We start from the raw sequence: 56,559 nt of genomic DNA on the forward strand, positions 1-56,559 counted from the left end.
CCAACGCGGTGGTCGTGCTGGACAACGCGGCACTGGACACCTACCGGTTCTGGGTGGTCGGCACCGTGAACGGCCGCGACACCGACGTGTTCTGGCAGGTGCTGCCGTTCGTGCTGGTCGGCGCGGCGATGGCGCTGGCGGCCGCGCCCGGCCTGAATCTGCTCGGGCTCGGCGACGACGTCGCGCGCGGACTCGGCGTCGATGTCGGCCGGGCGCGCGCCTTCGGCCTGTCCGCGGTCGTGCTGCTCAGCGGCGCTGCCACCGCGGCGGTCGGCCCGATCGCCTTCCTGGGACTGGTGGTGCCCCATATCGCGCGCACGATCACCGGCCCGGACAATCGGTGGCTGATCCCCTACTCCGGATTGCTCGGCGCCCTGCTGCTGCTGGTCGCCGATATCGCGGGACGGGTGGTGGCCCGACCGGGCGAACTCCAGGTCGGGGTGATGCTGGCGGCGATCGGCGCGCCGTTCTTCATCGCACTGGTACGGCGCAAGAAGCTGGTGAGTCTGTGAGCACGATCGACACCGGAACACCGGTGGTGGAACTACGTGAGGTCAGGCCCGCGCTGCGGGTCGGCCCGGTATCGCTGGTCCTGCGTCCGGTACTGCTCGGCGCGGTGCTCGCGCTGGCGGTACTGGTGTTCGGCCTGTTCTGTCTCGACATCGCCGTCGGCGACACCAACATCCCGCTCGGGCGGGTGCTCGAGGTACTCGGTGGTGGCGGGAGCCGGTCGCAGCGGTTCATCGTGCTCGAGTCGCGGCTGCCGCGCGCCCTCACCGCGGTGGTGGTCGGTGCCGCGCTCGGGCTCTCCGGCGCGATCATGCAGTCGATCCTGCACAATCCGCTGGCCGGGCCGGACGTGCTCGGCATCACCACCGGCGCGAGCGTCGGCGCGGTCGCGGTCCTGGTCGGCGGCGGCGTCGGCGCCACCGGGCTGCTGGCGACCGTCGGCGCCCCGCTGGCCGCGCTCACGGGCGGCCTGCTGACCGCGGTGCTGATCTATCTGCTCGCGTGGGGACGCGGCCGCACCGGGGAACAGGGTGTCACCGGATTCCGGCTGGTGCTCATCGGGATCGGCGTGAACGCGGTGCTGCTCTCGGTGATCAGCTGGCTGCTGACCATGGCCAGCCTCACCGACGCGGCACGGGCGCAGGTCTGGCTGACCGGCTCGCTCAACGGCGCCGATATCACCAAGGTGGTGCCTGCGGCGATCGCGCTGACCGTAGTCACCGTGGTGGCACTCGTCTCGGCCCGCACCCTGGCGGCGCTGCGCCTCGGCGAGGAGTCCACCCGAATCCTCGGCGTGCGGATCCAGTCGCAGCAGGCCCTGCTGATCGGCGGGTCGGTGGTGGCGGCGTCGGTCGCGACCGCCGCGGTCGGGCCGGTCGGCTTCGTCGCCCTGGCCGCACCGCAGATCGCCAGGATGGCGCTGCGCACGCCGGGGGAACCGCTGATCGCCTCCGCGCTCACCGGCGCCGGACTCGTCGCGGGCGCCGATGTGCTCTCACGCACCCTGCTTCCGGTCGACCTGCCGGTCGGTATCGTCACCGCCGCACTCGGTGGACCGTTCCTGCTCTACCTGCTCATCCGCATGAACCGGAAGGCCACGCTCGCATGACCAGCCCCGCCCACCGCCTCGCCGCCGACAGCATCTGCCTCGGCTACGGCGAACGAGTGATCGTCGACGAGCTCAGCCTCGACATCGCGCCCGGCGTGGTCACCACCGTCATCGGCCCCAACGGCTGCGGCAAGTCCACGCTGCTCAAATCGCTGGGCAGGCTGCTGCGTCCGCGCGACGGGCAGGTGGTGCTCGACGGCAAGGCGATCTCGTCGATGAAGACCAAGGACGTCGCCACGGTGATCGGCATGCTGCCGCAGACCCCGGTCGCGCCGGAAGGGCTCACCGTCGCCGATCTGGTCGCCCGCGGCAGACACCCGCACCAGTCCTGGCTGCGGCAGTGGTCGGCCCACGACGAAACCGAGGTGGCCGCGGCGCTCACCCAGACCGGGATCGCCGACCTGGCCGACCGCACCCTCGACGAGCTCTCCGGCGGCCAGCGCCAGCGCGCCTGGATCTCGATGGCCCTGGCGCAGGGCACCGACATCCTGCTGCTCGACGAACCGACCACCTACCTCGACCTGGCCCACTCGCTCGAGGTGCTCGATCTGGTCGACCGGCTGCACGCCGAACTCGGCCGCACGGTGGTGATGGTGCTGCACGATCTGAATCTGGCCATCCGCTACAGCGACGAGCTCGTGGTGATGACGCAGGGCCGGATCGTGGCGCAGGGCAAGCCCGCCGACATCGTCACCGCCGAACTGCTCGACGAGGTGTTCGGGCTCGCGGCGACGGTGCTCACCGACCCGGTCTCGGGACGGCCGCTCATCGTCCCGATCGGCACCAGGCACGTGCACGGTGCGGACGGGTATGACGAATGACACACCAGCAAACACCCCGTTACGACAATCTGTAGTACGCATCTTTGTCGTTGAGTCCGTAAAATTGTGGGATGGCAGGACTCGGCGAACTCGAAAAAGCGGTCATGGACCAGTTGTGGTCGGCCGACGAACCGCAGACGGTGCGGCAGGTCCACGAAGCACTGGCCGCGCGGCGCGAGCTCGCGTACACCACGGTGATGACGGTGCTGCAGCGACTGGCGAAGAAGAATCTGGTGGTGCAGCGCCGCGACGATCGCGCGCATCGATACGCACCGGTGCACACCCGCGACGAGCTGGTGGCCAGCCTGATGGTGGACGCGTTGCAGCAGGCCGACGCCGCGGGCAGCCGTGCCGCGGCGCTGGTGCACTTCGTCGAACAGGTCGGCAAGGACGAGGCCGATGCCCTGCGCGAGGCACTCGCCAAGCTCGATTCCGACGAGCAGAGCAGCTAGACTCCTGGCGGCTCTCACAACGACGTGAGCGCCCCTGATCCCACAACGCAGTGAGCAGAGTCGATGAACGCAACCGCGGCAGTCTTCGCCGGTCTCGCCTTGCTTCTCGCAGGGCCGGTACCAGCGCTGCTCAGCCGCGCGAACTGGGTGCATCGCACGCCACGCGCGGCGCTCGTGTTGTGGCAGGCCATCGCGCTGGCCGCGGTGCTCAGCGCCTTCGGCTCCGGGCTCGCCATCGCCAGCCTGCTGCTCGTTCCCGGCCCCGACGGTAGGCCGACCACCTCCCCCACCAGGGAGATCGACGCCCTCGGACTGCCGCTGTGGACGGTATACGTGACGGTGTTCGCGCTGACACTGATGATCGGCGCCCGGCTCATCTTCTCGATCGTCCGCGTCGGCGTGCACACCCGCCGCCGCCGCTCCCGCCATCGCATGCTGGTCGATCTGCTCGATCAGAGCGGCCCGGTGCGCCGGGCAGCCGATATCCGCGTGCTCGCCGCCACCGAACCCATCGCCTACTGCCTGCCCGGTCTGCGTCAGCGCGTCGTCCTCAGCGAGGGCACACTGACCAGCCTCGACGATGCCGAGGTCACCGCGATCGTGAGCCATGAGCGCTCGCATCTGCGGGCCCGCCACGACCTGGTGCTCGAGGCGTTCACCGCCGTGCACGAGGCCTTCCCGCGCGTGGTCCGCAGCAAGGCCGCGCTCGGTTCGGTGAAACTGCTCATCGAACTGCTCGCCGACGACTCCGCGGTGAAGGTGACCGGCCCGAAACCACTGGCCCGCGCGCTGGTCGCGTGCGCCAAGTCGACCGCGCCGCAGGGTGCGCTCGCCGCGGGCGGACCGACCACGCTCATCCGCATCCAGCGCCTCGCCGGGCGCACCGGCGACGTGAGAGTCGCCACGGCCGCCTACCTCGGATCGGTCGCGATTCTGGTGGTGCCCACCCTGGCCGTCGCGGTGCCGTGGCTGCAGGAATTGAACCGCCTCTTCCACGGCTGACCTGGGGTTTCACCGACTCTGCCCGGCTGAGGTTCCGGTGGGCCGAGCCATCCCGCACCCGGCCGCACAATCCTCGCTACAAAAGGTCTGCTGACCAGCGGGTTTACCCACCAGCGCGCAAACCCGCCTATCCTGGGAGATCGGTCCTTCCTGCTGGGCCGCACCCCGGAGATCCGCCGTTCGCGACTCCGGGTCATCGGCACCGGTGATCTTCCGGTGCGATGCGCAGCCACACCGAAAGGCCACCTTGTCTTCCTCTTCGCGTCCCGACGCCACCTTCGCCGACCTCGGTCTGCCCGTCGCCCTGGTGCAGGCCCTGCGCAACGCGGGCATCGAGAAGCCCTTCCCCATCCAGGCCGCCACCATCGGCGACGCGCTCGCCGGCCGTGACGTGCTCGGCCGCGGCCCGACCGGGTCCGGCAAGACCCTCGCCTTCGGCCTGCCGATGCTCACCCGCCTCACCGGCGCCTCCGCCAAGCCAGGCCGCCCGCGCGGTCTCGTGCTGGTGCCCACCAGGGAGCTGGCCACCCAGATCGAGCGCGCGCTGGACGAGCCCGCCCTCGCGCTCGGCCTGCGAGTCGCCTCCGTGGTCGGCGGCGCGCCCATCAAACGTCAGGCCGACCGGCTCGCCCGCGGTGTCGACCTGCTCATCGCCACTCCCGGCCGTCTCGACGACCTGATCAAGCAGCGCGCCGCCGACCTCTCCGATGTGGCGATCACCGCGCTCGACGAAGCCGACCACATGGCCGACATGGGCTTCCTGCCCCAGGTCACCAAGCTGCTCGACCGGACGCCGAAAGCAGGCCAGCGCCTGCTGTTCTCGGCCACGCTCGACGGTGACGTCGACAAGCTGGTCAAGCGCTACATGAGCGATCCGGTGACCCATTCCACCGCGCCGCCCGCGGCCGCCGTCACCACGATGTCGCACCACCTGCTGTACGTGCGGGACAAGAGCGTCAAGCGCGCGGTGGCCACCGAGATCGCCGCCCGCGACGGCCTGACCATCATGTTCGTGCGCACCAAGCACGGCGCCGACCGGCTGGCCAAGCAGCTGCGCGGAGCCGGGGTCGCGGCGGGCTCGCTGCACGGCGGCAAGGCGCAGAACAACCGCACCCGCACCCTGGCGGCCTTCGCCGACGGCTCGGTGCCAGTGCTGGTCACCACCGATGTCGCCGCCCGCGGCATCCACATCGACGGCGTCTCGCTGGTGGTGCACTTCGACCCGCCCGCCGAACACAAGGCCTACCTGCACCGCGCGGGCCGCACGGCGCGGGCGGGCGAGGACGGCGTCGTGGTCACTCTCGTCACCGACGAGGAACGCAAGGACGTCGCCGCCATGACCCGCAAGGCGGGGGTCGAGACCGACGGTGTCGATGTCCGTCCCGGCGATCGACAGCTGATCGCGATCACCGGTGCGCGCACACCGAGCGGTGTCGCCGTCGCGGCGCCCGCGGCGCCTGCTCAGCCCGCCCCGAAGGCGGGTTCGGGAAACCGGTCGCGCCGCGGAAGGTCCGGTGGCGCACCGGCTTCCGAGGCAGCCAGGGGACACAGCCGGGGCAGCGCACCGCATCGTGATCGCCCGGTCGGCGAGTCACGTGGCCGCAAGCCCGCGGGCACCGGCGGACACGCCCGAAGTGGCGACACGCCGACGAATTCGCGGCGCCGCGCCGCGCGTCCGGCCGCTCCCGCGACCCGCCGCAACCGCACGGCTAACTGAATTACCCCGTGGCCGAATCGATTCCGATTCGGCCACGGGCTCGGTGGCACCATCGGGGTAACGACCCGAGCCCCAATCCGGCATTGCGCCACCGCGAACGACGCATACCAGGCCGCGGCCATACCCTGTCGACATTCTCCGGGCGCCGAGGCGTGCCGTCGGCCACCCGACCGCGCCGGTCGGCCACACTGAACAGGTGACGGATCGCCCGATCATCGCGATCGTGTGCGCGCTGCTGGCGGCACTGCTGTTCGCGGTGTCCTCGGTGGCGCAGCAGCAGGCAGCCGCGGCCGTACCGCACGGCGACACCCTGGCCGGGTCGCTGGTCCGAAACCCCCGGTGGTGGGCCGGGATCGTCGGCGACGCAGGCGGCTACGGCATGCAGGTGCTCGCCCTCGGCTTCGGCGCGGTCCTGCTCGTCGCGCCGATCCTGGTCTGCTCGCTGGTCTTCGCGCTGCCACTGGCCGCCCGGCTGAACCGGCAGTGGATCACCAGGCGGGCGGCGACCACGGCACTGGTCCTCGTCCTGGCCCTGGTGCTGTTCCTGACCGTCGGCGATCCGACCGCGGGCGCCGACACCGCACCGCTGCGCGATTGGGCCGTGCCGTCGACGATCCTGCTCGGCGTTGTCGGGGCGGCGACCGCGGCGGGTTTCCTGCGCGCCGAACCCACCGAACAAGCCCTGGCCCTCGGCGTGGCCGGTGGCTGCCTGTTCGGACTGGCCGCCGCGCTCACCGATCGCGTGGTCGCCCTGTTCGGCTCCGGTCCCGGTGCCGTCCTCACCGGCTGGCAGACCTGGGCACTGGTAGCGGCGGGGCTGCTCGGCGTCGCCCTGACCCAGCGGGCCTACCAGGTCGGGCCGCTGGTCGCCTCCCTGCCCGCGGCCACGGTGACCGAACCGCTGGCCGCCGCCTTCCTCGGGCTCACCGCCCTGCACGAGCGGTTACGCACCGACAGCGCCGGACTGATCGTCGTCGCGGGCTGCGTGGTGGTGATGTGCGTGAGCACAGTGCTGCTGTGCAGGTCACAAGCGGCGCCCACCGCGGACGCGCGCTGAGGAGTTGCGCGCGCCGATCCGCACGGGGCTATCATCGACCAAGTGCGATTTCTTCCGGGACCCCAGCCGCCGTATGACCTGACCTACGACGACATCTTCCTCGTCCCGAACCGGACGGATGTCGCGTCCAGATTCGATGTCGACCTGGCCAGCGTCGACGGCACCGGCACCACCATCCCCCTCGTGGTCGCGAACATGACCGCCGTCGCGGGCAAGCGGATGGCCGAGACCGTCGCCCGCCGCGGCGGCCTCGTCGTGCTCCCCCAGGATCTGCCGATCCCCGCGGCCGCCGACACCATCGCGTTCGTCAAGAGCAGGTCGCTCACCGCCGACACCCCCGTCACGCTCGACCCCGACCAGTCGGTCTCGGACGCGGTGGCCCTGATGCACAAGCGCGCGCACGGCGCCGTGGTGGTAGTCGAGGGCGGCAAGCCGGTCGGCGTGGTCACCGAAGCCGCCTGCGCCGATGTCGACCGGTTCGCGCGGCTACGCGAGGTCGCCGTCACCGATTTCGTGCAGGCCCCCGTCGACCTGTCGCCGCGGGAGATCTTCGATCGCCTCGCCGAGGCGCACGCCCAGCTCGCAGTCCTCACCAACACCGACGGCACCCTGGCAGGAGTCATGACCCGCACCGGCGCCATCCGCGCCGGGATCTACACCCCCGCCGTCGACGCGAACGGCAAGCTGCGCGTCGCCGCCGCCATCGGCATCAACGGTGACGTGGCCGCCAAGGCGAAGGCACTGGCCGAGGCGGGCGCCGACGTGCTCGTCATCGACACCGCGCACGGCCACCAGGCCAAGATGCTCGAATCCCTGCGCGCCGTCGCCGATCTCGGGCTCGGCCTGCCGCTGGCGGCGGGCAATGTGGTCTCCGCCGACGGCACCCGCGACCTCGCCGCCGCGGGCGCGACCATCATCAAGGTCGGCGTCGGCCCCGGCGCCATGTGCACCACCCGCATGATGACCGGCGTCGGCCGCCCCCAGTTCTCCGCGGTCGCCGAATGCGCCGAAGCGGCGAGGGAACTCGGCGTGCACGTGTGGGCCGACGGCGGCGTGCGGCATCCGCGCGATGTCGCCCTCGCGCTGGCCGCGGGCGCCGCAAACGTGATGATCGGCTCCTGGTTCGCCGGCACCTACGAATCGCCGGGTGACCTGCGCGTCGACCGCGACGGCAACGCCTACAAGGAAAGTTTCGGCATGGCGTCCAAGCGTGCCGTCGCCGCCCGCACCGCCACCGACAACGGCTTCGACCGGGCCCGCAAGGCACTGTTCGAGGAGGGCATCTCCAGCTCGCGCATGCGCCTGGACCCCGAGCGTCCCGGCGTGGAGGACCTCATCGACCACATCTGCTCGGGCGTGCGCAGCTCCTGCACCTACGCCGGTGCCCGTTCACTGCCGGAGTTCCACGAGCGCGCCGTGCTCGGTGTGCAGTCGGCGGCCGGCTTCGCCGAGGGCCGCCCACTGCCCAGCGGCTGGTGATCCGGCGCGGGCCGGTCCCGCTCCCGCCGGGACCGGCCCGCGCCGCTGACACATCATCGGTGGGCACCGATTACTATGGTGTTGCCGAATTCGGCACCGCACGTTGTCCCACCGCGAAAGGATCCAGTTGTCACCCGCGTCCAAGGGCGCCACACAGGAGGGTTCCTCTACGGAGCCGGGTGACAAACCCGGCGTCCCCCTCCCCGCGGCGTCTGTCCGACCCGTCCTCACCGACCCAGCCGGGTGGTGCTGAGGATGTCCCTGTTCCTGACCGTGCTCAGTCTGATCGGTTTCGTGGCGCTCACGCTCGGCACCGCGCTGTTCGTCGCCGCCGAGTTCTCGCTCACCGCGCTGGAACGCAGTGCCGTCGAGGCCGCCGCCCGCAACGGTGACCTCCGTTCCCGGCTGGTCAAGCAGGCGCACAACACCCTGTCCTTCCAGCTCTCCGCCGCCCAGCTCGGCATCACCATCACCACCCTGATCACCGGTTTCATCGCCGAACCGGTCCTGGCCAGGCTGCTGGCACCGCTGCTCGACGCGGCCGGGCTCGGCGCGGCCGCCGCCACCGCGGTGGCCCTGGCGCTGGCGCTGGTGCTGGCCACCTCGCTGTCGATGATCTACGGCGAGCTGGTGCCCAAGAACATCGCCATCGCCGAACCGATGGCGACGGCGCGGCTCACCGCAGGCCCGATGATCTGGTTCTCCGCGCTGTTCAAGTGGCTGATCCGGTTCCTCAACGGCGCCGCCAACTGGATCGTGCGCAGGCTCGGCATCGAACCCGCCGAGGAACTGCGCTCGGCCCGCTCACCGCAGGAACTCGGCTCGCTGGTGCGCACTTCCGCGCTGCGCGGTGCCATGGACCAGCGCACCGCCCAGGTGATGGATCGCTCGCTGGAATTCGGTGAGCGCAGCGCCGAGGACCTGATGACCCCGCGGGTGAAGGTCGAATCGCTCGACCGCGACGACACCGTCGCCGACCTGATCGCCGCCTCCGCGCGCACCGGTTACTCCCGGTTCCCGATCATCGACGGCGATCTGGACAACACGCTCGGCGTCGTCCACGTCAAGCAGGCATTCGTCCATCCCGCGCACCTGCGCAAGCGGATCCCGTTGAGCAAGCTGGCCGTCGCCGTGCCGATCGTGCCCGCCAGTCTCGACGGCGACGAGGTGCTGGAGCGGGTGCGCGCCGACGGCATGCAGGTGGCGCTGGTCGTCGACGAGTACGGCGGCACCGCGGGCCTGGTGACCATGGAGGACCTGATCGAGGAGATCCTCGGCGACGTGCGCGACGAGCACGACGAGGAGGAACGCGACGTCCGCCGGGTCTCCGACGGCTGGGACTGCTCGGGCCTGCTGCGTATCGACGAGGTGTCGCGGGCCACCGGCTACGACGCGCCGGAAGGCGAATACGAGACCCTCGGTGGTCTGGTGCTGACCCAGCTCGGCCGGATCCCCGCCACGGGTGACGAAGTGGTGCTGCCCGAATCCCGTGGCACCGACGGTGGCTGGATCGCCAGGGTGGACCGGATGGACGGGCGCCGGATCGACCGGGTGCGCCTGGTCCCGGTCGACGCCGACTATCTCGCAGCGCAGGAGCACAGCCATGGGTGATCTGTTCGGCATCGTGCTCACCGTGGTATTGCTCGCGGCCAACGCGTTCTTCGTCGGCGCCGAGTTCGCCCTGATCTCGGCCCGCCGCGACCGGCTCGAAGCCCTGGTGGCGCAGGGTAAGAAGAAGGCGCAGACGGTGATAGAGGCGGGCGAGAACCTGTCGATGATGCTGGCCGCGGCCCAGCTCGGCATCACCATCTGCTCGATCCTGCTCGGCCGGGTCGGCGAACCCGCGATCGCACACCTGCTCGAAGGCCCGTTCCACGCCCTCGGCATGCCGGATCAGCTGCTGCATCCGGTGGCGTTCACGCTGGCGCTGTCGCTGGTGGTGATCCTGCACATCCTGCTCGGCGAGATGGTGCCGAAGAACATCGCGCTGGCGGGCCCGGAGCGCTCGGCGCTGCTGCTGGTGCCGATCCATCTGGTGTGGCTGCGGATCGCGCGCCCGCTCATCGCGCTCTACAACTTCGCGGCCAACGTCACGCTGCGGATGTTGCGGGTGGAGCCCAAGGACGAGCTGGACGCGACCGTGTCGACGGTGGAGCTGGCCGAGATGATCGGCGAGTCCAGGTCCGAGGGGCTGCTCGACGAGGAGGAACACCGCAGGCTCACCCAGGCGCTCGGCACCTCGGAGCGCATCGTCGGTGATGTGATGGTGCCGCTGGCCAGGGCCAGGTCGGTGCCGTTGCGCGGCAACGGCACCACCCTCGGCGATATCGAGGCCGCGGTCGGCGAGACCGGTTTCTCCCGCTACCCGGTGCGCGCGAGCGACGGCTCGCTGGTGGGCTACCTGCACGTGAAAGACGTGCTGGACAAGGTCGCCGACGACACCGCGGGCCCCGACACCCAGATCCCGCGCACCGATATCCGGCCGCTGCCGACGGTGAGCACGGGCACCACCCTCTACGAGGCGCTGGCCCGCCTGCGCCGCACCAACTCCCACCTCGGCCGGGTGGTCGACGGCCGGGGCAACACGGTCGGTGTGGTCGCGCTCGAGGACCTGATCGAGGAGTTCGTCGGCACCGTCCGCGACGGGACCCACCGGCTCACCGACTGAGCGAGCCCGGAACCGGCCGAGAGCGTGAAGCGGGCGGGCGGCGGCTGCCGGTGCGGCCACCGCTCGCCCGCCCGCACGACCGGCGACAGCGGCACCGGTCGAGTCAGCTGTCGCTGCGGAAGAAGGTGCGGATGTCTGCTGCCAGCAGCTCCGGCTCCTCCATCGCGGGGAAGTGACCGCCCTCGGCGAACTCGCTCCAGTGCCCGATCGCCTTCGCCGGGTCCATCGCGCGCCGTACCAGCGGGTGGGTGCCGAACACGGCCCATCCGCCCGGCACACTCGAGGCCATGAGCAGGTCCATTCCGGCGTGCTCGGCCTCGTAGTAGAACTGCGCGCTCGACGCGCCGCTGCGGGTGAACCAGTACAGGCTGACGTTCGTGAGGAGCTGGTCGCGGTCCACCGTCTCGTCCGGGGTCCGGTCGTCGCCGCCTGCCCTGGTCTTGAACTTCTCGGCGATCCAGGCGAGCTGGCCGACCGGCGAGTCGGTGAGCGCCGCGGCGATCGTGTCGGGACGGTGGTTCTGGATCAGGAGATACCCGTGATCAGCTGCGTCCGCGCTGCGCACCGCGTCGAGTTGGGCCAGCTCCTCCTCGGTCAGGCCCTCTGGCAGCGGGAACTTGACGCCGACCAGCCCGAGAACCCGTGGGTCGGCGCCGATGTGTGTGCCGATCACCCGCTCCGGACAGCACGCCGCGAGGCGAGCGGTGATGCCCGAACCCAGGTCGGTGCCGTGCGCCGCGAACCGCTCGTAGCCCAGGCGCGACATGATCTCGGCGAAGGCCCCGGTGGTCCGCGCCAGCTCCCAGCCGGTCCCCGACAGCGGGGTGGAGAACCCGAAGCCGGGCGGCGACACGATGACCACATGGAACTCGTCGGTCAGCAGTGGGACGAGTCGTCGGTACTCGACGAACGAGCCCGGCCAGCCGTGATTCAGCAGCAGCGGGGTGGCGTCCGGCTTCGGTGATCGCGCGTGAACGACGTGGAACGTCTGGCCGTCGACGACCGTGGTGAACTGTTCGTACCTGTTGAGCTCGGCCTCGTGCGCGCGCCAGTCGAACCCGTCGAGCCAGTATTCGGTCAGCTCTTTCAGGTACGTCAGGGGGATGCCCCGGCTGAAGTCGGTGCGATCGTCTCGGCCCGGCACCGGGTCCGGCCAGCGCGTGTTGGCCAGCCGGGCGCGCAGGTCGTCGATGTCGGTCTGCGGGATGTCTACGCGGAAGGGGGTGAGGGCGTTGTGTTCGGCGGTCATGACATCCACGTTGTCGGATAATGCGGCAGATCAGCTTCCGCGATTGCTGGAATGATCGAGAATATGTTGGCGACATCGGCCCGGCTGCTCGAACTGTTGTCCTTGCTCCAGCTCGGGCGGGATTGGACCAGCTCCGAACTCGCCGACCGGCTCGCGGTGAGCAGCAGGACGGTGCGGGCCGATATCGGCAAACTGCGGTCGCTCGGATATCCAGTGGACGCGCGCCCCGGCGTCGCGGGCGGTTACCGGCTGGCCGCCGGGACGGCGATGCCGCCACTGCTGCTCGATGACGACGAGGCCGTCGCCGTCGCGATCGGGCTCGGCGCGGCGGCGACCCAGCAGCTCGGGGTCGAGGAGACATCGCTGACCGCGCTCGCGAAGCTGGAGCAGGTACTGCCATCGCGCCTGCGGCGTCGTGTCGAAGCGGTCAGGGAGGCGACGAGCGTCGTGCCAGCGGCAGAGTCGCTCGTCGATCTCGGTGTTCTCGGCGTGGCAGCGGCGGCGATCCGCGGCCACGAACGGCTCCGGTTCCGTTATGTCGCGCACGGCGGTGGTACGGGAGCCCGCCACACCGAACCGCACCGGTTGGTGAGCTGGGGCCAGCTCTGGTACCTGCTGGCCTGGGATCTCGACCGGGACGACTGGCGAATCTTCCGTGTCGATCGCATGGGTCCGCCGACACCGACGGGTGCGCGGTTCCGGCCCCACGCGATCCCCGAGGACAGGATCGTCGCCTATGTCGTCGGCCGCGTCAGCAAGGCGGCCTGGACCTACCGCGCCCGGGTACTGGTGCGCGCCCCCGCGTCCGAGGTCGCCGCGAAGCTTGCCGTCCCCGTCGACATCGAGGAAGTCGACGAGTCGACGTGTCGGATCGAACTCGGTTCCAACGACCCGGACCGGCTCGCACTGTCGATGGCCCACCTCGGCGTCGAGATCGAGGTGATCGAGGGGGACGAGCTCGTGGCGGCGCTCGACCGGCTCGCGACAAGACTCCGCAACGCGGCGGGTGGCACCCGCACGTCGGCGGATCCCTGCCATCCGTAGTTCGGCCCTCAGAACGTGACGAGGGTGTAGATCGTCAGCGCGGTGGCCGCCAGCGCGGCCACCGCACTGGTGATCAACGACCGCAACGCCAGCCGGTCGAGCCGGTCGTGGCGGGCGCGCAGCGCGAAGAAGCTGTGTGTCGGATTGCCGTCGCCGACGAAGTGCGAGGCCGCACGCGAGGCCGACAGCGCCTTGTCCGCCCGCGATTCGGCGATGCGCGCGGTGAGCAGCGACACCGCGCTGATGCCGGCACAGAGCACAGCAGTGAGAATTCGGACCAGCATGTCGATCCCCCCGGTGACAGCGACCGGGGCGAGGCCCGGCCGGATCTTGCTACCTCTCCATTGTCGCAGTCGGGTATGACAATTCGGGCACGCTTCCCGTCGGCCCGAACCGCGGGCCCGACCCGGTACGTTGGATCGCGTGGACCTCAGGATCTTCACCGAACCCCAGCAAGGTGCGACCTACGACGAGCTGCTCCGGGTCGCGCGAACCACCGAGGACGCGGGTTTCGACGCGTTCTTCCGCTCGGACCACTACCTGCACATGGGTGCGGTGTCGGGGCTGCCCGGCCCCACCGACGCCTGGATCACCCTCGCCGGGCTGGCACGGGAGACCTCCCGGATCCGGCTCGGCACCCTGGTGACCGCCGCGACCTTCCGGCACCCGGCGGTACTGGCCATCTCGGTCGCCCAGGTCGACCAGATGTCGGGCGGCCGGGTCGATTTCGGGTTCGGCGCGGGCTGGTTCGCCGACGAACACACCGCGTACGGCATTCCGCTGCCCGAGGTGCGCGAACGCTTCGACCGGTACGCCGAGCAGCTCGAGCTCATCACCGGCCTGTGGGAAACGCCGGCGGGCGAGACCTTCGACTACCTGGGCAAGCACTACGAGCTGGCGAATTCACCCGCCCTGCCCAAGCCGGTCCAGCAGCCGCGCCCACCGGTGATCATCGGCGGCACCGGCAAGAAGCGCACCCCGCAACTCGCCGCCCGCTTCGCCGACGAGTTCAACCTCCCGTTCGCCGATCCCGCTACCGCCACGACCCAGTTCGACCGGGTCGCGGCCGCCGCCCGCGCGATCGACCGCGACCCGGCCGAGATCACGCGCTCCGCCGCCCTGGTCCTGTGCGTCGGCCGCGACGACGCGGAGATCGCCCGCCGCGCCGCCGCCATCGGCCGCGAGGTAGACGAACTGCGCCGCAACGGCCTCACCGGCACCCCCGCCGAGGTGATCGACAAGATCGGCCGCTACCGCGAGCAGACCGGCATCACCCGGCTGTACCTCCAGGTCCTCGACCTCACCGATCTCGACCACTTGGAACTGGTCGCCGCGCAGGTGGCCCCCCATCTGAACTGACCAACCGCCATCGCGCCCCGGATGCCGAATCCGGGGCAGTACGCAGCCGCCGAAGTCACCTCGTCGGATATCGAGCGCACCAGCCGCGACCGGACAGCCCGGCCGAGCACCGCTTCCCGCGTCACCGACGAGATCGGTTCCGCGAGCCGGGTTGTGGCCGCCGGCGCACCGCTGCTCACGGATCGAGTCTTCGCCTGGGCACTGCCGGCCGTCGGCTCCGTCCTCGCCGCCGACCAGCTACTCGTGGCGAGTGCAGCTCGCCGACCATCGAAGAACACCAGGAGCAGAACTTGAGGATTCTCGTACTCGGCGCCCGCGGTGCTGTCGGGAAGGCCACCGCATCCACCCTGCGGGCAGCAGGCCACCAGGTGACTCCGGCGGGCCGGACCGCGCCCACGGGCGGCCTCGCGATCGACCTCACGACCACCGCCGGATTCGATGCGTTGGGTGCGGCGGCGCCCGAGCACCGCATCGTGGTCAACGCCTCCGGTATCGAAGATCCACGCATCATGGCGACGATGTCCGGCGCGATTCTCGTCGACCCGTCCGCTACCGCGGCCTATCTCGCTCAGCTGTCGCGGGCCGCTCAGCTCGGTTCCACTCCGGTGGTGCTCGGCGCCGGGCTCGCCCCAGGACTGAGCACGCAGCTCGTGGCCGCCGTCGCCGGTGAGCCGGGCGATGAGATCGACCTCGCGATCATGCTCGGCGGCGGCGAGACACACGGCGCCGCCGCCGTCGAGTGGACCGCCGGGCTCGCAGGCCGCGAGGTATGGGAACCACCGGAGCAGCACGCCGTGGTCAACCTGCGGGAACACCGGCGGTTGCGCACCGGCCGCCGCACCCGCACCGGCCTGCGCGCAGACTTCCCCGACCACTTCCTGATCGGGCGGCCCCGCGGCGTCGCTGTGCGCTCCTACCTCGCCACCGACGGCCCGCTGACGACCGCCGCCCTCGGACTCGTCGGGCGCTTTCCGGCACTGGCACCGCTGATCGCCCGCGCACCCCATCTCGGTAGCGACCGCTGGTCGCTCACCGCCACGAACCGCAGGACCGGCGAAACGCTGTCGGCAACCGGCGCCGGCCAATCACGCACCACCGGCGGGCTCACCGCGCTCGCAGCGCTGGCCGCGGCCGACGCCGAGACCGCACCCACCATGACAGCCGCCGACGTGCTGACCCTCGACGACGTGACGGGAGCGGGCCTGGGCATCACCATCGAGCGATGGTGATCCGCGGAACGCACTTGCGGAACACCACGACAATCGGATGCTCCGCAGTCCGGTTCCGACCGCATCACCAACGGTGCTCACGCGGCGCTCAGCCTGCTCCTCGGGCCGGATCTGTGCCCGCGAATCGGTGCGGGAGAATGGGCGAGTGAGCACGCACGACGACCCCGAGCACTCACTTGATCTGCGGGTATTGCCAGTGATCGAGTGGCGGACGCGTGCGCAGGCCCACCGGGAACGGGTCGACCGGCTGGTCGGGCCGTATCTCGAGCGGCGGGCGGCGGGACGGGCACATCCGGTCGTGGACTTCTTGTTCACCTACTACGGCCATAAGCCGTCGCAGTTGCGGCGGTGGCATCCGGGGTTCGGGGTCGGGTTGCGCGGGGCGCGGGAGTACGCGGGGGCTCGGGGGTATCACCGGGTGGCCGACGAGGTGTACACCGCCGATCCGGCCTATCTGGCGAAGCGGCGGGACACGATCGAGTTCGTCGATCGGCTGCTCGCGGCGACCGGGAGCAGGCAGGCGCAGCTGTCGTGCTTCGGATTGCACGAGTGGGCGATGGTGTACCGCACCGACGATGTCCGGCATCAGCAGGTGCCGTTGCGGCTCGGGCACGCGGGCACCGATGCGGTGGTGGAGTCGATGTCGTTGCGCTGCACGCACTTCGACGCGTTCCGGTTCTTCACTCCGGAAGCGGTAGGCCGCAATGCCGAACCGCTGACCCGCGCCGATCAGCTCGACAGGGAACAGCCGGGCTGCCTGCACACGAACATGGACCTCTACAAGTGGGGTTTCAAGCTCACCCCGCTGATCCCCTCGGACCTGCTGCTCGACTGTTTCGAACTCGCCTGCACCGCTCGCGAACTCGACATGCGGGCCAGCCCGTACGACCTGCGGGAGTTCGGGTACGAGCCGGTGCGCATCGAAACGCCGCCAGGGCGCGCGGAGTATGTGCGCGCCCAGGCGGCGATCAGTGAGTCCGCCGAGGCCCTGCGGGACCGTCTCCGTCGCGCATGTGCGGGACTCTCGGCGACGTCGGAGTCGTCGGCGGGCTAGCCCCGCTCGACCACCTTCTCGACGACCACGATCTCCTCCTCCACCACCACCGGTTCGGTGACCAGGGAGAATTCACCGTCGTGCTGCTCGGTGCCGAGATCGACCGCGGTTTCGACGAGTTCGACTCCGCGGTCGGCCCGCAGGATCAGCGGATCCTCCCGTAGATCCTTGTACAACGAAATGCACATCCCGACCATCACCACCAGGAACGGCAGCGAGACCACGGTCGTGATCGCTTGCAGACCGGTCAACGCGCCACCGAGATTGTCGGAATCGGCGATCACCAGCATGATCGCGGCCACCGCTCCGGTCGCCGCACCCCAGAAGATGACGATCGGCCGGGACGGTTCGATGCTGCCGCGCTCAGAGAGCGTGCCCATCACGATGGAGGCCGCGTCGGCACCGGAGACGAAGAAGATAGCCACCAGGATCATGACGAGCACCGTGGTCACCCCGACCAGCGGGTACTGGTCGAGCAGATGGAACAGCGCGAAGTTCGAGTCGACCGAACCGTCGGCCTCGGTGAGCGCGCCGTCGGCGCTCTGCTCGGCGATGCCGGCACCACCGAAAACGGCGAACCACAGCAGGCTCACCACGCTGGGCACCAGCAGCACGCCCGCGACGAACTGACGGATGGTGCGGCCACGACTGATTCTGGCGATGAACATGCCGACGAACGGGGTCCACGAGATCCACCAGGCCCAATAGAAGATGGTCCAGCTCGACAGCCACGTCTCCATCGCCGCGTCACTGGCGCCGGTGCGCGAGGCCATGGTCGGCAGCAGCTGGGCGTAGTCACCGATCGAGGTCGGGATCATATTGAGCACGAGCAGGGTCGGCCCGGCGATGAACACGAACGCCGCGATCACCAGCGCCAGCACCATATTGATGTTGGACAGCCACTGGATGCCGCGTTCGATGCCCGACACCGCCGACAGCACGAACGCGACCGTCAGCCCGGAGATGATGGCGACAAGGCCGATCTTGCCGATACCGTCGATCCAGCCGTTGAACTCCAGGCCGGCACCGATCTGCAGGGCGCCGAGGCCGAGCGAGGCGGCCGAGCCGAACAGGGTGGCGAAGATGGCCATCATGTCGATGGCGCGGCCACCGAGACCGTCGGCGTGGCGGCCGAGCAGTGGCCGGAACACCGAGGAGATCAGCTGCGAACGGCCCTTGCGGAAGGTGCCGTAGGCGATCGCGAGGCCCGCGACCGCGTAGATGGCCCACGGGTGCAGCGTCCAGTGGAACAGTGTCGTGGCCATCGCCACCTCGGCCGCCTCCGGCGAGCCGGGCGCCGCGGTGTGCGGGGGCGGGCTCACGAAGTGCGAGAGCGGTTCGGCCACGCCCCAGAACATCAGCCCGATGCCCATGCCCGCGCTGAACATCATCGCGATCCAGGACACCGTGCGGAACTCGGGCTTCTCGTCGTCGGCGCCGAGCGGGATCCGCCCGTAGCGGCTGGCCGCCAGCCAGATCACGAAGACCACGAACATCGTGGCCACCAACACGAACAACCACCCGGTGTTCGTGATGACCCATTTCTGTGCTGTCCCAGCCGCCGAGGCCAGGCCCTCGTCGTCGAGCACACCCCACGCGACGAATGCCAACGCCCCGATCGCAGTGGCGCTGAACACCAGGCGGTCCAGCCGTGGGCCGGCCCGTTCCGGCCGGTCCCGCGACGCGCCGGTTACCGATTTCTCGGCCCGATCCGCGTCGCCGGACCTCCCTATCACATCGTTCGACATGGATTCCGAGTCCTTTCCGATCGCGGAGACGGCCCAACAGGTATACCCATTCGAAACTTAGGCAACCGTACAGCTTTCCCGCGGGGTGAGGCGGGAACCTAGCCGTACGAGCTGCGGGTCTGCCGAAACCACCCGTGCCGACCCGATGTTCGCTCTACCATCCGAACACCGGGCCGACTGTCTCAGTCAGAACGGGTCCGGACGGACAGCCGGGAGGGCGACGATGCGACGACGGATCGGGTACCTGCGCTACACCGCGGTGACGGTGGCCGCCGCACTGCTGGCCATCGGCGTGCCGCCGGGCGCGGCCGCCGACCCGGTCACCGACCTCACCGGGATGGTGCGCGAGTTCCTCGAGGTGGGACGCACCGCGGTGCCGCGCGCGGACTGCGGGCCCGGTTCGCTGCCGGAGACCGGGTTGCAGGGCGACGTGCCCGCCGGTGACCGGGACAGTGGCCGTAGTACCGCGGGCTACCGCTGCAATATGTCGATGGTCGGCAACTACCAGGGACGTGGAGCGGGCATCACCTCCACCAGTTTCGAGCACTGCGCCTATGTCGGGTCGTTCTTCCCCGGCACGATGCTCAGCGAACACCCCGGCGTGCAGGTGCTCGACGTGTCCGATCCGGCGCACCCGCGGCTCACCGCGACGCTCACCGAACCGGCCATGCTCGCGGGCACCTGGGAGACACTGAAGGTGAACACCGCGCGCAAGCTGCTCGTCGGCACCGGGGTGCCGGTGGGGATCGGGGCGGGCTATCTGTCGGTCTACGACGTCTCCGACTGCGCGCATCCGCGCCTGCTCAATCCGGGCACCGGCACGAATCTGCTGATGCCGCTGCCGGTCACGACGCACGAGGGCGGCTTCTCCCCCGACGGGCGCACCTATTGGACCTCCGGGATCGCGCCGGGTTTCGTGAGCGCGATCGATCTCACCGATCCCACGCAGCCGCGGGTGATCTGGCAGGGACTCACCGGCATCGAAGCGCACGGGCTCGGAGTGAGTCCCGACGGGAACCGGCTCTACATCTCCGCGCTCGGCGGATTCACGGTGCTCGATGTGAGCGCGGTGCAGCGGCGCGACCCGAATCCGCAGGTACCGCATCTGGGCCGGACGTTCTGGACCGACGGGTGGGCCACCCAGCACAGCGTGCCGGTCACCTACGACGGGGTGGCGCATGTGTTCACCGTCGACGAAGGCGGTTCGGGCGGAGTGAAACTGATCGATGTCTCCGACGACGCCGATCCGCGGATCGTGGCCAAGATCAAGCTGGAGATCAATCTGCCCGAACACCTCGATGAGAACGTCGGGTCCTCGATGGGTGGTTCGGCGTTCTCCTACGAATCCCACTATTGCGCCGCCGACCGGCCCGACAATCCGACCGCGCTGGCGTGCGGGTGGATCTCCTCGGGCATCCGGGTCTTCGATGTGCGCGATCCCGGCGCGATCCGGGAGATCGCCTATTTCAATCCGCCCGCGAACACCGGCCGCAATCTGGAGCTGTGGAACTCGCCGCACGCACTGGCCTCGATCATCGGGGTGCCGGTGATGAGCGCGCCCGCCGCGTTGCGGGCGATGGCGGAAGGTCTGTTCGATCCGGCGCAGGTGCTCACCGCGCGCGCCGGTGACGTGGCCTTCGGCGACATGTCCAGCGACTGGTGCTTCTCGCCGCCGGAATGGCGCGGTGATCGGCTGTTCGTCACCTGTTCCGACAACGGGTTCATGGTGCTGCAACTCGACAACGGGGTGTATACACCGCCCGCGGATCAGCGGTCCACGGTCGGTTCGTGAGCATGCGCAGGGCACTGCAACTCGCCGGATTCGCCGTCGCTGCGGTGTTCCTGCTGGTGCTCGGGGCGGGCCTGCGACCGTTGTTCGTCGCCGAACCGGTCTCGACCGCACCGGCTCTCACCGCGACCGAGCTCGGATTCGCCCAAGACATGACGGCCCACCATCAGCAGGCGCTGATCCTCGCCGAGCGCCTCGACCCGGCCGCCGACCCGGTGGTGCGCCGACTGGCCGACCAGATCGCCGACAGCCAGCGGGTGGAACTGGGCACCCTGCTCGGCTGGACCCAGCTCGCAGGCGCGGCCCCGACCACCGGGGAGCCGATGACCTGGCTGGCCGGAACCGCCGGGCACCACCACGATTCGGCCGCGACCATGCCGGGCATGGCGACCGCCGCTGAGCTGGACGCGTTGTCGGCCGCCCGCGGCACCGACGCCGAAACCCTGTTCCTGCAACTGATGTACCGCCACCACTCCGGCGGCATCACCATGGCGCGAGCGGCCGATGCCATACTCACCACGGGGCCGGTGAAGCAGGCTGCCCGCGCCATGGCCCAAACCCAGAGCCAGGAACTGGGCTACCTCGGCACGCTGCTCGACGCCCGCGGCGTGCACCCCTGACCGGTCCCCGCGGTGAGAGTTCGCACCGGCGCCGACCCGGGCGGGTGAGCACAACGTCATCGGGGGGCAACTGCGCAGAAAATCGCAGGCAATGGGGGGTGCGCACGATGGGGCGAACTGTCGGTGACGTGTGGGCGGAGGGTGGACGTGGTGGTGAGCGCACGAGCGGGCGTGGTGGTTCCGGCCGTGGGATGTGGGCTGGCCGAGGTGCGTGCGCTGGTCGCGGCGGGACTGGGGCCGATGGCGGTGCGCGAACTGCCGGTGGCCGAGGCGGTGGGGGCGACGCTGGCCGCCGCGCTCACCACCGGCACCCCGCTGCCACGGGTGGACACCGCCGCGATGGACGGCTACGCGGTCGCCGGGCCCGGTCCCTGGTGGCAACTGCACGAACGGGTCCGCGCCGCCGGACGGACCTGTTCGGTGGTGCTCGCTCCCGGTGAGGCGGTACGGATCGCCACGGGTGCGGCCACTCCGCTCGGCACCACCGCGACCCTGCGCGACGAACACGTCGTGACCACCACCGTGTCGGGGAAGGCGGTGGTGATGCGGGCACCGGGGGCACCCGTGCGCGACGACACCCGCCGCCAAGGCGAACAGTGGGACAGCGGTGTCGAACTGGCGCGCACGGGTGCCAGGGTTTCGGCGGCACTGGCCTCGGCAGCGCTGAGCGCCGAAGCCGAAACGGTCACCGTACGTGGTCCGCTGCGCGCCGATGTGGTGATGACCGGAGACGAGATCCGCGCGGTCGGCCCACTCGGCGCCGGGGAGACCAGAGACTCCCTCGGCCCGGTGCTACCGGAGTTCCTGCGCTGCTGTGATATCCAGAGCACCGGGCTCTGGCATCTCGCCGACGACCCCGACCTGCTGCGCTCCTGGTTGGGGCTGAAGTCGCATGCCGACCTGGTGGTGATGGTCGGCGCGACCGGCCGCGGTGCCGCCGACCACCTGCGTACTCTGCTTGCCGAGGACGGCGCCCGGATCATCGTGGAGCGGGCGTCGATCCGGCCCGGCGGTTCCACCCTGGTCGCGCAGCTCCCCGACGGCCGCGTCCTGCTCGGCCTGCCAGGCAACCCGCTCGCCGCGGTCACCGCTCTGCTCGCCGTCGGCCCTGCCGTCGTGGACGCGCTGACCGCACGCACTCCAGGCCCGACCAGGTGGGGCAGGCTGTCCGACGCGGGCGTGCTCGCGGGCGAGGCCACCCGCATCGTCCCGGTCCAGCAGCAGATCGGCGGCGTCTGGCGCAGCACCGGTCCCGCCCACACCCCGCACCTGGCCGGACTCATCGGCTGCCAGGCGCTGGCCGTCCTGCCGCCGGGCACCGGTCGCGGCACCCTGGTGGAGCTTCTGCCACTCCCGCACTGACCGCCGATACCGATCGCACGCGCGGTGGAGGCCGTCGGGACCGGGAGACGCGAGGCGGATATCGTCCGTGCCGATCGGCCGGGACCTGCCCGCTGATCGCGCGGCACCGGCCCTGCGATCGCCCGGCACCGGTCCTACCGGCCGCGCAGGCGCCGCACCGCGTCGTTCATATGCTCGACGAGCAGGGCGCGTGCCCGGTCCGGCGAGCCGGCACCGATCGCTTCCCGCAGGTCCACATGCTCTCTGGCCTGCTCCCCCAAGTCGGCGTACGTGGTCTGCAAGGCGCCGAGACACATGCGCGTTTCGATGAGCAGCGTGCGGGCCGCCCGGACGAGCCTGGGACTCTCGGCCGCACCGACCAGCGCCTCGTGGAAGGCCTGGTCGGCGTCGGACACGCCGGTCGCGTCACCGGCCGCCGCCCGTTCCAGCATCACCTCGACACCGGGTTGCAATGCGGCGTAAGCGATCTCGCGGCGACCGTCCAGGATCAGCTCGAGCGCGCCGCCCTCCAGCGCGCTGCGCGCGCGATAGATGTCGACGACGTCCTCGGTCGTCAGCTCGATCACGAAGATGCCGCGGTGCCGGATGCTGAACAGCAGACCCTCTTGCACCAGCCGCTGCATCGCCTCGCGCACCGGCCCGCGCGAGACCCCGAAACTGGCGGCCAGGTCGGCCTCCCCCAGCTGCGCGCCGGGGGCTATCGCGCCGCGCATGATCGCCGAGCGCAGCCGGTCGGCGATCATCTCCGCCGTCGACTGCTGGTTGACCGGTTCGAAGTCAACGACCGACATGAGCTCTCCCCTCGGCGAACAACCTCCCGAGCCCGGCGGCCACCGGGTCCACCCCGGCCAGCCGCAGCCCCTCCCAGATGGTGACCTGGTTGGCCGTCAGCACCGGCTTGCCCAGCGCGGCCTCGAGTTTCGGGAGCACCTCGAGAGTATGCATGGCGGTGTCCGGGATCAGCAGCGCCTGGGCCCGCGGATGGTCGTTGGCGACCGCGAGGGCGAGCACCGCCTCCGGTCCGAGGGTGCCGACCTCGGCGGCGGTGTCGATGCCCGCGCTCGTCATCGACACCACCTCGATGCCCGCGTCGGCGAGGAACTCGACGAACAGCAGTGCGACCTCGTCGGGATAGCTGGCGGCGACCGCGACCTGCTCGATGCCGAGCGATCGCGCCGCTGCGACGAAGGCGAAGCTGGTGCTGGAGGCGGGCACCCCCGCCGCCGCGGCCAGCCGCTCGACCTGGTCGCGGGCACCGGCGGGCCCGTAGACGAAACTGCCCGAGGTGCATGCCCACACGACGGCGGCGGGGGCGCGAGCGGCGAGCAGCTCGGCGCCGCCACGCAGCTTCTCCGGGCTGCCGAGATCGCGCAGTTCCGGGATCGCGTGCAGGTCGGTGCCGTAGATGTGGGCGACCGGCAGCTCGGCGTCCAGCACCGCCGCGGCGCGGGGGTAGTCGTCTTCGGCGGCATGGTCGGGGTAGATGAATCCGACGGTCGCTACGGGCATCTCGTTCTCCGTTCCGAGGTGGCGTTTCCGGGGTCAGAAGACATCGACCAGCCACTTCCCCGGACCCATCATGGGCAGTTTCATCCGGCCGAGGCACGACCACATGGTGAGCTGGTTGGCGGTGAGCACCGGCTTGCCGAGCGCCTGCTCCAGCGGCTCGATCACGTCGTAGGTCGGCAGGTTGGTGCAGCTCACGAAGACCGCCTCCGAGCGCGGGTCGTCGGCGCCGAGGATGCGCTCGGCGATGGTCCGGTAGTTGACCTTCCAGATGCCGCCGCCGAGTCCGAGATGGTCGGAGCGGATCGTCGCGCAGCCCGCTTCCTCCAGGAACTCGCGCAGCTTGCCGGTGAGCACCTCGTCGTAGGGCGTGATGACCGACATCCGGCTGATATTGAGCCTGCGGATCGCCTCGACCAGCGCGCCCGAGGTGGTCACCGCATCCGGCGCGCCTGCCAGGCAGATCGTCTCCCGCAGCGACCGCTCGTAGGCGAGGCCGTGGATGAAACTGCCCGAGGTACACAGGTAGGCGACGACCTCCGGTTCCACATGCAGCACATTGTGGGTGGCCGCGGTCAGGTGTAGCGGATTCGACACCAGCTCGGCCATGGCCAGCGAGACCGGCACCGGCTCGTACGGGGTGCGCGCCAGGTGCAGGCTCACCTCGAGCGGCGCCCAGCGCCACAATTCGCGTTCGAGAGCGAGATCGAACGGCGCGATGATGCCGATACCACGTTGGGCCACCGGACCGTCGATCTCCGGGAAGGTGAATTCCACTCACAGCCCCTCTCGCGCTCAGCTGGGGAACCTCCGAGGACGCCGAACACGATCGGATTGTTGACAATCATACGATCTGCTTCTACGGTGTCAACGTGGAAAATGGGCCGATTGTCACCGTCCTTCATCGTGACAGTGCGCCCGCATCGGACCTCATGGCCCCCGTCGCCGCGCGCGCCGAGGTGCGCTACACCGAGGCCGCCGGGCTCGCCGATGCGCTGACAGGCGCCGATGTACTGTTCCTGTACGACTTCCAGAGCCGGGCGGTACCCGGCGCCTGGCCTGCCGCGGGCGCGCTGCGCTGGCTGCACGTCGGTGGCGTCGGCGTCGATCCGGTGATGTTCCCGGAACTCCAGGCCTCCGACGTGGTGGTCACCAACACCCGCAATGTCTTCGACGGCCCCATCGCGGAATACGTGCTCGGCCAGATCATCTCCCTCGCCAAGGACCTCCCCGGTTCGCTGCGGCTGCAGCAGCGCCACGAATGGCGGCACCGGGAGTCGGACCGGATCGCGGGCGCGACGGCACTCGTCGTCGGCACCGGGTCGATCGGCCGCACCATCGCCCGCCTGCTGCGCGCGGCGGGCATGCGGGTGCGCGCGATCGGCCGCAGAGCACGCGCCGACGACCCCGATTTCGGTTCCGTCGGCACCGATCTGCACGCCGAACTCCCCGGCGCCGACTATGTGGTGGCGATCGCCCCGCTCACCGCGCAGACCAGGAACATGTTCGACGCCGCCGCGTTCGCCGCGATGAAACCCCACGCCAGGTTTGTCAACGTGGGCCGAGGGGAACTCGTGGTTACCGACGATCTGGTCGCCGCGCTGCGCGACGGCACGATAGCGGGCGCCGCTCTGGACGTGGTCGACCCGGAACCACTGCCCACCGGGCATCCGCTCTGGGAGCTGCCGAATGTGGTGCTCACACCCCACAACTCGGGCGACTTCCACGGTTGGCGCGCCGAGATCGTCGGCGCGTTCACCGACAACTTCGGCCGGTGGGTGGACGGCCTGCCGCTGCACAACGTGGTCGACAAGTCGCTCGGGTACGTGCCCGGCTGAAGGAGCCCGCCATGACACAGCCCGACCCCACCCTGCCCACCGAACCGACCGCCATGACCGCGGTCCAATTGGTCTCGGCGTATGCCGCAGGCGAGCTCTCCCCGGTCGAGGCCACCCAGTCCTGCCTGGACGCGATCGCCGCCCGCGACGGCGCGCTCAACGCCTTCTGCCTGGTCGACCCCGACCGCACGCTGCTGCAGGCCAAGGACTCCGAGGCGCGCTGGCAGTCCGGGAATCCGCGCGGCCTGCTCGACGGCGTGCCGATCTCCATCAAGGACATCTTCCTCACCGAGGGCTGGCCGACCCGGCGCGGTTCCACCTCCGTCGACCCCGCCGGGCCGTGGCTGGTGGACAGTCCGGTGGCCGCCCGGCTCCGCGAGGACGGCATGGTGTTCCTCGGCAAGACCACCACCCCGGAGATCGCCTGGAAGGCGGTCACCGACAGCCCGCTCACCGGCGTCACCCGCAATCCGGCCGATCCCGCGACCACCGCGGGTGGTTCGTCCGGTGGCAGTGCCGCCGCCGTGGCGGCCGGCATGGGTCCGGTCTCGGTCGGCACCGACGGCGGCGGCAGTATCCGTATTCCGGCCGCGTTCTGCGGCATCGTCGGGTTCAAGCCGACGCACGGGCGGATTCCGCTCTATCCGGCCAGCCCGTTCGGCCCGCTCGCGCACGCGGGCCCGATGACGCGCACCGTCGAGGACGCGGCGCTGCTGATGGACATCCTCTCGCTCCCCGATCCGCGCGATCCCACCGCGCTCGCCCCGCCCCTGACCACCTTCCGCGGCGAGATGCTGCGCGATGTACGCGGGCTGACGGTGGGATACTCGGCCACCCTCGGCTACGCCGACGTGGACCCTGAGGTCGCGCGGATCGTCGATGCCGCGGTCGCCGCCCTCGCCGCCTCCGATCTCGCCATCGACGCCGTCGACCCCGGATTCGCCGATCCGCGCGAGGCGTTCGAGACGCTGTGGGCCGCGGGCGCGGCGGCCATGCTGGCGATGTTCCCCGCCGGCACCCGCGAGCGGGTCGATCCCGGGCTCGGCGCGGTCTGGGCCCGCGGCGAATCGGTCAGTGCCGTGGACTATCTCGCGGCCCGGCAGGTGGCCGCCGCCGTCGGGATCACCATGGGCACCTTCCACACCGCGTTCGACGTCCTGATCACCCCGACCATGCCCGGCACCGCGTTCGCCGCAGGCCACGATGTGCCGCCGGGCAGTGGGCTCGGCGGCTGGCCGGAGTGGACGCCGTTCACCTACCCGTTCAACATGACCCAGCAGCCGGCGATCAGCATCCCGGTCGGGACCACCGACGCCGGACTGCCGGTGGGCCTGCAGATCGTGGGCCCCCGGCACTCCGACGATCTGGTGCTCGCGGTCGCCAGGCACGCCGAGTACGTGTTGAACTCGTGAGCGAGGCGGGGGCCGCAGGCAACGGTTCCACCGACCGGAAGCTCCCGCACGCGCCGAGTGTTCAGGCGAGGTCGCGGTCCTCGGCCGCGCCGTGAATGCCAGCCGGGTAGCCGGCTGAATCAGGCGCGGGCGAAGGCCAGCGTCTCCCCTTCGACCCCGCGCAGCCACAGCCCGTTGCAGGCCGCCGCGAGGTCGGCGAGGCCGTCGGTGATCGTGGCGAACACATTGCCAGGGATCCAGCCCAGGTCACCGTTGATCAGCAGATTGTTGCGCCCGTAGAACAGCGCGAGATCGGTGGCGCCCGCGGCGTGGTGGGCCGCCGAGCCCGGCTCGTAACCGTAGGCTGGATTGCCGATCTCCCACGGCTCGAAATCGAACAGGCACACGTCACCGGGAATCGGGGTGACGGTGGGATTCTCCCGATGTGGCGCCCCGGCGATCCGGGGCAGCAGGGTGTAGACCTCGTTGCGGGCGTACTTGGCGTGGAAGGCATCTCCCGCCACTGGCAGCGCCGCCCAGACCGCCGCGCAGGTGGCGGGGGCCTCGTCGTCGAGCAACCTGGCACGACAGGTGACGCCTGCCTTGGTGAGGGTGATGCTGAGATAGCGCGACATCGGGACCTGCTTTCCGGTCGGAATTCGCACCTGGCGCGCCGTGAGCGCGCGCAGGCTGCCTAGAGTTCGGCGAGCACGTCGGACCAGATGGCCATCGCGTCGGAGACCTGGGTCTCGGTGACGATCAGCGGGGGAATCATCCGCACGACGTTCATGTGCGCGCCACAGGTGAGCAGCAACAGACCCTTGTCCACGGCGAGGCGCTGCGCGGCCTGTGCCGTCTCGGTGTCGGGTTCGCCCGTCGCCGTGGTGAATTCGGCTCCGACGAGCAGGCCGAGCCCGCGAACGTCACCGATCGCCTTGGTCGCCGACTCCCGCATCCCCGACAACAGTTGTGTGCCGCGCTCGGCGGCATTGTCGACCAGCCCCTCCGCGGCGATCACCTCCAGGGTGGCGACTGCGGCCGCGCAAGCCACCGCGTTGCCGCCGTAGGTGCCGCCCTGTGAGCCGGGCCAGGCCCGCGCCATCAGCTCCCGTGAGGCGGCGATGCCCGAGAGCGGGAACCCGCTGGCCAGCCCCTTCGCGATGGTGATCACATCGGGCCTGACCGCGAAATGCTGGTGGCCGAAGAATTTTCCGGTCCGCCCGAAGCCGGTCTGGATCTCGTCGAACACCAGCAGGATTCCGTGCCGGTCGGCGCGCTCGCGCAGCCCGTGGAAGAACCGGGTGTTGCCGGGGACGTAACCGCCCTCGCCGAGCACCGGCTCGACGAAGAAGGCCGCGGTCTCGGCGGGCGAGGTGACGGTGGCGAACAGATAGTCCAGCTCGCGCAGCGCGAAGTCGGTGGCCTGCTCCTCGGTCCAGCCGTACCGGTACGCGGTGGGGAACGGCGCGACGTGCACGCCCGCCATCAGCGGCGAGAAGCCGGCCGAGAACCGGGTACCCGAGGTCGTCATGCTCGCCGCCGCGACGGTCCTGCCGTGGAATCCGCCGTGGAAGACGATCACGTTCGGCCGCCCGGTGGCCTGGCGGACCAACCGCAGCGCCGCCTCCACCGCCTCGCTGCCGGAGTTGGCGAAGAACAGCGAGTCGAGGCCTGCGGGCAGCACGTCGCCGAGCCGCTCGGTGAGTTCGAGCAGGGGGCGGTGCAGCACGGTCGTGTACTGGCCGTGGATCAGCCGGGCCACCTGCGCCTGCGCGGCGGCGACGACGGCCGGATGACAGTGCCCGGTGCTGGTGACGCCGATGCCGGCGGTGAAGTCGAGGTAGCGGCGGCCGTCGGTGTCGTAGAGGTAGCAGCCTGCGCCGTGGTCGACGTGGACGGGCGTGGCCTGCTTCAGGACGGGAGACAACGCGGTCATCGAACGCCCCCTGATTGTCTATTGTCGGATTGTTGACAATATGCATAACATGGCGGCAGGGGTCACAGCAATGGCCGATCCGCCGTGGCAGGAGAGGGGCACCCGCATGGCCGAGTCCGTGAGCAGCGCACGACTGCTCGAACCGCAACCGGCAGTACTGTCCGACGCCGAACGCGCCGCGATCGACAGCGTCCCGACGGGACTGTTCCTCGGCGGCGCCTGGCGCGAGACCACCGGCCGGCTACCCGTCCTCGATCCCGCGACCGGGCAGACCCTCTGCGCGGTGTCCGACGCGACCCCGGCCGACGGTCTCGACGCGCTGGCCGCGGCCACCGCCGCGCAGGCGGACTGGGCGCGCACCGCACCGCGCGCCCGTAGCGACATCCTGCTTCGAGCCCACCGCGCCCTGCTCGCCGACGCCGACCGACTCGCCCTGATCATGACCATGGAAATGGGCAAGCCGCTGCCGGAGGCGCGCGGTGAGGTCGCCTACGCGGCGGAGTTCTTCCGCTGGTTCGCCGAGGAGGCGGTCCGGCTCGACGGCGGCTACCTCCCCGCTCCGGCGGGCGGCGCGCGGTTTCTGCTGACCAAACAGCCGGTCGGGCCGAGCCTGCTCATCACCCCGTGGAACTTCCCGATGGCGATGGGCGCGCGTAAGATCGCGCCCGCGCTGGCCGCGGGCTGCACCTGCGTGGTGAAGCCCGCCGAGCAGACTCCCCTGTCGATGCTCGCGCTGGCGGCGATCCTGGCCGAGTCCGGCGTGCCCGCCGGGGTGGTCAATGTGGTCACCACCGCCGATCCCGGTGCGCTGATGACGCCGCTGATCGCCGATTCCCGGTCCCGCAAACTGTCTTTCACCGGATCGACCGCGGTCGGCAAGCTTCTGCTCGAGCAGTGCGCCCGCACGGTGATGCGCACCTCGATGGAACTCGGCGGCAACGCGCCGCTGCTGGTGTTCGACGACGCCGACCTCGACACCGCGGTGGACGGCGCGTTCGCGGCGAAGATGCGCAATATCGGGCAGGCCTGCACGGCCGCGAACCGCATCCTGGTGCAACGCGGCATCGCGGCCGAGTTCGCCGAGCGGCTGGCCGCGCGAATGGCAGATCTGCCGATGGGCCGCGGGACCGAGCCGGGCGTCGTCGTCGGGCCGCTCATCGACGCCGACGCGGTCGACAAGGTCGCCACGCTGGTCGCCGATGCCAGGAGCCGGGGCGCCACGGTGCTGCTCGGTGGCACATCCGCCGACCGGCCGGGCACCTTCTATCCCCCGACCGTGCTCACCGACGTTCCCGACGACGCGCAACTGTGCCACACCGAGATCTTCGGCCCGGTGGCGGCGATCGGCACCTTCGACACCGAGGACGAGGCCGTCGCCCGCGCCAACGACACCCCCTACGGGCTGGTCGCCTACGTGTTCACCGAGAACCTGCGGCGCGGGCTGCGGGTGTGTGAAGCACTCGAGACCGGGATGGTCGGCCTCAACCAGGGTGTGGTGTCCAATCCGGCGGCACCGTTCGGCGGGGTGAAGGAATCAGGACTCGGCCGCGAGGGCGGCTTCACCGGGATCGACGAGTTCCTCGAACTCAAATACATCGGCGTACAGACGTAGGGAGACGAGTGTGGGTGCCTATCGGATCGCGACCATCCCGGGCGACGGCATCGGGGTGGACGTGACCACCGAGGCGGTGCGGGTGATCGACCGGGTGCTGCCCGGCATCACCTGGACCAGCTTCGACTTCTCGTGTGAGAACTACCTGCGCACCGGCGCGATGATGCCCGCCGACGGACCGGAGCGGCTGGCCGGATTCGACGCGATCCTGCTCGGCGCCGTCGGCTTTCCCGGTGTGCCCGACCATATCTCGCTGTGGGGGTTGCTGATTCCGCTGCGCCGCGCCTTCGGCCAGTATGTGAACCTGCGGCCGGTGCGTCTGCTGCCCGGCACCACCTCCGCGCTGCGCGACCGTACGGCCGACGAGCTGGATCTGCTCATCGTCCGGGAGAACTCCGAGGGCGAATACTCCGCGATCGGCGGCATCCACAACCCGGACAGCCCCGACGAATTCGTGCTGCAGGAATCGGTGTTCACCCGCACCGGGTGCGAGCGCATCATCCGCTACGCCTTCGAGCGGGCCACCCAGCGCACGGGCAGGCTGTGCTCGGCGACCAAATCCAACGGACTGATCCACTCGATGCCCTACTGGGACAGCGTGTTCGAGCGGATCGCCGCGGAGTACCCGGCGGTGCGCACCCGGCAGATGCATGTCGACGCGCTCGCCGCGGAGATCGTGCTGCATCCCGACCGGCTGGATGTGATCGTCGGCTCGAACCTGTTCGGCGACATCCTCTCCGACCTCGCGGCGGCCGTCACCGGTGGCCTCGGCCTCGCCCCCTCCGGCAATATCAACCCCGCCGGGACCGCGCCGTCGATGTTCGAGGCCGTGCACGGCAGCGCACCCGATATCGCCGGGCAGGGGATCGCGAATCCGGTCGCGCAGATCCTCGCGGGCGCCATGCTGCTGGAGCACCTAGGCGAGCACGACGCCGCGGCGGCCGTTGACCGCGCCGTCTGCGAGGTCCTCGCCGAGGGCACGATCCGCACCCCCGACCTCGGCGGCACCGCGACCACCACGGAGCTCGGCACCGCCATCGCCGACCGGGCCGCCGAACTCACCCGCGGCGGCCTGCCGGCCATGGGCTGAGCAGGCACGACCGCGCCGGGCCCGCGCTCACCAGGGACGAACCACGCCAGCGCACCGATAAACCCCAGCGCCCCGCGACGGGCCTGCTCGACGGGTGCGACTCGGCCGGCTCCGGTGGTCAGCCGTGCTGTGGCGGCTGCCACGGGCGACCGTACGGGTCGTCCGGTCGAGGGGCGGGCTGCTGTTGCTGCTGCTGGGGCGGCATCGGTGGCTGCTGCGGCGCGGCCGGCGGCGGGCTCGGCAGCGACGGATTCTGGGTGGGCGGAGCGGTTTTCGGGCGCAGCGTCGGCTCGAAACCCTCCACCGGGGTGCGGGCGGTCTCCTCCGCGGCGCGCACCGCCTGCTGGATCTTGGGGTCCGAGGCTGTCTCGAACCAGTCGGCGACATCGGAGTCGTCCTCGATCTTCACCGGCTGCTCCGGTTCGGGCGACGGCTCGTAGCGGAAGACGCCGTCCTCGCCCTTGCTGGCGAAGTTCTGCGCGAACCCTTCCAGTGCCTTGCCGAAATCGCTCGGCACCAGCCACACCTTGTTGGCGTCGCCACGCGCCACCATCGGCAGCGTCTGCATGTACTGATAGGCGAGCAGTTCCGGGGTGGGCTTGCCGTTCTTGATGGCGGCGAACACCTTCTCGATCGCCTTGGCCTCACCCTGCGCCTGCAGGTAGGACGCCGCGCGCTCGCCTTGGGCGCGCAGAATGCGGCTCTGCCGTTCACCTTCGGCGGACAGGATCGAGGACTGTTTGCTGCCCTCGGCGGACAGGATCGCGGCCTGCTTGGCGCCCTCGGCGGTCTTGATCTGCGCCTCGCGGTGGCCCTCAGCGGTGAGGATCATCGCCCGCTTCTCCCGATCGGCCTTCATCTGCTTCTCCATCGATTCCTGGATCGACGGCGGCGGATCGATGGACTTGAGCTCCACTCGGGCCACCCGCAGACCCCAGCGGCCGGTGGCCTCGTCGAGCACGCCACGCAGCTGGTTGTTGATCTGATCGCGTGAGGTCAGGGTCTCCTCCAAGGTCATCCCGCCGACCACGTTGCGCAGGGTCGTGACGGTGAGCTGCTCGACCGCGGCGATATAGTTGCTGATCTCGTAGACCGCGGCCTGCGGCTGGGTGACCTGGAAGTACACCACCGAGTCGATCTGCAGGGTGAGGTTGTCCTGGGTGATCACCGGCTGCGGTGGGAACGAGACGACCCGCTCGCGCAGATCCACCTTCGCCCGGATCCGGTCGGCGAACGGGACGAGGAATGTGAGCTGACCGGACACGGTGCGCGAATAGCGCCCGAGCCGTTCGATCACCGCCGCCTCGGCCTGCGGGACGAGCGCGATCGATTTGAAGACCACCACCACGACCAGCAGGACGAGGACGGCGGCCACGATCAAGGCAACCATGTTCTAGGGACCCTTCCAGACGACGGCGGTCGCGCCGTCGATCTTCATCACGTAGACGGTCACACCGGCTTCGTACACGTCGCCCGGGTCGAGCGGACGTGCCGTCCAGATCTCGCCGCCGAGCTTGACCTGACCCGAATGCTCGGCGACGTCCTCTAGCACCAGCGCGGACTTCCCGGTCAGCGCATCGACATTCGTCGGCAACGGGGGCGGCGTGCCGAACCTGCGCCGCAACACCGGCCGCACGCCGAGGAACAGCACGCCCGAGACCGCGCCGAACACCAGAGCGTCGCCCCACAGCGGCAGATCGAAGGCGGCGGTGAGCCCCGCGGTGCCCAGCGCGGCGACACCGAGCATGAGCAGCGTGAGATCCCCGGTGAGCATTTCCGCTGCCGCGAGCACGATGCCCGCGATCAGCCAGACTATTGCGGCCACCACCCCAGCCTAGCCGTGCCACGGCCATCGCGGGCGTTCCTCGGCGCGGCCGGGCGTGATCACGGCGGCCCAACCGCTTTCGCGCGCCGCTACGGGCACCGCGCCCGGTGCGCCTCTAAGCTCGGCCGGGTGAGTGGGCATGACAGGTACGGCGGCGATATCTTCGCCGGACATCAGCGGACTCCGAAGGCCACGGTGCCGACGGTGAGCGCCGAACGCGATCTGGTGGTGGAGGACGCGGCGAGCGGATTCTGCGGTGCCGTAGTCGGTTTCGACCGCAGCTACGACGGCGAGTTCGTGAAACTGGAGGACGGCCGTGGCACGGTCCGGTTGTTCGCGCTGCGCGAGGCGGCGTTCCTGATCGACGGCGCACCGGTCACGCTCGTTCGTCCGGCGGTATCGGCGCCGAAGCCGCCCGCGCGCTCGGCCTCCGGGTCGAACCGGGTGGAAGGCCTGCGGGCAAGGGTGGCGCGGACCAGCCGGATCTGGGTGGAGGGCGTGCACGACGCGGCCCTGGTCGAGCGGGTGTGGGGCCACGATCTGCGAGTCGAGGGAGTCGTGGTCGAGCATCTGGAGGGCCTGGACAATCTCGGCGCCCGGCTCACCGAATTCGGGCCCGGCCCGGGCGCCAGAGTCGGTGTGCTGGTGGATCACCTGGTCACCGGGTCCAAGGAGACGCAGCTGACCACCGGGCTCGGGCCGCACGTGCTGGTCACCGGGCATCCGTTCGTCGATGTGTGGCAGGCGGTGCGGCCCGCCGCGGTGGGGATCGAGGCCTGGCCGACGGTGCCACGCGGAGAGGACTGGAAGACCGGGATCTGCGCGCGGCTGGGCTGGGGAACCCCGCAGCAGGGGTGGCGGCGGGTCTACGACGCGGTCGATTCGTTCCGCGATCTGGAGGCGCCGTTGATCGGCGCGGTGGAACGGCTGATCGACTTCGTCACCGAACCCGAGTAGGCACCCGCAGGTCAGGCAGGCCCACGGGGACAGCGGGCCGTGCCGCGGTCCACGCACACGAACGCGGGCAAACCCTTATGCTCGATGATTATGTGCTCTCCCAGTGCGACGTTGACGCTGTGGGCCGGCTCCTGGCTGGCCGGTACCAGCGCGCCCGACGACGTGCTGGAAGCCCTGCACGCCTGGGCGCCGCGGCACACCCTCGCCGCAGGTGATCCGGTCACCGGCGGCCGCACCGATCTGCCGTGGACCTCACGCGGGGGTGCCACCGGCACCGGAGTCATGCCGCTGCTCAAGGTGATCCGGGAGGCCATGGCGCCCGCCGGTGCGCAGCTGCGGCTGGTGCTGCCCGCTCCCGGCGATGTGCGCGGGCTACCGGTGGGCAGCGCGTTCGCGGCCGACGCCGTCGACGCCGAGGAGGGCCTGCTGCTCGGGACGCCCGGCGAGCAGGGCACCGGGCTCATCCCGCGTTTCGACGACGACGAGACCCTGCAGTGGACCGTCTACAGCGTCGACATCCCCCATGGCACCGGTCCCGACATGTCCCTCGGCCAGGCCGAATACACGATGCGCGAGTCGGTCCGCGATGCCGCCGACGCGCTCATGCGGCTGCACACCACCGCCGTCGGCAGCTCCGAGGCCGACCCGCGCGAACAGATCGAGGCCCAGCTGGCCGCCTACTCCCTGCACGCCTACCCCGACTCGATCCCCTTGCGCGCCAAGCGCATTCTCGATACCGCCGATCATGTGGCGGCCATTCTCACGGTCGCCCAGCACGAACCGGCTTCCTCCCCCACCTCGGCCTCGGCCATCGGTGCCCACGAATCGCTGCTGCGCCCGCTGTGGAACACCATCCGCGAAGCCCGCCTGGTCGCCGTGCACGCCGCCGCGACCCCGGGCCGCTAGCGGTACCAGAAAGGCCGGGCCGGTTCAGAATCCGCCGAGCGCGGTGCGAATGTCGGGAACGTCGAGCACGGCGAGCGTGTCGGTGCGGACTTCGGGACAGCTGCGGATGGTGACGGTGTCGACGATGCCGTTGTCGTAGGAGATGGCGGCGTTGGCGGTCAGGTCCCGTACCGCCCAGAGCCGCATGGCGCCGAGGAAGGCTACCCTGGCGACGGGTGGGCCGATCGCGTGCCAGGTGCCCTGCTGGGTGTCGAGGATGCCGCACAGTTCGTCGACCGTGGCCTGCGAGATCGTCGGCTCGGTGGGCGCCGGGCCTTGCTCGTAGCCGGAGTCACCACCGCAGCCGCTCAGGCCAGAGGCGGCCGCCACGGCCAGGAGCACGCCGGTCGTGGGCCCGCGGCGCACTGTCCAACGCATCGGAAGTCCTCCGATCTGTCGAGCGCAACTGGCGAAATCCTACTCCCGCGACACCCGGCTACCGGTGAATGGTTATCCGGTTGTGCTCAGCGCCGGACCGGCCGCGGCGGCGGTTCACAGCAGCCGGGAGCGCACAGGCCGCCGTCGGCGGTGCATCCGTAGCCGGGGACGGTCCCCAGTTCGCGCACGGCACCGGCGGCGAGATGTTCGGCGACCAGTTCGACGATCATGCGCGCGAACCGCGGGTCGGTGCCGGGAGTCGCCGCACGGGCGAAGGCCATGCCGAGCTCGGCCGCGCGCTCGGCGGCCTCGTTGTCGAGATCCCAGATCACCTCGAGGTGGTCGGAGACGAAACCGACCGGGCACACCACAACCGCGTCGATGCCCTTGCCGTGCAACACCTCCAGGTGATCGACGATATCGGGCTCGAGCCACGGCACCTGCGGCGGACCGGACCGCGACTGCCACACCACGTCGTAGTCGGCGAAACCGGTTGCGGCGGCGCACAATCGCGCGGCCTCGGCCACCTGCCTGCTGTAGAGGCGGCCGCCGTCGGCGGGCGGGCCCGCGGCCAGATCGGCCGATACGGGAATGGAATGCGCGGTGAACACCAGGCGTACGCCGGCGCGCCGCGCGTCCGGGATCCGGTGCACCGCGGCCATGATCGCGTCGGCGAAGGATTCGATGAGCAGCGGATGATCGAAGTACTGGCGCAGCTTCACCAGTCCTGGTGCGCCAGGCCCCACCGCGGCGCGGGCACGGGCGATGTCCTCGTGGTACTGGCGACAGCCGGAGTACCCGCCCCACGCCGAGGTCGGGAAGACCAGGGCCGAACGCACACCGTCGGCGCGCATCGTGGCGACGGTGTCCTCCACCATCGGATGCCAGTTGCGGTTGCCGAAGTACACCGGCAGGTCGAATCCGGCGTCGGCGAGATCGGCCTCGACGGCGGCGATGATCCGCCGGTTCAGCGCGTTGATCGGCGAGACCCCGCCGAAGTGCAGGTAGTGCTGCGCGACCTCGTCGAGTCGTTCCCGCGGGATCCCGCGGCCCCGGGTGACGTTCTCCAGAAACGGGAGCACGTCCTCGGGGCCCTCGGGACCACCGAAGGACAGCAGTAGCAGGCCGTCGACCATCAGTTGGTGGCGAAGCCCTCGGGGAACCACATGTTGTGGCTGGCGCCGCCGTCGACGTAGATGATCGAGCCGGTGGTGGCGGGCAGCCAGTCCGACAGCAACGTCACGATCGACTTGCCGACGGCCCGCGCGTCCGCGCCGTCCCAGCCGATCGGCGACGCGCCGTCCCAGTACTCGTCGAGCTGGCGCAACTGCTTGGCGTCGTCGGTAGCGGTACCGGCGATCGCCTTGGCCGCGAGGGTCTTGACCGGGCCCGCCGCGATCAGGTTGGAGCGGATCTTCTTGGCGTAGCCCACCTCCCTGGCCACGTACCGGTTCACCGATTCCAGCGCGGCCTTCGACACGCCCATCCAGTTGTAGTACGGCATCGCCACCCGCGGATCGAAGTCCATGCCGACGATCGAACCGCGCTCGTTCATCACCGGCAGCACCGCCCGCGCCAGCGAGGCGTAACTCCACGCGGAGATCTCGAAGGACTTGGCCACATCGGGGCCCGGCCCCTCCAGGAACGGCACCGCGTCCGGACCCATCAGGGTCTTCGGCGCGAACGCGATCGAGTGCAGTACGCCGTCGATGCCCTCGGGGGCCAGCTCGCGCAGCTTGTCCGCCAGCGCGCCCAGGTTCTCCTCGTCGGTGATGTCCAGCGGGATCGCCGGTGGCACTTCCTGCGGGAGCCGCTTGGCGATGCGGTCGATCAGCCGCAGCCGCTCCGGGATACCGGTGATGATCACCTTCGCGCCCTGCTCCTGCGCGACCGCCGCCGCGCTGAACGCGATGGACGAGTCGGTGATGATGCCGGTGACCAGGATGGTCTTGCCTTCGAGCAGTCCGCCCATGAGTTTTCGGTTCTCCTGAAATCTGGTGGTCGATTCGTGCGCCACCGGATTGTCGGCGGCGCGATGCGATCCGTTAGCGGGTCAGTGGCCCATGCCCATGCCGCCGTCGACCGGGATGACGGCACCGGAGACGTAGCGGGAGTCCTCGGAGGCGAGGAAGCTGATCACCGCGGCGACCTCCTCGGCCTGGCCGAGACGCTGCAGCGGGATGAACTTCTTGGCCGTCTCCTTCAGGTCATCGGGAAGCTCGGCAGTCATGTCGGTCTCGATGAAACCGGGTGCGACGACGTTGGCGGTGATCGACCGCGAGCCCAGCTCACGGGTGATCGACCGGGCCATACCGACGACACCGGCCTTCGACGCGGCGTAGTTGATCTGGCCGGGACCACCGCCGAGACCGACGACCGAACCGAGGAAGATCATCCGGCCCCACTTCGCCCGCAGCATGGCGCGGTTGGCGCGCTTGGCGCAGCGGAACGCGCCGGTGAGATTGGCGTCGATGACCCGCTCGAACTGCTCCTCGGACATCCGCATCAGCAGCGTGTCGTCGGTGATGCCCGCATTGGCGACCAGCACCTCGACCGGACCCTGATGCTGCTCCACCTCGGTGAACGCCTGGTCCACCGAATCACTGTCGGTGACATCGCATTTCACTCCGAACAGCCCTTCGGGCACCCCCGACCCGCGATGCGTGACGGCGACCTTGTGGCCGTCGGCGAGCAGGCGCTGCGCGACCGCGAGACCGATACCGCGGTTACCACCGGTCACCAGGACCGAGCGGGATGTGACGTTCGACATAGGGTCCAACCTATCTGTTCCGGTTCGGGTGCCCCGCGTCAGGGTCGCGCCGCTGCGACGACTCACAACCCGGGACGATGCGTGCTTAGGGCAGGCGTTGACGATAGAGCAAACTGACCACGACCCCGGCGCTGACGAACAGCATGCCGAGCAGCAGCCACGGCCTGCTCGCGTCACCACGGGTGGTCTCGTAGCCGATCTGTTCCTCGAGGGTGTCGTAGACGGCGCGCAGCTCGTCCAGCGACGACGCGGTGTAGAACTCACCGCCCGACAGTTTCGCGATCTCCTGCAGCGAGGCGTTGTCGACGGGCACCTTCACCCGTTGCGAGCCCCTGCCGTCGGAATCGGGGATCTCGACGGTGCCCCATTCGGTGCCGAAGGAGATGGTCGAGACCGGGATGTTCTTGTTCTTGGCGAGCCGGGCCGCGGTGAAGCCGTGGCGGGGATTGTCGACGTCCTTGTCGTCGGGCACGGTCTGCTTGCCGTCCGACATCAGCACCACCCGAGCGGGCGGCGGGGTCTCCGCGCCGCCGAGCACCGCGGCCAGGGTATCGATCGACTGCAACGCCGTCAGGATCCCCTCACCGGTCGCGGTGCGCTCGGCCAGCTTGATGTTGTCGATCGCGTGCTTGACCGCCTCGCGGTTGGTGGTCGGCGACACCATCACCGAGGCGGTGCCCGCGAAGGTGACGAAACCCAGGTTGATGCCGGGTGTCAGCCCCTCGACGAACTCCTTGCCCGCCTCCTGCGCGACCTCGAGCCTGCTCGGCGCCACGTCGGTGGCCTCCATCGACAGCGACACGTCCATCACCAGCACAACGGTCGCGCGATTGCGCGGCACCTTCTGCACCGCGGTCGGCCCGGCGGCAGCGATGGTGAGCAGCACGAGACCGGCGAGGATGAGCGCGATCGGGGCGTGCCGCATCGGGCTCGGCCGCGACGGGGCGACCCGCTCGAGCACGGTCATGTTGCCGAACTGCAGCATCCGCTTGTGCCTGGCGCGCTGCACCAGCACATAACCGAGCACCAGCAGCGCGACGACGAGGAGGAAGCCGAGCCAGACGACGGCCGTGAAATGCGAAATACTCACTGGCGAGGCACCCGCCCGCTCGGGGCGCCGAAGCTGTGGCGCCGGGTGGACACGAACCGGACCACATCGGCGATCCAGTCCCGGTCGGTCCGCAACGACAGCACCGGCGCGCCGCAGCTGCGCAGCGCCTGCTGCACCTGCTCACGCTGGGCCTCGGCCGCGGCCGCGAAATCGGCGCGCAAGGTGGGGGTGACGCTGAACTCGCGGGTGCGCCCCGACTCCGGGTCGTGCAGCACCACGTCGCCACCGTCGGGCAGGGCGACGTCGAGCGGGTCGAGGACCTCCACCGCGAGCAGGTCGTGGCGCGCGGAAATGGCGCGCAGCGAACGCTGCCAGTCGACGTCACCGAGGAAATCGCTGATCACCACGGCCAGCCCGCGTTTGCGCTGCGGGCGGCGCAGCGATTCGATGCCGGCCTTCAGGTCGCCGCGCACGCCGTCGCGGGCATGCGGGGTGGTGGCGATGCCGCGCAACATGGTCTGCGCGTGCAGCCGTCCGCTGCGGGCCGGGATGCGCACCAGGTCCTGGCCGGTGGCGACGACGGCGCCGATCCGGTTGCCGCCGCCGGAGGTGAGGTGGGTGATCGCCGCGGCCGCCGCGATCGCCAGGTCGCGTTTCTGCACCCGGCCGGTACCGAAGTCCAGGCTCGACGAGAGATCGACGACGAGCCAGGTCTCGAGCTCGCGGTCGGCGATCATCTGCCGCACATGCGGGTGGGTGGTGCGGGCGGTGACCGACCAATCCATCTGGCGCACATCGTCACCCGGCTGGTACAGCCGCGCCTCCCCCGGCTCCGAGCCCGGACCGGGGATCAGGCCCTGATGGTCGCCGTGCAGCACACCGTCGAGGCGGCGCCGCACGGTCAGCTCGAGCGTCTTCAGGGCCGCGGCCAGCTTCGGGTCGGTCAGCTCACCGGCCCGGAACGACGGCGGCGCGTGCGACGGCATCGACACGCGGACAACGGGTTCCGGCGCACTCACTGGGGTGCGACGTGGCCGGCGGGCTGGGTCTGCTGCCCGTTCACCGGCTGCGGCACGGGCTGAGTCTGCGGCGGCTGCGGCACCGCGGACTGCTGCGGCGCGGCCTGGCCGCCGACGGCCTGCGGGGCCACCTGCGGCAGCCCGACGGTCTGCAGGACACGCGTGATGACGTCCTCGGGGGTGACCTCGTCGGCGAGCGCGTCGTAGGACAGCACCAGCCGGTGGCGCAGCACGTCGGGAATCACCTCGACGACATCCTGCGGCACCACGTAGTCGCGACCACGGATCAGCGCCACCGAGCGGGCGGCGGCGATGATGCCGAGGCTGGCGCGCGGGGAGGCGCCGTAGGAGATCCAGTTGGCTACATCGGCCATGCCGAACTCGGCGGGCGTTCGGGTCGCGGTGATCACCCGGACCACGTAGTCGACCAGGGCGTGGTGCACGAAGACGTTCGCGGCCAGCTTCTGCAGGCGGATGATGTCCTCGGGCGCCAGGATCTGCTTGGGCTCCGGCGGGGTGACACCCATCCGGTAGATGATCTCGCGCTCCTCCTCCACCGAGGGGTAGTCGACGACGACCTTGAACAGGAAGCGGTCGCGCTGGGCCTCCGGCAGCGGGTACACACCCTCGCTCTCGATCGGGTTCTGGGTCGCCATGACCAGGAACGGATCGGGCATCGGGTAGGTCTTGCCGCCGATCGACAGCTTGCGCTCGGCCATCACCTCCAGCAGCGCCGACTGCACCTTGGCCGGCGCGCGGTTGATCTCGTCGGCGAGCACGAAGTTGGCGACCACCGGGCCGAGTTCGGTGTCGAACTCCTCGCGGCCCTGGCGGTAGATCCTGGTACCGATGAGGTCGGTGGGCACCAGGTCGGGCGTGAACTGCACCCGCGAGAACGTGCCGCCGACGACCCTCGCGAAGGTTTCCACGGCGAGGGTCTTCGCGACGCCGGGCACACCCTCGAGCAGCACGTGACCACGCGCGAGCACGCCGACGAGCAGCCGTTCGACCAGCCGGTCCTGACCGACGATGACGCGTTTGACCTCGTAGATCGCCTTCTCGAGAGTCTGGACGTCACGCTCGAGGGTGCTCGGCGTGCCCGTACCGGCGTCCTTCGCCAGCTTCGGCCCGCTCACACCTTCCGTCGAAGTCACCAACATCCCCGCTTTCGCCTCGGTCCTGTGCGTGCGGCCACAACTATTCCAGGTATCGGCCCGGTGCGCCGCAACCGGCCGGAGTGAACGCGAATTCGTCGGTCCGCCCAGCCCGGCTCGGCATGTTCGCCACCCTACGCATGTCCAGGGCCACTCGCCCACGCCACGCGCCCGCCCACGCGGCCGCCGCATCGCCCATTACTCGGCAGCAAGCGATCGGCAACATGATTCGCATCGCATCACCTACCGACGATAACGATCCGGGAGCGGCGGGATCACCCGACGCAGGTCATCCCACGATTGCATGTCTCGGTGTTCTTCGACACAGGGCTTCACGGGTAGTTTTCCCATCCAACCTGCGGTTCTATAGCCCACTACCGCCTGCTGATCCTGAAATTCGGAAGGTATCGGTCAGCAGGTTTTCCCGCAGCTCCAAGAAGGTGATCCTCGTGCAGTTCTCACTCCGATCTGGGTTCTCTCGTAGTTTGCTGTCCTCCGCCGCCGTCGCCACAGTCACCGTTCTCGGGCTCGCCGTCGCGCCCACCGCCTCCGCCGACCCACTCCTCGTGCCGGGAATCGGCAGCATCGACACCGGTTCGGCGGCACTCGGGGCCACCGGCTCCGCGAGTCCCGGTCCCGGCCCGGTGGGCACCGAACTCGGACTCGGCACCGGCAGCGCCGCCCCGGCGCCCGACACCTGGGCACCCCTCGGTTCGGGAAGCGCGGGCGTCGACCCGAGCAGCGGCAGTTCCGGTGGCGTCGATTCCGCACCGCCGAGTATCCAGCTCCCGCCCGTCACCGGCAGCGCAGGGGAGGGCTCCGGCTCAACGGAATCGAGTAGCCCGCTGGACACCGGGAGCGCGACCGTGCCCGGACCGGGCAGCGCGGCAGGTAGCAGCGTCACGCTTCCCGATTCCGGTAGCGCGGACGTACCCGGTACCGGCAGCGCGTCGGCAACGGGGAGCACGACCACCGGACTCGGCGTCCTCGGCACCGGCAGCGCGGACACCGGACTCGGTAGCGGCAGCGCCGCTGGCGGGCTCGAAGCTCTCACCACAATCCTCGGTGCCGGCGCCGGTGCCGGCAGCGCACTCGCGAGCGGCAGCGCCACCACCGGGCTCGACACCCTCACCGCCGTGCTCGGCACCGGTAGCGCACTCGCGGCGGGAAGTTCGGCGGCCGGACTCGGCGCCCTCGCCGCGTCGAGTTCGGGCAGCGCGGAAGCTTTGGCTCTCGGGCTGGTGCCCCTGCTCGGGGCCGGAAGCGCGGCGGGCGGTGCACCGGCCTCCGGCAGCGCGGCAACGCTGGGACTCGGGAGCAGCAGCGTGAGCGCCCTGGCGCTACTGCTCGGGACCGGGAGCGCGGCACTGGGCACCGGATCGACAACCGGCAGCGCAGCACTCGGCACCGGATCGACAACCGGCAGCGCAGCACTCGGCAGCGCGGCACTGGGCACCGGATCGACAACCGGCAGCGCAGCACTCGGCAGCGCGGCACTGGGCACCGGATCGACAACCGGCAGCGCAGCACTCGGCAGCGCGGCACTGGGCACCGGATCGACAACCGGCAGCGCAGCACTCGGCAGCGCAGCACTCGGCAGCGCAGCACTCGGCAGCGCGGCACTCGGCAGCGCGGCACTCGGCAGCGCGGCACTCGGCAGCGCGGCACTCGGCAGCGCGGCAGCTGGGTCGGCGGGCGGAGCGGCCGTGCCGGAATCCGGTGGGCCTGCGGGACCGGGCGGCGCGGGCACGCCGGACCGGACCGGACCGTCGGCATCGGGGGCGCCGAGCGACAAGACGGCGGCCGGCGGCGGGTCTGATGCCGGCGGCGGGTCGGATGCCGGTGCCGCGCCAGCACCGAATGCCGGAGCCGGGGTGGTTTCCGGCGCACCGGAGACCGGAGCGGGTGGACGGTTCAGCGATACGCGGCCGATGTTCGCCGGACTCGGCCTGCTGGCCCTGCTCGGTGCGGCCGTCGTCGTAGCCCGTGCGCGTCACGCACGGCCCGAGAACCGGCCATGAGCGCATCACGAGATCACACGCGAGTCACCGCGTCGGGATTCCTGGCGGTCGCGTTGGTCGCGGTGGCGGCGGCGTTCTTCCTCGCCGCCGCCCGGGGACCGCACCAGGCCGATCCGCCACCGGCGGGCCGCGATACCGCGCTGGCCGAGCCGGTGGCCGGGGCGGCGCCGCTCGGACGATCCGATCCCGTACGGTTGCGGATTCCGCGCATCGGCGTCGACACCGCGCTCGGGCGTAGCGGCACCACCGCCCGTGGTTCCCTCGCCGCACCACCCGATTTCGCGCACGCGTCCTGGTTCGACGGGGGCGCGAGCCCGGGCGAACCGGGTGCGGCGGTGCTCCTCGGGCACGTCGACTCGACGGCCGGGCCCGCCGTGTTCTTCCGGCTCGGGGAGCTCGGGGCGGGCGACGAGGTCCTGGTCACCCGCCAGGACGGCACGACCGCGCGGTTCGTCGTCGACCGCACCGAAACCGTGGCCAAGAACGCCTTCCCGAGCGACCGCGTGTTCGCCGACGACGGCACCGCCCGCCTGTGGCTGATCACCTGTGGCGGCTCCTTCGATGCCGCGCAGCGCCGCTATCTGTCCAACGTCTTGGCCTCCGCCGTGTTCGTCGGCGCCGAACTCACCACACCAGGGCACGAACCCGAACTGGCCCGATAGCGGGCCACCGCGACCTCGTGCGCCGGTCACGATCGCGCAGGCCCCGCTGCCGAGGGCCGCTGTCGAGGATCACCGGGTCGGTCGGGAGGGCCTCCCGACCGACCCGTCCGACACGCGACGGGTCACGGTCGACGCGGCGTTCCGTGGAGCGAGGGCACAACGTCGCTCACTCGGTGACGATGCGGACCGCGTAGGGCATGATGCCGCCCTCGCGGACCGGCGAGATCTTCACGACGTCGCCGGATTCCGGTGCCTCGATCATCGTGCCGTCGCCCAGGTAGAGCGCCACGTGCGCGCTGCCGCCGGGGCCCCAGAACAGCATGTCGCCGCGTTCGCGGTCGGCGACCGGCACGCGGGTTCCCGCGTTGTACTGGTAGCCGCTGTAGTGGGGCAGCGAGACACCGATCCCGGCGAAGGCGTAGAGCATCAGGCCGGAGCAGTCGAAGCCCACCTTGTTGTAGTCGCCGTGCGCGTCGCCGACACCGCCGTCGCGGATGCCGAGCGTCGGCCCGTCCTCGTCGCCACCACCCCAGGCGTAGGTGACGCCGAGCTGCGACATGGCCCGGTCGATCACCGTCTCGATCGCGGCCGAGCCGGTGATCTGGGGTGTCGTCGGCCGCGGGCCGGTGCGGCGCGGCGCGGCGGGCGTTGATTCCAGTTCGGTGTGCGGGCGCTGCCCCTCGCCGAGGCGGGCGGCTCGGTCGCGGGCGGCCTGGTCGGCGGCGGCCCGCGCGGCGGCGGCGTTGGCGGCGGCGAGCAGCGCGGTCAGCTCGGCCCTGCGCTGGTCGTCCCAGGCCAGGAACACCTCGCGCTGGCTCTGCAGGCCCGAGACCGTGGCCCTGGCGATATCGAGCGCGGATTGCGCCGCGGCTCGGTCCCGTTCGAGGTCCGCCCTGGCTGCGGCCTGGGTGTCGTACTCGGTCCTGGCGACCGTCATCGCCGCCTGGGCGGCGTTCTTCTGCTGCTCGGCCGCCACAGCGGCGCTGTCGGCGTCGGCCTTGGCCTGGCGCGCCGCGGAGTTCCGGTTCGCCTGGGTGATCTGGGTGCGGCGCAGCTCGTCGAGGACCTGCCGCTGATTCTTCGACACCATGCTCAGCACCTGAGCCCGGTCCATCGCGGTGTCGGGGCTCGCCGAGGACAAATAGGTGACGATCGAGCTGTTGACCGGCCGCACGTACGCCTGGGTGGCGATCTGGTCGAAATCACCGCGCGCCACGTCGACCTGGGCGCCTGCCTCGGCGAGCAGGGTCTGGGAGTCGACCACCGCGGCCGCGGCCGCGTCGGCGGCGTCGCGCGCGGACTGCAGGTCCACCAGCGCCTGGTTCACCGCCTCGCGTTTGGCGGCCAGCACATCGTCGAGGGCCCGCAGCTGCTGGTCGGCGGCGGCGACGCGGTTGATCAGCACCCCGATCTCGCTCACTCGCGCGTCGACCTGGGCGTCGGCGCCCGCGATCTCGCCGTCGGAGGGATTGGGTGGTGGCGGTGGCACCGCCGCGACGGGTCCGGCGCTCGCGAGCAAAGCCAGCGCCATCAGCAATCCCGCCGCTACCCGTAATAGACCTGGTTCGTCCCGCCTGCCTGTAGCGCGCACGGCACCTCCGAGTGACTCGACTCGTCCTCTGTCACCGGCGCATCAGCCCACCCATCGACCACAGCAGTCGACCAATGCCCCCTGTACCTCAGTTTTCACGATCGCAATCACCGTCACCGTACGGCACATAGTTCCCAAAGGAAACATCTGCCACAGCACAACAGGTGGGCAATGGGGCGATTGCCCAGAATTAGCCTAAGAGAAGACAGTCTTCGCCCCGGAAAAACAGACCGCAGGTCTGGAAATGTGACTGGAGTTGAACCAGTTAGTTGGTCGCGCCGGTCCCGGTAGGCGTGGTGGCCGCGGACTCCCCCGCCTGCCCCCGGCGCGCCTTCACGACGTAGAGCCCGGCGATCGCGAGCACGGTCATGATCAGCAACACCACGGTGATCACGGTCCAGGACATCCCCTCCGGCTCTTCCAGCCGGTCGACGAAGGCGCGCACGGCCACCTCGGGATGATTGCCCTTGAACTTGCCCGCGTCCTCGGCCCACTCCAGGCGCACCCGGCTGATGCTGTCGCTGTGGGTGCCGATCCAGTCGTCGCTGAAGACGGCGACGGTGCCCTCCGTACTTTTGCCCACCTCGGTGGCCAGGTCACGTAGGGTCGAGTCGTGCCACGGGTTTCCGGGAACGACGACGACGCTCAGCGGGATTCCCTCCGACCGCGCCTCGGCGACAATCGCCGCCAACCGCTCCTGGTCCACATGATCGGGGGCGGCGACATGATTGTCGGCGAGATCGGATTCGACACTGCTCACCACGATATTCGGCGGCAGTTCCACGGCCATCGGCGCAAAGGTGTGCAAGACGGTCATCTTCCATCCGGTCTGTCGAGCCTCGGTCGCCTCGGTCGCGACGGGCAGCCAACACTGCTTGGCGAGCGTCAACGCGTCATTCCCCGACTCGCTCGACAGGCACAGTACGCGACGGTGCGCGCGGGCAGGCTCCCACGGCACGCCCAACCGCCCCCGCGTACTTCTTAGGACAAGCGTACTGTTAGGCTTGTCCGGCGAGGAAACCGGCATCTCACGGCGCCGGAACCCCTCCGAAGACGCGAGTCGCCGGCACAGCCCCGCCGGCGGCACACCCTCACATGAGTGGAGCTGACGTGACGAAGATTGATACCTTCGGCGCCAAGGGCACGCTCGAGGTCGGAAGCAACTCCTACGAGATCTTCCGGCTCTCGGCTGTTCCCGGCACCGAGAAGCTGCCCTACGCCCTGAAGGTGCTGGCGGAGAACCTGCTGCGCACCGAGGACGGCGCCAACATCACCGCCGATCACATCCGCGCGATCGCCAACTGGGACCCCTCGGCGCAGCCGAGCGTGGAGATCCAATTCACCCCGGCGCGTGTGATCATGCAGGACTTCACCGGTGTGCCCTGCATCGTCGACCTGGCCACCATGCGTGAGGCCGTCACCACGCTCGGTGGCGACCCGAGCAAGGTGAACCCGCTCTCCCCCGCCGACATGGTCATCGACCACTCGGTGATCCTGGACGTCTTCGGCCGCGCCGACGCGCTGGAGCGCAACGTCGAGCTCGAGTACGAGCGCAACGGCGAGCGCTACCAGTTCCTGCGCTGGGGCCAGGGCGCCTTCGACGACTTCAAGGTCGTTCCCCCCGGCATGGGCATCGTGCACCAGGTCAACATCGAGTACCTGGCCCCCACCGTGATGGTCCGCAACGGCCAGGCCTACCCCGACACCTGCGTCGGCACCGACTCGCACACCACCATGGTCAACGGCCTCGGCGTGCTGGGCTGGGGCGTCGGCGGTATCGAGGCCGAGGCCGCGATGCTGGGCCAGCCGGTCTCCATGCTGATCCCGCGCGTGGTCGGCTTCAAGCTGACCGGTGAGATCAAGCCCGGCGTCACCGCCACCGACGTGGTGCTCACCGTCACCGACATGCTGCGCAAGCACGGTGTGGTCGGCAAGTTCGTCGAGTTCTACGGCAAGGGCGTCGCCGAGGTGCCGCTGGCCAACCGCGCCACCCTGGGCAACATGAGCCCCGAGTTCGGCTCCACCGCGGCGATCTTCCCGATCGACGCCGAGACCATCAACTACCTGCGCCTGACCGGCCGCACCGATGAGCAGCTCGCGCTCGTCGAGGCGTACGCCAAGGAACAGGGCATGTGGCACGACGCCGACAACGAGCCCGCCTACTCGGAGTACCTCGAGCTGGACCTGAGCACCGTGGTGCCGTCCATCGCCGGCCCGAAGCGTCCGCAGGACCGCATCCTGCTCAGCGAGTCCAAGAGCGCGTTCCGCTCCGACATCGTCAACTACGTCGGCGAGGGCGAGCTGACCGCGCTGGACGAGGCGGGCGAGGAGTCCTTCCCCGCCTCCGACTCGATCGCGGTCTCGGCGAACGCGGCCGACGACACCTACACCCCGGCCCACTCGGCGGCCAAGGGCGCCAACGGCCGTCCGTCCAAGCCGGTCAAGGTCGTCTCCACCGAGCGCGGTGAGTTCGTGCTCGACCACGGCGCGGTCGTGGTCGCGGGCATCACCTCCTGCACCAACACCTCCAACCCGTCGGTCATGCTGGGCGCCGCCCTGCTGGCCCGCAACGCGGTGGAGAAGGGCCTGTCCTCCAAGCCGTGGGTGAAGACCAACATGGCGCCGGGTTCGCAGGTCGTCTCCGACTACTACGAGAAGGCCGGTCTGTGGCCCTACCTGGAGAAGCTGGGCTTCTTCGTCGGTGGCTACGGCTGCACCACCTGCATCGGTAACACCGGCCCGCTGCCGGAGGAGATCTCGGCCGCGATCAACGACAACGACCTCTCGGTCACCGCGGTGCTCTCGGGTAACCGCAACTTCGAGGGTCGTATCTCCCCCGACGTGAAGATGAACTACCTGGCCTCGCCGCCGCTGGTCATCGCCTACGCGCTCGCGGGCACCATGGACTTCGACTTCGAGACCGACGCCCTCGGCCAGGACACCGACGGCAACGACGTGTTCCTGCGCGACATCTGGCCGTCCCCGCAGGAGATCGACGACACCATCAAGTCGGCGATCAACCAGGAGATGTTCAAGAAGTCCTACGCCACCGTGTTCGACGGCGACGAGCGCTGGCAGAGCCTGGCCACCCCGGAGGGCGACACCTTCGCGTGGGACGACAAGTCGACCTACGTCCGCAAGGCGCCGTACTTCGACGGCATGCAGATGGAGCCGGCTCCGGTCGCCGACATCACCGGCGCTCGCGTGCTCGCGCTGCTCGGCGACTCGGTCACCACCGACCACATCTCCCCGGCGGGCCCGATCAAGCCCGGCACTCCCGCCGCGCAGTACCTCGACGCCAACGGCGTGGCCCGCAAGGACTACAACTCGCTGGGCTCGCGTCGCGGTAACCACGAGGTGATGATCCGCGGCACCTTCGCCAACATCCGGCTGCGCAACCAGCTGCTCGACGACGTCTCGGGTGGCTACACCCGCGACTTCACCCAGCCCGGTGGCCCGCAGGCGTTCATCTACGACGCCTCGCAGAACTACCAGGCCGCGGGCATCCCGCTGGTCGTGCTCGGTGGCAAGGAGTACGGTTCGGGCTCCTCGCGTGACTGGGCTGCCAAGGGCACCAGCCTGCTGGGCGTGAAGGCCGTGATCACCGAGTCGTTCGAGCGCATCCACCGCTCCAACCTCATCGGCATGGGCGTCATCCCGCTGCAGTTCCCGGCCGGTCAGTCGGCGGCCTCGCTCGGCCTCGACGGCACCGAGACCTTCGACATCGCGGGGATCACCCAGCTCAACGAGGGTGTCACCCCGGAGACCCTGAAGGTCACCGCCACCAAGGAGGACGGCTCGAAGGTGGAGTTCGACGCGGTCGTTCGCATCGACACCCCCGGTGAGGCCGACTACTACCGCAACGGCGGCATCCTGCAGTACGTGCTGCGCAACATGATTGCGGGCTGAAACATGCGCGGCTCCGCCGCGACGTCCGGGGCCTCGTGACCCCGCCGCCGGGCACTCGAGACTCGCGCCTGCGGCGCATGCGCTTCGAGTGCCCGGCGGCGGGGCGGCCCCGGACGTCGCTCGTCGGGCTCGCTCCCGATTGGGCTGGTTTCGGTCGGATCGACCGGATCGATTCTTGGCCGGACTTGCCCAATCATTTTCGGCCACAAGCCGATTCGTTATCGACCCCCGCTCCGCATCCCGGAGCGGGGGTCCGCGCATTCCCCGTTGGAGGACTAATGCCCAAGGTCAGCGACGACCATCTCGCCGCCCGGCGTAGCCAGATCCTCGACGGCGCGCGGCGCTGTTTCGCCGAGTACGGCTACGAGGGTGCCACGGTGCGCAGGCTGGAAGAGGCCATCGGCCTGTCCCGCGGCGCCATCTTCCATCACTTCCGGGACAAGGACGCACTGTTCTTCGCCCTGGCCAAGGACGACGCCGAGCGGATGGCCGAGGTCGCGGCCAACCAGGGCATCGTGCAGGTCATGCGGGACATGCTCGCCCGCCCGGAGGAGTTCAACTGGTTGGGCACCCGGCTCGAGATCGCCCGCAGGGTGCGGACCGATCCGGAGTTCCGCGCGGGCTGGACCCAGCGCTCGGCCGAACTCACCGCCGCCACCCTCGCCCGCCTCGAACGCCGCAAGGCCGCGGGCGCGTTGCGCGACGACGTCCCCACCGACGTGCTGCTCGGCTACCTCGACCTGGTCCTGGACGGCCTGATCGCCCGGATCGCCTCCGGCCACACCGACGACAATCTCTCCGCCGTCCTCGATCTCGTCGAAGCGTCGGTCCGCCGCCGCACCTGATCGACCCCAGCCCTGGATTGCGCGCCACGGGATCGTTCACCGCGATCGTTGCACCGGCCGGGAACGGGTGCTGACAGCGAGGGCAGGCGTCACGAATTCGTCGCCGCCCAAGCGGAATTCGACGATCCTGCCCTCGGCGCGCCGGATCGGTAGAGCGCGCACACGGCCCGGAGTCGCCGATGTCCGATCCACATCGCTGTGACCGACCCGGCACCCGCATCGGGAACATTCCCGGCCGAGCGCCCGGTTGTACGCCGTATGACGTTTTCCGTGCCGGTCCTCGTCCGTGGCTACGAACTCGATTCCCAGGGACACCTCAACCACGCCGTCTACCACCAGTACGGCGAGCACGCCCGCTGGGAGCTGCTACGCGCCGCCGGCATCCCGCAGGACAAGTTCTTCGCCAGCGGCATCGGGGCCGTCGTGCTCGAGTCGACGATCAAGTACCGGCGCGAACTGCGCGCGGGCGACGAGGTCACGGTGACCGCCGAGCTCGACTTCGACGGCGGCAAGATCTTCCGGTTCCACCACCGGATCGCCAAGCTGGACGGCACGGTGTCGGCGGAGATCACCGTGGTGGCCGGTGCGATGGATCTGACCGCGCGCAAGCTCATCGCCGATCCGGCCACGCACTTCCGCGGACTCGCCGAGAATCCCGAACTGCTCGGCCTCTGACACAGCGCCGACATGGCGGGCCGCTCAGCAATTCCGGGGCGACGCGGGCAGGCACGGCAGCCACATCGTTAGCTGATCGATTGCCGACCCGACGAGCCGATCCGCGTCCAGGTTGGCCGAAATTCTCTCCCTGCTAGGCGATCACGCGCCGCTCGGCGGTTTGCCCGGCGCTCCGCAAATCTGGCGAACCCGCTCGGCGGCTCCCGAGCACACGCTATGATCCGAAGCACCTTCGGGGGTTCTGGCAAATCGCGAGCAGACGAAAAGATCGGAGTGAGTGCCCATGACCGACGCCATCCACCTCCCCGCTACCGCGTCGCCCCGGCATCGGGGGCCCGCCCTGCGCGGATTGCTGGTGGCCGAGTCCGATCGCGACATCTCGGTGCGCGTGGACGACGGAACATGGACCTTCGATCGCCGGGATGTCCTGCGGCTCACCGAAGATCACGCCGGAGCGGGTGAGCGGCGGGTGCGGGTCGATATCCGGCCCGGCGCCACCGCCGATTTCACCCGCCGGATGCGCGTCGACCTCGTCGACCGGCCGATCACGCTGGCCGCCGACCCGTCCGAGGCGCTCGGCGACGATCAGCTCGCCAAGGCCACCCGTGCCTGGGCGGCCAAGTTGCGGATCGCCGAACGTGGTGGCGTCACCGGCGCCACGTTCACCTTCCACGACGGCATCAACTGCGACAGCCTCGACTGAAACGGCCACGGGTCATGGAACGCGCGACCGACGCGGTGCTCATCGTCTCCGAAAGCGACGATCTGCACGCCGATGCGCTGGCCGCCACGCTCCGCGAACACCACCGGCTCGACCCGATCCGGCTGGATCTGCGCGACTTCCCCGCCCAGACCGGCAGTTTCCGGCTGGACAAGGCAGGTACCAACCGCGCGCTCGCCCACCTGCACGGGCTCGACGACGTGCGCGCGGTCTGGTGGCGCAGGCCGCACCCGTGCCGGGTCCCGCAGGGGATGCGCGCCGACGACGACGCGTTCCGCCAGGCCGAGTGCGACGGCTTCCTCCAGGGCATGCTGTGGTCGATCCCGGCGTACTGGGTCAACGATCCCGCCGCCGAACGCACCGCGAGCCGCAAGATCGTGCAATTGGAGACTGCACAGCGGGCGGGCTTCACCATCCCGGAAACCCTCATCACCAACGACCCGGACGAGGCCCGGAGTTTCGTCGAATCCCGTTCCGGCCCAGTCGTGTACAAGCGGACCGGGACCGGCCGCGGCGAATTCTCCGAGACCAGGATCATCACCAGGCCGGAGCTGAGCAGGCTGGCCACGATCCGGTCGACGCCGACCACCTTCCAGGACTACATCGAGGCGGGCTGCGATCTGCGGGTGGTCTGGGTCGACGGCATCGAATGGGCGGTGCGCATCGATTCGCGGGCCGGTGTCGGGCGGGTGGATTCCCGGCTCGACACCTCGGTCGCGTTCACCCGCGACCGCCTGCCCGCCTCGGTCAGCAAGTCCCTGGCCACCCTCATGGGCGCGCTCGGGTTGAGTTTCGGCGTCGTCGATCTCCGGCTCGGCACCGACGGCGAGTACTACTTCCTCGAGGTGAACCCGCAGGGCCAGTTCGCCTACCTGGAGATCAAGACCGGCCTGCCGCTGTTCACCAGCCTGGCACACCTGCTCGTCCACGGGGACGGCTCCGTCCCCGGGTGGTGAGCCGGTTCAGTCGGCCGGGTTCTTACGCCGGTTGGCGCCGCCGCGGCCACGTAGCTCGACGTGGGATTCGACCAGCACATTATGGATGAAGCCGTACGAGCGGCCGGTGGACCTGGCCAGTGCGCGGATGCTGGCGCCCGCCTCGTACTGCTTCTTCAGCTGGGATTGCAGCCGGTCGCGGGACTTGCCCGTGACTCGCGTGCCCTTTCCCAGCGCAGCCTTGCCTGTCGTCGCTTTGCTCTTGGCCGACCTTGCGGCCTGTCTCGCACTGTCGCTCATGGCTTCCTCCGAGTCGCCGAGCAGCTGATTCCAGGCTAGACACTCCGGGGTCGGTGATCAACGAAAACAGTGATGAAAGTCACGACCGGCCCGCGAGTTCGCGCGGGACACAGCGTTTCACACCGCGACACACCGCACGTGGTGGCGATGGTGCGCGCGCACTCACGCGAGGTCGATCAGCTCCGCGTACTCGGCGGACCAGTGGTCCTCGGTGCCGTCGGGCAGCAGGATGACCCGCTCCGGGTTGAGCGCCTCGGCCGCACCCGGATCGTGGGTGACGAGCACGACGGCACCCTCGTAGGTGCGCAGCGCCTCCAGCACCTGCTCGCGCGAGATCGGGTCCAGGTTGTTGGTCGGCTCGTCGAGCAACAGCACGTTCGCCGCCGAGGACACCAGCCCGGCCAGCGCCAGGCGGGTCTTCTCACCGCCGGAGAGCGTGCCCGCAGGCTGCTCGAGCTGGGGACCACTGAACATGAAGGCACCGAGCAGGCTGCGCAACTCCTGCTCGCCCGCGTCCGGGGAGGCGTGGCGGATGTTCTCCCACACCGTCGCCTCGTCGTCGAGGGTGTCGTGTTCCTGAGCGAAATAGCCGACCTTGAGGCCGCGGCCCTGCTCCACTCCGCCGGAGGTGGGGGTCTCCACTCCGGCGAGCAGCTTCAGCATGGTCGTCTTACCCGCGCCGTTGAGCCCGAGCACGACCACTCGGCTGCCCTTGTCGACGGCGAAGTTCACGCCGGTGAAGATCTCCAGCGAGCCGTAGAGCTTGGTCAGGTTGTTCACCATCAGCGGGGTCTTGCTGCACGGCGCGGGCTCGGGGAAGCGGATGCGGGCCACCTTGTCGGCAACGCGCACATCGTCGAGCTCGGCCATCAGCCGCTCGGCGCGGCGCACCATCTGGTGTGCCGCAGCCGCTTTGGTGGCCTTGGCACCGAGCTTGGCGGCCTGCTGGCGCAGCGCGCTCGCCTTCTTCTCGGCATTGGCCCGCTCACGCACCCGGCGCTGTTCGTCGGTGGCGCGGGCGTCGAGGTACTTCTTCCAACCCATGTTGTAGACATCGGGTTCGCCGCGGACCGCGTCGAGGAACCAGACCTTGTTCACCACAGCCTCGAGCAGCTCCACATCGTGGCTGATCACGATCAGGCCGCCGTCGTGGTTCTGCAGGAACCCGCGCAACCAGGTGATGGAGTCGGCGTCGAGGTGGTTGGTCGGCTCGTCGAGCAGCAGGATGCGGTCGGAGCGCCCGCCGGAACCGTCGGAGGCGGAGAACAGGATGCGGGCCAGCTCGATGCGGCGGCGCTGACCGCCGGACAGGGTACGCAGCTGCTGGCCGAGCACACGCTCGGGCAACCCGAGGCTGTTGCAGATGCGCGCCGCCTCGCTCTCGGCGACGTATCCGCCGAGCGAGGAGAACTGGTCCTCGAGCCTGCCGTACTTGCGGATCGCCTTCTCGCGGTCCTTCTCGTCGACGACCTCGGCCATCACGGTCTGCTGCTTCTCCATGTCCCGGATCAACGTGTCCAGGCCGCGGGCCGACAGCACCCGGTCGCGGGCGATCACGTTCAGATCGCCCTCCTTCGGGTCCTGCGGCAGATAGCCGATGTCGGTGGAGCGCACGATCTTGCCCGCGTACGGCTCGCCCTCGCCCGCCAGGATCCGCAGCGTGGTGGTCTTGCCTGCGCCGTTGCGGCCGACCAGTCCGATCCGGTCGCCTGCCTGCACCCGCAGCGCAGGGCCGGGGGCCGCGAGCAGGGTGCGGACTCCGGCCCGGACCTCCAGGTCGGTCGCCGTGATCACAGGCTTCTCCTCGTGTCGGAAAGATCGGTGGTCGCCGAACCGCCCCATCGTGCACCGGCGGGCTCGGCCAGAACCACCCATTTTACCGACCGCCGACGCGCGCACCGAACCGGCGCTGCCGCGATGTGAGCGTGGTTACTCTCTTGCCATGACTACCGATCTACTCGGCCGGACCGCGCTCGTCACCGGGGCGAGCCGCGGCATCGGCCTCGCCACCGCCGCCGAGCTGCTGCGACGCGGTGCCAACGTGCTGATCACCGCCCGTAAACCCGAGCCGCTCGAGGCCGCGGCGACCGAACTGCGCGCACTCGGCCATCCGGGTCAGGTGAGCGCGCTCGCCGGCAATTCCGGCGATGCCGGCGCCCGCGCCGAGGCGGTCGCCATGGCGGTCGCGGAGTTCGGTTCACTGGACATCCTGATCAACAACACCGGCATCAATCCGGTGTACGGCGCGCTGATGGACGCCGACCTCGGCGCGGTGAGCAAGATCTTCGACGTGAACGTGGTGGCCGCGCTCGGCTATGTGCAGCAGGCGTACCGCGCGTGGATGGCCGAGCACGGCGGCGCGATCGTCAACGTGGCCAGTGTGGCGGGCATCCGCTCCTCCGGGGTGATCTCCGCCTACGGTGCGTCCAAGGCGGCGCTGATCCGGCTCACCGAGGAGCTGGCCTGGCAGCTCGGCCCGAAGATCCGGGTGAACGCGGTGGCGCCAGGCGTGGTCAAGACCAAGTTCTCCGACGCCCTGTTCTCGGCCGACGAGGACCGAGCGGCGAGCGCGTACCCGCTCGAACGGCTCGGCGCACCCGAGGACGTGGCCCGGCTGATCGGTTTCCTGGTCTCCGACGAGGCCGCCTGGATCACCGGTGACTGTGTGCGGGTCGACGGCGGCCTGCTCGCCACCGGCGGCATCTGAGCGGCGGGCCGGTGCGGCGAGCCCACCGCACCGACCGCGCGGCGGTGACGGCCGACACCGCTCAGTCGATCGTCTCCGTGCGACCCGACGCGGTCGCGAGACCGTCGCCCGGCGCGGTCTCCTCGGTGCGGGCCGCCTCGGCGCGCGCCCGCTCCGCCCGCGCCAGCGGATCGAGTACCAGCGACTCCTCCACTCCGGTGTCCGGCTTGCCCGTGCTGACCACGCCCAGCGGATCACGCACCGGCACATCGTGTTTCAGTGGCCGGTTCGCCCCGCCCTCGTCCAGTCCGAAGCGGTCGTGCAGGCGGCGCAGGAAGCCGGGGGCGTACCAGTTGGCGTCGCCGAGCACCTTCATGGCGGCGGGCAGCAGGAAGCCGCGCACCAGGGTGGCGTCGACGAGCACGGCCAGCGGCAGGCCGATGCCGAAGGCCTTCATGAAGGTGATGTCGGAAG

The 56,559-nt window shown here is 70.1% G+C and carries 53 protein-coding genes (2 of these 53 running past the window's edge); 31 read left to right on the forward strand and 22 right to left on the reverse strand.

The features are described 5' to 3' along the window. The 10 genes from ACFOW8_RS28045 to ACFOW8_RS28090 all read left to right on the forward strand — a co-directional run. Positions 1-512, forward strand: the final stretch of a protein-coding gene (locus tag ACFOW8_RS28045; RefSeq protein ID WP_378554578.1) for a FecCD family ABC transporter permease. 535 nt of this gene lie to the left of the window's left edge; only the last 512 of its 1,047 coding nucleotides appear in the window; the start codon falls outside the window, past its left edge; its stop codon occupies positions 510-512. Next, positions 509-1,618, forward strand: coding sequence for a FecCD family ABC transporter permease (locus tag ACFOW8_RS28050; RefSeq protein WP_378554579.1), 1,110 nt, complete (start codon positions 509-511; stop codon positions 1,616-1,618). Before ACFOW8_RS28045 ends, ACFOW8_RS28050 begins: the two co-directional genes overlap by 4 nt. Then, a complete protein-coding gene (locus tag ACFOW8_RS28055) occupies positions 1,615-2,439 on the forward strand; it encodes an ABC transporter ATP-binding protein (protein ID WP_378554580.1) in 825 nt (274 codons plus the stop codon). Before ACFOW8_RS28050 ends, ACFOW8_RS28055 begins: the two co-directional genes overlap by 4 nt. Positions 2,440-2,510: 71 nt before the next feature. Next, positions 2,511-2,891, forward strand: coding sequence for a BlaI/MecI/CopY family transcriptional regulator (locus tag ACFOW8_RS28060; RefSeq protein ID WP_378554581.1), 381 nt, complete (start codon positions 2,511-2,513; stop codon positions 2,889-2,891). 63 nt (positions 2,892-2,954) lie between these two features. Further along, complete coding sequence (locus ACFOW8_RS28065) at positions 2,955-3,893, forward strand: M56 family metallopeptidase (RefSeq protein ID WP_378554582.1); 939 nt, start codon at positions 2,955-2,957, stop codon at positions 3,891-3,893. A gap of 247 nt (positions 3,894-4,140) precedes the next feature. Beyond that, complete coding sequence (locus ACFOW8_RS28070) at positions 4,141-5,610, forward strand: DEAD/DEAH box helicase (RefSeq protein ID WP_378554583.1); 1,470 nt, start codon at positions 4,141-4,143, stop codon at positions 5,608-5,610. Positions 5,611-5,806: 196 nt separating this feature from the next. Beyond that, entirely contained in the window at positions 5,807-6,667 is an 861-nt protein-coding gene (locus tag ACFOW8_RS28075; RefSeq protein WP_378554584.1) for a DMT family transporter, read from the forward strand. 42 nt (positions 6,668-6,709) lie between these two features. Further along, the gene (locus ACFOW8_RS28080; RefSeq protein WP_378554585.1) at positions 6,710-8,146 is read left to right on the forward strand and encodes a GuaB1 family IMP dehydrogenase-related protein; all 1,437 of its coding nucleotides are present in this window, start codon (positions 6,710-6,712) and stop codon (positions 8,144-8,146) included. A 255-nt stretch (positions 8,147-8,401) separates the two neighbouring features. Further along, positions 8,402-9,757, forward strand: coding sequence for a hemolysin family protein (locus tag ACFOW8_RS28085; RefSeq protein WP_378554586.1), 1,356 nt, complete (start codon positions 8,402-8,404; stop codon positions 9,755-9,757). Further along, positions 9,750-10,814: a hemolysin family protein gene (locus tag ACFOW8_RS28090; RefSeq protein ID WP_378554587.1), complete on the forward strand. Its 1,065-nt coding sequence runs from the start codon at positions 9,750-9,752 to the stop codon at positions 10,812-10,814. The genes ACFOW8_RS28085 and ACFOW8_RS28090 overlap by 8 nt, the downstream gene beginning before the upstream one ends. Before the next feature lie 103 nt (positions 10,815-10,917). Here ACFOW8_RS28090 and ACFOW8_RS28095 read toward each other — a convergent pair whose 3' ends face one another. Next, positions 10,918-12,063 (reverse strand): epoxide hydrolase family protein, encoded by a 1,146-nt coding sequence (locus ACFOW8_RS28095; RefSeq protein ID WP_378554589.1) that lies wholly within the window; start codon positions 12,061-12,063, stop codon positions 10,918-10,920. Positions 12,064-12,126: 63 nt separating this feature from the next. Between ACFOW8_RS28095 and ACFOW8_RS28100 the strand changes: the two genes are divergently transcribed. Then, complete coding sequence (locus ACFOW8_RS28100) at positions 12,127-13,107, forward strand: helix-turn-helix transcriptional regulator (protein WP_378554590.1); 981 nt, start codon at positions 12,127-12,129, stop codon at positions 13,105-13,107. An 8-nt stretch (positions 13,108-13,115) separates the two neighbouring features. Here the strand turns inward: ACFOW8_RS28100 and ACFOW8_RS28105 are convergent, their stop codons facing one another. Next, on the reverse strand, positions 13,116-13,391 hold the full coding sequence (locus tag ACFOW8_RS28105; RefSeq protein WP_378554592.1) for a hypothetical protein: 276 nt from the start codon (positions 13,389-13,391) through the stop codon (positions 13,116-13,118). A gap of 139 nt (positions 13,392-13,530) precedes the next feature. Here ACFOW8_RS28105 and ACFOW8_RS28110 point away from each other — a divergent pair, with 139 nt between their 5' ends. The 3 genes from ACFOW8_RS28110 to ACFOW8_RS28120 all read left to right on the forward strand — a co-directional run bounded on the left by ACFOW8_RS28110 (position 13,531) and on the right by ACFOW8_RS28120 (position 16,749). Continuing rightward, positions 13,531-14,466, forward strand: coding sequence for an LLM class F420-dependent oxidoreductase (locus tag ACFOW8_RS28110; protein ID WP_378554593.1), 936 nt, complete (start codon positions 13,531-13,533; stop codon positions 14,464-14,466). A 290-nt stretch (positions 14,467-14,756) separates the two neighbouring features. Further along, positions 14,757-15,695, forward strand: coding sequence for a saccharopine dehydrogenase (locus ACFOW8_RS28115; protein ID WP_378554594.1), 939 nt, complete (start codon positions 14,757-14,759; stop codon positions 15,693-15,695). A gap of 145 nt (positions 15,696-15,840) precedes the next feature. Then, the gene (locus tag ACFOW8_RS28120; protein WP_378554595.1) at positions 15,841-16,749 is read left to right on the forward strand and encodes a 3-methyladenine DNA glycosylase; all 909 of its coding nucleotides are present in this window, start codon (positions 15,841-15,843) and stop codon (positions 16,747-16,749) included. Here the strand turns inward: ACFOW8_RS28120 and ACFOW8_RS28125 are convergent. Then, positions 16,746-18,497 carry a BCCT family transporter gene (locus ACFOW8_RS28125; RefSeq protein WP_378554596.1) on the reverse strand — a complete coding sequence of 584 codons (1,752 nt, stop codon included), beginning with the start codon at positions 18,495-18,497 and terminating at the stop codon, positions 16,746-16,748. The two genes, ACFOW8_RS28120 and ACFOW8_RS28125, sit on opposite strands and share 4 nt — an antisense overlap. A 223-nt stretch (positions 18,498-18,720) precedes the next feature. Here ACFOW8_RS28125 and ACFOW8_RS28130 point away from each other — a divergent pair, with 223 nt between their 5' ends. The 3 genes from ACFOW8_RS28130 (at position 18,721) to ACFOW8_RS28140 (ending at position 22,268) form a co-directional block, all read left to right on the forward strand. Next, positions 18,721-20,289, forward strand: coding sequence for an LVIVD repeat-containing protein (locus ACFOW8_RS28130; RefSeq protein ID WP_378554597.1), 1,569 nt, complete (start codon positions 18,721-18,723; stop codon positions 20,287-20,289). A gap of 2 nt (positions 20,290-20,291) precedes the next feature. Beyond that, positions 20,292-20,906, forward strand: coding sequence for a DUF305 domain-containing protein (locus tag ACFOW8_RS28135; protein WP_378554704.1), 615 nt, complete (start codon positions 20,292-20,294; stop codon positions 20,904-20,906). Between the two features lie 153 nt (positions 20,907-21,059). Continuing rightward, positions 21,060-22,268 carry a molybdopterin-binding protein gene (locus ACFOW8_RS28140; protein WP_378554598.1) on the forward strand — a complete coding sequence of 403 codons (1,209 nt, stop codon included), beginning with the start codon at positions 21,060-21,062 and terminating at the stop codon, positions 22,266-22,268. Positions 22,269-22,402: 134 nt separating this feature from the next. On the opposite strand, the gene ACFOW8_RS28145 is transcribed toward ACFOW8_RS28140, so the two are convergent. Genes ACFOW8_RS28145 through ACFOW8_RS28155 form a run of 3 tightly spaced genes read right to left on the reverse strand, consistent with a single transcriptional unit; the run spans position 22,403 to position 24,551 of the window. Continuing rightward, positions 22,403-23,059 carry a GntR family transcriptional regulator gene (locus ACFOW8_RS28145; RefSeq protein ID WP_378554600.1) on the reverse strand — a complete coding sequence of 219 codons (657 nt, stop codon included), beginning with the start codon at positions 23,057-23,059 and terminating at the stop codon, positions 22,403-22,405. After that, a complete protein-coding gene (locus ACFOW8_RS28150; protein WP_378554601.1) occupies positions 23,046-23,777 on the reverse strand; it encodes a maleate cis-trans isomerase family protein in 732 nt (243 codons plus the stop codon). Before ACFOW8_RS28150 ends, ACFOW8_RS28145 begins: the two co-directional genes overlap by 14 nt. Before the next feature lie 33 nt (positions 23,778-23,810). Further along, positions 23,811-24,551, reverse strand: a complete 741-nt coding sequence (locus tag ACFOW8_RS28155) for a maleate cis-trans isomerase family protein (RefSeq protein WP_378554602.1) — start codon at positions 24,549-24,551, stop codon at positions 23,811-23,813. 95 nt (positions 24,552-24,646) lie between these two features. Here ACFOW8_RS28155 and ACFOW8_RS28160 point away from each other — a divergent pair, with 95 nt between their 5' ends. Beyond that, positions 24,647-25,612, forward strand: coding sequence for a D-2-hydroxyacid dehydrogenase (locus ACFOW8_RS28160; protein WP_378554604.1), 966 nt, complete (start codon positions 24,647-24,649; stop codon positions 25,610-25,612). 11 nt (positions 25,613-25,623) lie between these two features. Next, positions 25,624-27,024: an amidase gene (locus ACFOW8_RS28165; RefSeq protein ID WP_378554606.1), complete on the forward strand. Its 1,401-nt coding sequence runs from the start codon at positions 25,624-25,626 to the stop codon at positions 27,022-27,024. A gap of 119 nt (positions 27,025-27,143) precedes the next feature. Here ACFOW8_RS28165 and ACFOW8_RS28170 read toward each other — a convergent pair whose 3' ends face one another. Together ACFOW8_RS28170 and ACFOW8_RS28175 are read right to left on the reverse strand one after the other, a co-directional pair. Beyond that, positions 27,144-27,638, reverse strand: a complete 495-nt coding sequence (locus ACFOW8_RS28170; protein ID WP_378554607.1) for a DUF3830 family protein — start codon at positions 27,636-27,638, stop codon at positions 27,144-27,146. 59 nt (positions 27,639-27,697) lie between these two features. After that, on the reverse strand, positions 27,698-28,939 hold the full coding sequence (locus ACFOW8_RS28175; protein WP_378554608.1) for an aspartate aminotransferase family protein: 1,242 nt from the start codon (positions 28,937-28,939) through the stop codon (positions 27,698-27,700). Positions 28,940-29,045: 106 nt separating this feature from the next. Between ACFOW8_RS28175 and ACFOW8_RS28180 the strand changes: the two genes are divergently transcribed. Together ACFOW8_RS28180 and ACFOW8_RS28185 are read left to right on the forward strand one after the other, a co-directional pair. Then, entirely contained in the window at positions 29,046-30,551 is a 1,506-nt protein-coding gene (locus tag ACFOW8_RS28180) for an NAD-dependent succinate-semialdehyde dehydrogenase (RefSeq protein WP_378554609.1), read from the forward strand. Positions 30,552-30,561: 10 nt separating this feature from the next. Further along, positions 30,562-31,641, forward strand: coding sequence for a tartrate dehydrogenase (locus ACFOW8_RS28185; RefSeq protein ID WP_378554610.1), 1,080 nt, complete (start codon positions 30,562-30,564; stop codon positions 31,639-31,641). A 118-nt stretch (positions 31,642-31,759) separates the two neighbouring features. Here ACFOW8_RS28185 and ACFOW8_RS28190 read toward each other — a convergent pair whose 3' ends face one another. Both ACFOW8_RS28190 and ACFOW8_RS28195 read right to left on the reverse strand, forming a co-directional pair. Beyond that, positions 31,760-33,031, reverse strand: coding sequence for an SPFH domain-containing protein (locus ACFOW8_RS28190; protein ID WP_378554611.1), 1,272 nt, complete (start codon positions 33,029-33,031; stop codon positions 31,760-31,762). A gap of 3 nt (positions 33,032-33,034) precedes the next feature. Beyond that, entirely contained in the window at positions 33,035-33,466 is a 432-nt protein-coding gene (locus ACFOW8_RS28195; RefSeq protein WP_378554612.1) for an NfeD family protein, read from the reverse strand. Between the two features lie 129 nt (positions 33,467-33,595). On the opposite strand from ACFOW8_RS28195, the gene ACFOW8_RS28200 reads away from it, so the two are divergent. Then, on the forward strand, positions 33,596-34,423 hold the full coding sequence (locus ACFOW8_RS28200; protein ID WP_378554613.1) for a DUF3097 domain-containing protein: 828 nt from the start codon (positions 33,596-33,598) through the stop codon (positions 34,421-34,423). Between the two features lie 90 nt (positions 34,424-34,513). Continuing rightward, positions 34,514-35,329: a hypothetical protein gene (locus ACFOW8_RS28205; protein WP_378554614.1), complete on the forward strand. Its 816-nt coding sequence runs from the start codon at positions 34,514-34,516 to the stop codon at positions 35,327-35,329. Between the two features lie 24 nt (positions 35,330-35,353). On the opposite strand, the gene ACFOW8_RS28210 is transcribed toward ACFOW8_RS28205, so the two are convergent. The 7 genes from ACFOW8_RS28210 to moxR1 all read right to left on the reverse strand — a co-directional run bounded on the left by ACFOW8_RS28210 (position 35,354) and on the right by moxR1 (position 41,746). Next, entirely contained in the window at positions 35,354-35,746 is a 393-nt protein-coding gene (locus ACFOW8_RS28210; RefSeq protein WP_378554615.1) for a hypothetical protein, read from the reverse strand. A gap of 86 nt (positions 35,747-35,832) precedes the next feature. Next, the gene (locus tag ACFOW8_RS28215; protein WP_378554616.1) at positions 35,833-36,882 is read right to left on the reverse strand and encodes a ferrochelatase; all 1,050 of its coding nucleotides are present in this window, start codon (positions 36,880-36,882) and stop codon (positions 35,833-35,835) included. After that, a complete protein-coding gene (gene inhA / locus ACFOW8_RS28220) occupies positions 36,882-37,718 on the reverse strand; it encodes an NADH-dependent enoyl-ACP reductase InhA (RefSeq protein ID WP_378554617.1) in 837 nt (278 codons plus the stop codon). The genes ACFOW8_RS28215 and inhA overlap by 1 nt, the downstream gene beginning before the upstream one ends. An 81-nt stretch (positions 37,719-37,799) precedes the next feature. Continuing rightward, the gene (fabG1, locus tag ACFOW8_RS28225) at positions 37,800-38,516 is read right to left on the reverse strand and encodes a 3-oxoacyl-ACP reductase FabG1 (RefSeq protein ID WP_378554618.1); all 717 of its coding nucleotides are present in this window, start codon (positions 38,514-38,516) and stop codon (positions 37,800-37,802) included. 85 nt (positions 38,517-38,601) lie between these two features. Beyond that, the gene (locus ACFOW8_RS28230) at positions 38,602-39,606 is read right to left on the reverse strand and encodes a VWA domain-containing protein (protein ID WP_378554619.1); all 1,005 of its coding nucleotides are present in this window, start codon (positions 39,604-39,606) and stop codon (positions 38,602-38,604) included. Then, the gene (locus ACFOW8_RS28235; RefSeq protein WP_378554705.1) at positions 39,603-40,553 is read right to left on the reverse strand and encodes a DUF58 domain-containing protein; all 951 of its coding nucleotides are present in this window, start codon (positions 40,551-40,553) and stop codon (positions 39,603-39,605) included. The genes ACFOW8_RS28230 and ACFOW8_RS28235 overlap by 4 nt, the downstream gene beginning before the upstream one ends. 29 nt (positions 40,554-40,582) lie before the next feature. Beyond that, a complete protein-coding gene (gene moxR1, locus ACFOW8_RS28240; protein WP_378554621.1) occupies positions 40,583-41,746 on the reverse strand; it encodes a chaperone MoxR1 in 1,164 nt (387 codons plus the stop codon). A gap of 479 nt (positions 41,747-42,225) precedes the next feature. Between moxR1 and ACFOW8_RS28245 the strand changes: the two genes are divergently transcribed. Together ACFOW8_RS28245 and ACFOW8_RS28250 are read left to right on the forward strand one after the other, a co-directional pair. Further along, positions 42,226-43,761 carry a hypothetical protein gene (locus ACFOW8_RS28245; RefSeq protein ID WP_378554622.1) on the forward strand — a complete coding sequence of 512 codons (1,536 nt, stop codon included), beginning with the start codon at positions 42,226-42,228 and terminating at the stop codon, positions 43,759-43,761. After that, a complete protein-coding gene (locus ACFOW8_RS28250) occupies positions 43,758-44,423 on the forward strand; it encodes a class F sortase (protein ID WP_378554623.1) in 666 nt (221 codons plus the stop codon). The genes ACFOW8_RS28245 and ACFOW8_RS28250 overlap by 4 nt, the downstream gene beginning before the upstream one ends. A gap of 166 nt (positions 44,424-44,589) precedes the next feature. Here ACFOW8_RS28250 and ACFOW8_RS28255 read toward each other — a convergent pair whose 3' ends face one another. Both ACFOW8_RS28255 and ACFOW8_RS28260 read right to left on the reverse strand, forming a co-directional pair. Further along, positions 44,590-45,954: an NlpC/P60 family protein gene (locus ACFOW8_RS28255; protein ID WP_378554624.1), complete on the reverse strand. Its 1,365-nt coding sequence runs from the start codon at positions 45,952-45,954 to the stop codon at positions 44,590-44,592. Between the two features lie 325 nt (positions 45,955-46,279). Then, positions 46,280-46,831 (reverse strand): Rv1476 family membrane protein, encoded by a 552-nt coding sequence (locus ACFOW8_RS28260; RefSeq protein WP_378554625.1) that lies wholly within the window; start codon positions 46,829-46,831, stop codon positions 46,280-46,282. Between the two features lie 278 nt (positions 46,832-47,109). On the opposite strand from ACFOW8_RS28260, the gene acnA reads away from it, so the two are divergent. From acnA to ACFOW8_RS28285, 5 genes are all read left to right on the forward strand, one after another. Then, entirely contained in the window at positions 47,110-49,923 is a 2,814-nt protein-coding gene (gene acnA, locus ACFOW8_RS28265; RefSeq protein ID WP_378554626.1) for an aconitate hydratase AcnA, read from the forward strand. A 278-nt stretch (positions 49,924-50,201) separates the two neighbouring features. After that, on the forward strand, positions 50,202-50,768 hold the full coding sequence (locus ACFOW8_RS28270) for a TetR/AcrR family transcriptional regulator (protein ID WP_378554627.1): 567 nt from the start codon (positions 50,202-50,204) through the stop codon (positions 50,766-50,768). 258 nt (positions 50,769-51,026) lie between these two features. Then, positions 51,027-51,443 carry an acyl-CoA thioesterase gene (locus tag ACFOW8_RS28275; protein ID WP_378554628.1) on the forward strand — a complete coding sequence of 139 codons (417 nt, stop codon included), beginning with the start codon at positions 51,027-51,029 and terminating at the stop codon, positions 51,441-51,443. A gap of 283 nt (positions 51,444-51,726) precedes the next feature. Further along, complete coding sequence (locus ACFOW8_RS28280) at positions 51,727-52,146, forward strand: hypothetical protein (RefSeq protein WP_378554629.1); 420 nt, start codon at positions 51,727-51,729, stop codon at positions 52,144-52,146. 14 nt (positions 52,147-52,160) lie between these two features. Beyond that, a complete protein-coding gene (locus tag ACFOW8_RS28285; RefSeq protein WP_378554630.1) occupies positions 52,161-53,120 on the forward strand; it encodes an MvdC/MvdD family ATP grasp protein in 960 nt (319 codons plus the stop codon). 6 nt (positions 53,121-53,126) lie between these two features. Here the strand turns inward: ACFOW8_RS28285 and ACFOW8_RS28290 are convergent, their stop codons facing one another. Then, a complete protein-coding gene (locus tag ACFOW8_RS28290; RefSeq protein ID WP_378554631.1) occupies positions 53,127-53,399 on the reverse strand; it encodes a helix-turn-helix domain-containing protein in 273 nt (90 codons plus the stop codon). Positions 53,400-53,561: 162 nt separating this feature from the next. After that, positions 53,562-55,193, reverse strand: coding sequence for an ABC-F family ATP-binding cassette domain-containing protein (locus tag ACFOW8_RS28295; protein WP_378554632.1), 1,632 nt, complete (start codon positions 55,191-55,193; stop codon positions 53,562-53,564). Positions 55,194-55,341: 148 nt separating this feature from the next. Here ACFOW8_RS28295 and ACFOW8_RS28300 point away from each other — a divergent pair, with 148 nt between their 5' ends. After that, the gene (locus tag ACFOW8_RS28300) at positions 55,342-56,106 is read left to right on the forward strand and encodes an SDR family oxidoreductase (protein WP_378554634.1); all 765 of its coding nucleotides are present in this window, start codon (positions 55,342-55,344) and stop codon (positions 56,104-56,106) included. Positions 56,107-56,167: 61 nt separating this feature from the next. Here the strand turns inward: ACFOW8_RS28300 and ACFOW8_RS28305 are convergent, their stop codons facing one another. Continuing rightward, a protein-coding gene (locus ACFOW8_RS28305) for an MMPL family transporter (RefSeq protein WP_378554635.1) crosses the window boundary here: on the reverse strand, positions 56,168-56,559 show its final stretch. Its footprint extends 1,978 nt past the window's final position; the window shows 392 of its 2,370 coding nt (coding positions 1,979-2,370); its start codon lies beyond the right edge, outside the window; the stop codon is at positions 56,168-56,170.

The organism is Nocardia rhizosphaerae (assembly GCF_042650365.1).
Classification (GTDB): domain Bacteria; phylum Actinomycetota; class Actinomycetes; order Mycobacteriales; family Mycobacteriaceae; genus Nocardia; species Nocardia rhizosphaerae.

What these genes read in the sequence shown, in the direction of transcription:
- ACFOW8_RS28145 (WP_378554600.1), bottom strand. Translation starts at nt 23,059, where the DNA reads ATGTCGGTCGTTGACTTCGAACCGGTCAACCAGCAGTCGACGGCGGAG.
- ACFOW8_RS28105 (WP_378554592.1), bottom strand. Translation starts at nt 13,391, where the DNA reads ATGCTGGTCCGAATTCTCACTGCTGTGCTCTGTGCCGGCATCAGCGCG.
- ACFOW8_RS28150 (WP_378554601.1), bottom strand. Translation starts at nt 23,777, where the DNA reads ATGCCCGTAGCGACCGTCGGATTCATCTACCCCGACCATGCCGCCGAA.
- ACFOW8_RS28065 (WP_378554582.1), top strand. Translation starts at nt 2,955, where the DNA reads ATGAACGCAACCGCGGCAGTCTTCGCCGGTCTCGCCTTGCTTCTCGCA.
- ACFOW8_RS28290 (WP_378554631.1), bottom strand. Translation starts at nt 53,399, where the DNA reads ATGAGCGACAGTGCGAGACAGGCCGCAAGGTCGGCCAAGAGCAAAGCG.
- ACFOW8_RS28190 (WP_378554611.1), bottom strand. Translation starts at nt 33,031, where the DNA reads ATGGTTGCCTTGATCGTGGCCGCCGTCCTCGTCCTGCTGGTCGTGGTG.
- ACFOW8_RS28215 (WP_378554616.1), bottom strand. Translation starts at nt 36,882, where the DNA reads ATGGTCGACGGCCTGCTACTGCTGTCCTTCGGTGGTCCCGAGGGCCCC.
- ACFOW8_RS28175 (WP_378554608.1), bottom strand. Translation starts at nt 28,939, where the DNA reads ATGACCGCGTTGTCTCCCGTCCTGAAGCAGGCCACGCCCGTCCACGTC.
- ACFOW8_RS28210 (WP_378554615.1), bottom strand. Translation starts at nt 35,746, where the DNA reads ATGCGTTGGACAGTGCGCCGCGGGCCCACGACCGGCGTGCTCCTGGCC.
- ACFOW8_RS28280 (WP_378554629.1), top strand. Translation starts at nt 51,727, where the DNA reads ATGACCGACGCCATCCACCTCCCCGCTACCGCGTCGCCCCGGCATCGG.
- inhA (WP_378554617.1), bottom strand. Translation starts at nt 37,718, where the DNA reads ATGGGCGGACTGCTCGAAGGCAAGACCATCCTGGTCACCGGCATCATC.
- ACFOW8_RS28130 (WP_378554597.1), top strand. Translation starts at nt 18,721, where the DNA reads ATGCGACGACGGATCGGGTACCTGCGCTACACCGCGGTGACGGTGGCC.
- ACFOW8_RS28085 (WP_378554586.1), top strand. Translation starts at nt 8,402, where the DNA reads ATGTCCCTGTTCCTGACCGTGCTCAGTCTGATCGGTTTCGTGGCGCTC.
- ACFOW8_RS28275 (WP_378554628.1), top strand. Translation starts at nt 51,027, where the DNA reads ATGACGTTTTCCGTGCCGGTCCTCGTCCGTGGCTACGAACTCGATTCC.
- ACFOW8_RS28205 (WP_378554614.1), top strand. Translation starts at nt 34,514, where the DNA reads ATGTGCTCTCCCAGTGCGACGTTGACGCTGTGGGCCGGCTCCTGGCTG.
- ACFOW8_RS28135 (WP_378554704.1), top strand. Translation starts at nt 20,292, where the DNA reads ATGCGCAGGGCACTGCAACTCGCCGGATTCGCCGTCGCTGCGGTGTTC.
- ACFOW8_RS28170 (WP_378554607.1), bottom strand. Translation starts at nt 27,638, where the DNA reads ATGTCGCGCTATCTCAGCATCACCCTCACCAAGGCAGGCGTCACCTGT.
- fabG1 (WP_378554618.1), bottom strand. Translation starts at nt 38,516, where the DNA reads ATGTCGAACGTCACATCCCGCTCGGTCCTGGTGACCGGTGGTAACCGC.
- ACFOW8_RS28260 (WP_378554625.1), bottom strand. Translation starts at nt 46,831, where the DNA reads ATGACCGTCTTGCACACCTTTGCGCCGATGGCCGTGGAACTGCCGCCG.
- ACFOW8_RS28300 (WP_378554634.1), top strand. Translation starts at nt 55,342, where the DNA reads ATGACTACCGATCTACTCGGCCGGACCGCGCTCGTCACCGGGGCGAGC.
- ACFOW8_RS28090 (WP_378554587.1), top strand. Translation starts at nt 9,750, where the DNA reads ATGGGTGATCTGTTCGGCATCGTGCTCACCGTGGTATTGCTCGCGGCC.
- ACFOW8_RS28055 (WP_378554580.1), top strand. Translation starts at nt 1,615, where the DNA reads ATGACCAGCCCCGCCCACCGCCTCGCCGCCGACAGCATCTGCCTCGGC.
- ACFOW8_RS28235 (WP_378554705.1), bottom strand. Translation starts at nt 40,553, where the DNA reads ATGCCGTCGCACGCGCCGCCGTCGTTCCGGGCCGGTGAGCTGACCGAC.
- ACFOW8_RS28250 (WP_378554623.1), top strand. Translation starts at nt 43,758, where the DNA reads ATGAGCGCATCACGAGATCACACGCGAGTCACCGCGTCGGGATTCCTG.
- ACFOW8_RS28125 (WP_378554596.1), bottom strand. Translation starts at nt 18,497, where the DNA reads ATGTCGAACGATGTGATAGGGAGGTCCGGCGACGCGGATCGGGCCGAG.
- ACFOW8_RS28180 (WP_378554609.1), top strand. Translation starts at nt 29,046, where the DNA reads ATGGCCGAGTCCGTGAGCAGCGCACGACTGCTCGAACCGCAACCGGCA.
- ACFOW8_RS28285 (WP_378554630.1), top strand. Translation starts at nt 52,161, where the DNA reads ATGGAACGCGCGACCGACGCGGTGCTCATCGTCTCCGAAAGCGACGAT.
- ACFOW8_RS28100 (WP_378554590.1), top strand. Translation starts at nt 12,127, where the DNA reads ATGTTGGCGACATCGGCCCGGCTGCTCGAACTGTTGTCCTTGCTCCAG.
- ACFOW8_RS28095 (WP_378554589.1), bottom strand. Translation starts at nt 12,063, where the DNA reads ATGACCGCCGAACACAACGCCCTCACCCCCTTCCGCGTAGACATCCCG.
- ACFOW8_RS28255 (WP_378554624.1), bottom strand. Translation starts at nt 45,954, where the DNA reads ATGGCGCTGGCTTTGCTCGCGAGCGCCGGACCCGTCGCGGCGGTGCCA.
- moxR1 (WP_378554621.1), bottom strand. Translation starts at nt 41,746, where the DNA reads ATGTTGGTGACTTCGACGGAAGGTGTGAGCGGGCCGAAGCTGGCGAAG.
- ACFOW8_RS28060 (WP_378554581.1), top strand. Translation starts at nt 2,511, where the DNA reads ATGGCAGGACTCGGCGAACTCGAAAAAGCGGTCATGGACCAGTTGTGG.
- acnA (WP_378554626.1), top strand. Translation starts at nt 47,110, where the DNA reads ATGAGTGGAGCTGACGTGACGAAGATTGATACCTTCGGCGCCAAGGGC.
- ACFOW8_RS28165 (WP_378554606.1), top strand. Translation starts at nt 25,624, where the DNA reads ATGACACAGCCCGACCCCACCCTGCCCACCGAACCGACCGCCATGACC.
- ACFOW8_RS28270 (WP_378554627.1), top strand. Translation starts at nt 50,202, where the DNA reads ATGCCCAAGGTCAGCGACGACCATCTCGCCGCCCGGCGTAGCCAGATC.